This window comes from Flavobacterium quisquiliarum (genome assembly GCF_019308285.1).
In the GTDB taxonomy this organism is placed as follows: domain Bacteria; phylum Bacteroidota; class Bacteroidia; order Flavobacteriales; family Flavobacteriaceae; genus Flavobacterium; species Flavobacterium quisquiliarum.
Map to the genome: position 1 here is coordinate 230,687 of NZ_WWEM01000012.1, position 57,671 is coordinate 288,357.

At 34.7% G+C, this 57,671-nt stretch carries 47 protein-coding genes (2 of these 47 running past the window's edge); 25 read left to right on the plus strand and 22 right to left on the minus strand.

What is annotated here, in order from left to right; all coding sequences use genetic code 11:
• The 7 genes from GSY47_RS04755 to GSY47_RS04785 all read right to left on the minus strand — a co-directional run.
• A protein-coding gene (locus tag GSY47_RS04755) for a cytochrome-c peroxidase (RefSeq protein WP_179003611.1) crosses the window boundary here: on the minus strand, positions 1-970 show its 5' portion. The gene continues 47 nt to the left of window position 1, outside the view; the window shows 970 of its 1,017 coding nt (coding positions 1-970); its start codon is at positions 968-970; its stop codon lies off the left edge, out of view.
• Positions 971-1,132: 162 nt separating this feature from the next.
• The gene (locus GSY47_RS04760) at positions 1,133-1,999 is read right to left on the minus strand and encodes an MbnP family protein (protein WP_219071129.1); all 867 of its coding nucleotides are present in this window, start codon (positions 1,997-1,999) and stop codon (positions 1,133-1,135) included.
• 250 nt (positions 2,000-2,249) lie between these two features.
• Entirely contained in the window at positions 2,250-2,618 is a 369-nt protein-coding gene (locus GSY47_RS04765; protein WP_179003609.1) for a hypothetical protein, read from the minus strand.
• Positions 2,619-2,623: 5 nt separating this feature from the next.
• Positions 2,624-4,603: a TonB-dependent receptor plug domain-containing protein gene (locus GSY47_RS04770; RefSeq protein ID WP_179003608.1), complete on the minus strand. Its 1,980-nt coding sequence runs from the start codon at positions 4,601-4,603 to the stop codon at positions 2,624-2,626.
• A gap of 4 nt (positions 4,604-4,607) precedes the next feature.
• Positions 4,608-5,519 carry a hypothetical protein gene (locus GSY47_RS04775; protein WP_179003607.1) on the minus strand — a complete coding sequence of 304 codons (912 nt, stop codon included), beginning with the start codon at positions 5,517-5,519 and terminating at the stop codon, positions 4,608-4,610.
• A 292-nt stretch (positions 5,520-5,811) separates the two neighbouring features.
• Positions 5,812-6,183, minus strand: a complete 372-nt coding sequence (locus GSY47_RS04780) for a hypothetical protein (RefSeq protein WP_179003606.1) — start codon at positions 6,181-6,183, stop codon at positions 5,812-5,814.
• Positions 6,184-6,294: 111 nt separating this feature from the next.
• Positions 6,295-6,744 carry an isochorismatase family protein gene (locus GSY47_RS04785; RefSeq protein WP_179003605.1) on the minus strand — a complete coding sequence of 150 codons (450 nt, stop codon included), beginning with the start codon at positions 6,742-6,744 and terminating at the stop codon, positions 6,295-6,297.
• 606 nt (positions 6,745-7,350) lie between these two features.
• Here GSY47_RS04785 and GSY47_RS04790 point away from each other — a divergent pair.
• The 10 genes from GSY47_RS04790 to GSY47_RS04835 all read left to right on the plus strand — a co-directional run bounded on the left by GSY47_RS04790 (position 7,351) and on the right by GSY47_RS04835 (position 25,241).
• The gene (locus GSY47_RS04790) at positions 7,351-8,892 is read left to right on the plus strand and encodes a tetratricopeptide repeat protein (protein ID WP_219071130.1); all 1,542 of its coding nucleotides are present in this window, start codon (positions 7,351-7,353) and stop codon (positions 8,890-8,892) included.
• 293 nt (positions 8,893-9,185) lie between these two features.
• Complete coding sequence (locus tag GSY47_RS04795; protein ID WP_179003603.1) at positions 9,186-9,731, plus strand: RNA polymerase sigma factor; 546 nt, start codon at positions 9,186-9,188, stop codon at positions 9,729-9,731.
• Positions 9,732-9,806: 75 nt separating this feature from the next.
• Positions 9,807-10,859, plus strand: a complete 1,053-nt coding sequence (locus GSY47_RS04800; RefSeq protein WP_179003602.1) for a FecR family protein — start codon at positions 9,807-9,809, stop codon at positions 10,857-10,859.
• A gap of 176 nt (positions 10,860-11,035) precedes the next feature.
• Complete coding sequence (locus tag GSY47_RS04805) at positions 11,036-14,596, plus strand: SusC/RagA family TonB-linked outer membrane protein (RefSeq protein ID WP_219071131.1); 3,561 nt, start codon at positions 11,036-11,038, stop codon at positions 14,594-14,596.
• 19 nt (positions 14,597-14,615) lie between these two features.
• Entirely contained in the window at positions 14,616-15,971 is a 1,356-nt protein-coding gene (locus GSY47_RS04810; RefSeq protein ID WP_179003600.1) for a RagB/SusD family nutrient uptake outer membrane protein, read from the plus strand.
• An 11-nt stretch (positions 15,972-15,982) separates the two neighbouring features.
• Positions 15,983-17,959: a TlpA family protein disulfide reductase gene (locus tag GSY47_RS04815; RefSeq protein ID WP_179003599.1), complete on the plus strand. Its 1,977-nt coding sequence runs from the start codon at positions 15,983-15,985 to the stop codon at positions 17,957-17,959.
• Between the two features lie 24 nt (positions 17,960-17,983).
• The gene (locus GSY47_RS04820) at positions 17,984-20,581 is read left to right on the plus strand and encodes an alpha/beta hydrolase family protein (RefSeq protein WP_179003598.1); all 2,598 of its coding nucleotides are present in this window, start codon (positions 17,984-17,986) and stop codon (positions 20,579-20,581) included.
• A gap of 231 nt (positions 20,582-20,812) precedes the next feature.
• On the plus strand, positions 20,813-23,608 hold the full coding sequence (locus tag GSY47_RS04825) for a M16 family metallopeptidase (protein WP_179003597.1): 2,796 nt from the start codon (positions 20,813-20,815) through the stop codon (positions 23,606-23,608).
• A gap of 174 nt (positions 23,609-23,782) precedes the next feature.
• On the plus strand, positions 23,783-24,640 hold the full coding sequence (locus GSY47_RS04830) for a helix-turn-helix domain-containing protein (RefSeq protein WP_179003596.1): 858 nt from the start codon (positions 23,783-23,785) through the stop codon (positions 24,638-24,640).
• A gap of 94 nt (positions 24,641-24,734) precedes the next feature.
• Positions 24,735-25,241, plus strand: a complete 507-nt coding sequence (locus tag GSY47_RS04835) for a hypothetical protein (protein ID WP_179003595.1) — start codon at positions 24,735-24,737, stop codon at positions 25,239-25,241.
• 43 nt (positions 25,242-25,284) lie between these two features.
• Here the strand turns inward: GSY47_RS04835 and GSY47_RS04840 are convergent, their stop codons facing one another.
• The 8 genes from GSY47_RS04840 to GSY47_RS04875 form a co-directional block, all read right to left on the minus strand.
• Positions 25,285-26,067, minus strand: a complete 783-nt coding sequence (locus GSY47_RS04840) for a hypothetical protein (protein ID WP_179003594.1) — start codon at positions 26,065-26,067, stop codon at positions 25,285-25,287.
• 88 nt (positions 26,068-26,155) lie between these two features.
• On the minus strand, positions 26,156-27,565 hold the full coding sequence (locus GSY47_RS04845; protein ID WP_219071132.1) for an efflux transporter outer membrane subunit: 1,410 nt from the start codon (positions 27,563-27,565) through the stop codon (positions 26,156-26,158).
• A 2-nt stretch (positions 27,566-27,567) separates the two neighbouring features.
• Entirely contained in the window at positions 27,568-30,723 is a 3,156-nt protein-coding gene (locus tag GSY47_RS04850; protein WP_219071133.1) for an efflux RND transporter permease subunit, read from the minus strand.
• A gap of 34 nt (positions 30,724-30,757) precedes the next feature.
• Positions 30,758-31,891 carry an efflux RND transporter periplasmic adaptor subunit gene (locus GSY47_RS04855; protein WP_179003591.1) on the minus strand — a complete coding sequence of 378 codons (1,134 nt, stop codon included), beginning with the start codon at positions 31,889-31,891 and terminating at the stop codon, positions 30,758-30,760.
• Positions 31,892-32,554: 663 nt separating this feature from the next.
• Positions 32,555-33,310: a LytR/AlgR family response regulator transcription factor gene (locus GSY47_RS04860; protein WP_179003590.1), complete on the minus strand. Its 756-nt coding sequence runs from the start codon at positions 33,308-33,310 to the stop codon at positions 32,555-32,557.
• A complete protein-coding gene (locus GSY47_RS04865; protein WP_179003589.1) occupies positions 33,307-34,410 on the minus strand; it encodes a sensor histidine kinase in 1,104 nt (367 codons plus the stop codon). The genes GSY47_RS04860 and GSY47_RS04865 overlap by 4 nt, the downstream gene beginning before the upstream one ends.
• A 42-nt stretch (positions 34,411-34,452) precedes the next feature.
• Positions 34,453-35,496 carry a beta-ketoacyl-ACP synthase III gene (locus tag GSY47_RS04870; RefSeq protein WP_179003588.1) on the minus strand — a complete coding sequence of 348 codons (1,044 nt, stop codon included), beginning with the start codon at positions 35,494-35,496 and terminating at the stop codon, positions 34,453-34,455.
• A 34-nt stretch (positions 35,497-35,530) separates the two neighbouring features.
• On the minus strand, positions 35,531-36,364 hold the full coding sequence (locus GSY47_RS04875) for a universal stress protein (RefSeq protein WP_179003587.1): 834 nt from the start codon (positions 36,362-36,364) through the stop codon (positions 35,531-35,533).
• 259 nt (positions 36,365-36,623) lie between these two features.
• Here GSY47_RS04875 and GSY47_RS04880 point away from each other — a divergent pair, with 259 nt between their 5' ends.
• From GSY47_RS04880 to GSY47_RS04890, 3 genes are all read left to right on the plus strand, one after another.
• On the plus strand, positions 36,624-36,998 hold the full coding sequence (locus tag GSY47_RS04880; RefSeq protein WP_179003586.1) for a nuclear transport factor 2 family protein: 375 nt from the start codon (positions 36,624-36,626) through the stop codon (positions 36,996-36,998).
• Positions 36,999-37,005: 7 nt separating this feature from the next.
• Positions 37,006-38,067, plus strand: coding sequence for an NAD(P)H-dependent flavin oxidoreductase (locus GSY47_RS04885; protein WP_179003585.1), 1,062 nt, complete (start codon positions 37,006-37,008; stop codon positions 38,065-38,067).
• Between the two features lie 631 nt (positions 38,068-38,698).
• Positions 38,699-39,097 (plus strand): DoxX family protein, encoded by a 399-nt coding sequence (locus GSY47_RS04890; RefSeq protein ID WP_179003584.1) that lies wholly within the window; start codon positions 38,699-38,701, stop codon positions 39,095-39,097.
• Positions 39,098-39,303: 206 nt separating this feature from the next.
• Here GSY47_RS04890 and GSY47_RS04895 read toward each other — a convergent pair whose 3' ends face one another.
• The 6 genes from GSY47_RS04895 to GSY47_RS04920 form a co-directional block, all read right to left on the minus strand.
• Complete coding sequence (locus GSY47_RS04895) at positions 39,304-40,071, minus strand: LytR/AlgR family response regulator transcription factor (protein WP_179003583.1); 768 nt, start codon at positions 40,069-40,071, stop codon at positions 39,304-39,306.
• Positions 40,052-41,071 (minus strand): sensor histidine kinase, encoded by a 1,020-nt coding sequence (locus tag GSY47_RS04900; RefSeq protein WP_179003582.1) that lies wholly within the window; start codon positions 41,069-41,071, stop codon positions 40,052-40,054. Before GSY47_RS04900 ends, GSY47_RS04895 begins: the two co-directional genes overlap by 20 nt.
• Before the next feature lie 510 nt (positions 41,072-41,581).
• Entirely contained in the window at positions 41,582-42,319 is a 738-nt protein-coding gene (locus GSY47_RS04905; RefSeq protein ID WP_179003581.1) for a DUF1223 domain-containing protein, read from the minus strand.
• A gap of 121 nt (positions 42,320-42,440) precedes the next feature.
• Positions 42,441-42,851, minus strand: a complete 411-nt coding sequence (locus GSY47_RS04910) for an organic hydroperoxide resistance protein (protein ID WP_179003580.1) — start codon at positions 42,849-42,851, stop codon at positions 42,441-42,443.
• 131 nt (positions 42,852-42,982) lie between these two features.
• Positions 42,983-43,969 carry an alpha/beta fold hydrolase gene (locus GSY47_RS04915; RefSeq protein ID WP_179003579.1) on the minus strand — a complete coding sequence of 329 codons (987 nt, stop codon included), beginning with the start codon at positions 43,967-43,969 and terminating at the stop codon, positions 42,983-42,985.
• A gap of 411 nt (positions 43,970-44,380) precedes the next feature.
• Positions 44,381-44,794: a cupin domain-containing protein gene (locus GSY47_RS04920; RefSeq protein ID WP_179003578.1), complete on the minus strand. Its 414-nt coding sequence runs from the start codon at positions 44,792-44,794 to the stop codon at positions 44,381-44,383.
• Between the two features lie 467 nt (positions 44,795-45,261).
• Between GSY47_RS04920 and GSY47_RS04925 the strand changes: the two genes are divergently transcribed.
• Positions 45,262-45,489 carry a hypothetical protein gene (locus tag GSY47_RS04925; RefSeq protein WP_179003577.1) on the plus strand — a complete coding sequence of 76 codons (228 nt, stop codon included), beginning with the start codon at positions 45,262-45,264 and terminating at the stop codon, positions 45,487-45,489.
• Between the two features lie 420 nt (positions 45,490-45,909).
• On the opposite strand, the gene GSY47_RS04930 is transcribed toward GSY47_RS04925, so the two are convergent.
• Entirely contained in the window at positions 45,910-46,653 is a 744-nt protein-coding gene (locus tag GSY47_RS04930) for an SDR family oxidoreductase (protein ID WP_179003576.1), read from the minus strand.
• Positions 46,654-46,979: 326 nt separating this feature from the next.
• On the opposite strand from GSY47_RS04930, the gene kaiC reads away from it, so the two are divergent.
• The 11 genes from kaiC to GSY47_RS04985 form a co-directional block, all read left to right on the plus strand.
• Positions 46,980-48,653 (plus strand): circadian clock protein KaiC, encoded by a 1,674-nt coding sequence (kaiC, locus tag GSY47_RS04935; RefSeq protein ID WP_179003575.1) that lies wholly within the window; start codon positions 46,980-46,982, stop codon positions 48,651-48,653.
• A 5-nt stretch (positions 48,654-48,658) separates the two neighbouring features.
• Positions 48,659-48,952: a circadian clock KaiB family protein gene (locus GSY47_RS04940; RefSeq protein WP_179003574.1), complete on the plus strand. Its 294-nt coding sequence runs from the start codon at positions 48,659-48,661 to the stop codon at positions 48,950-48,952.
• A gap of 3 nt (positions 48,953-48,955) precedes the next feature.
• Positions 48,956-49,255, plus strand: coding sequence for a circadian clock KaiB family protein (locus GSY47_RS04945; RefSeq protein ID WP_179003573.1), 300 nt, complete (start codon positions 48,956-48,958; stop codon positions 49,253-49,255).
• 1 nt (position 49,256) lies between these two features.
• On the plus strand, positions 49,257-50,513 hold the full coding sequence (locus tag GSY47_RS04950; RefSeq protein WP_179003572.1) for a sensor histidine kinase: 1,257 nt from the start codon (positions 49,257-49,259) through the stop codon (positions 50,511-50,513).
• A gap of 1 nt (position 50,514) precedes the next feature.
• A complete protein-coding gene (locus GSY47_RS04955) occupies positions 50,515-50,919 on the plus strand; it encodes a response regulator (protein WP_179003571.1) in 405 nt (134 codons plus the stop codon).
• A gap of 95 nt (positions 50,920-51,014) precedes the next feature.
• Entirely contained in the window at positions 51,015-51,350 is a 336-nt protein-coding gene (locus GSY47_RS04960; RefSeq protein ID WP_179003570.1) for a winged helix-turn-helix transcriptional regulator, read from the plus strand.
• 321 nt (positions 51,351-51,671) lie between these two features.
• Positions 51,672-52,748, plus strand: a complete 1,077-nt coding sequence (locus GSY47_RS04965; RefSeq protein WP_179003569.1) for a calcium:proton antiporter — start codon at positions 51,672-51,674, stop codon at positions 52,746-52,748.
• Between the two features lie 628 nt (positions 52,749-53,376).
• On the plus strand, positions 53,377-54,786 hold the full coding sequence (gene gndA, locus GSY47_RS04970) for an NADP-dependent phosphogluconate dehydrogenase (protein ID WP_179003568.1): 1,410 nt from the start codon (positions 53,377-53,379) through the stop codon (positions 54,784-54,786).
• A 29-nt stretch (positions 54,787-54,815) separates the two neighbouring features.
• Positions 54,816-56,357, plus strand: coding sequence for a glucose-6-phosphate dehydrogenase (zwf, locus tag GSY47_RS04975; RefSeq protein ID WP_179003567.1), 1,542 nt, complete (start codon positions 54,816-54,818; stop codon positions 56,355-56,357).
• Positions 56,338-57,054 carry a 6-phosphogluconolactonase gene (gene pgl / locus GSY47_RS04980; RefSeq protein WP_179003566.1) on the plus strand — a complete coding sequence of 239 codons (717 nt, stop codon included), beginning with the start codon at positions 56,338-56,340 and terminating at the stop codon, positions 57,052-57,054. Before zwf ends, pgl begins: the two co-directional genes overlap by 20 nt.
• 316 nt (positions 57,055-57,370) lie before the next feature.
• Positions 57,371-57,671: the 5' portion of a tetratricopeptide repeat protein gene (locus GSY47_RS04985; protein WP_219071134.1), read on the plus strand. It continues 1,427 nt past the right edge of the window; 301 of the gene's 1,728 nt are visible here — the first part of the coding sequence; it begins with the start codon at positions 57,371-57,373; the stop codon falls past the right edge of the window.

Consider the following 57,671-nt stretch of genomic DNA (forward strand, 5'->3'; position numbering starts at 1 on the left):
TGAGATTTATCTTTTCTTCTTCTGTGAGTGGCATCTTTTTTCCATTTCCTTTAAAAATCGGATCCAAATTATCGGCATCTAAAACACCATCATCAAAATAATCTAAAACAGATTTTAAAGTTGAAAACTGGCCAAAACTTCCATACGGAGCCGTATATTCGATATTTCTTAAAGTCGGAACTCGAAAACTCATAAAGTCTGATGAAACTCCTGTTACTCTAGCGCGTCCCGCTTCATTAGTATCCGTATTTAAAGGGAAACCAATATTTCTAAAACTCTGATCCGTAAATAATTCTCCTGCATGGCAGCTCGCACATTTCTGCTGAAAGATTTGATAGCCTTTTAATTCACTTTCTGAAAAAGAGGTTTCTTTTCGTTTTACTTTATCATATTTGCTGTTGGCAGAAATCAGTGTGTATTCAAACTGTGCAATGCTTTTGTAAATTCTGTCCGGAGTAATGTTTTCATCACCAAAAGTTTTTCTAAATAAGTCTTTATATGATGCATCATCTTTAATTTTACCGATTACTTCCAAAATCGAAGAATCCATTTCTTCATGTGTGATAATAGGAACTAAAGGCTGTGTTTCAAGCTGTAATTTACTTCCGTCCCAATTGTAGAATTTCATAAAAGCCAAATTCTGAATCGAAGGTGTATTACGAAGTCCGATTCTGCCTTCAATTCCAACTGCTTGTGTTTTTTGATCTGTAAAAGCATTTTCCTGAATATGACAGCTGGAACAGGATATAGTATTATCTGCACTGAATCTTTTGTCTGAAAAAAGTTTTTCTCCTAATTCTACACCATATTGAGTGGGTTTGTTCTGACTTACAAAAGCATTCAGTTCCGGAAAATCAGCCGGAATTTTTAAATCAATTTCAGGATTATCAATAGCCAGCATTTCCGAATCTTCGCTATTACAGGAAGTCAGAAACAATATTGCTATTACGAAACCTAGTATTTTTTTCATTTTAAATGAATTTTAAAATTGAACCGTTTAAACAGCTCTGGAAATAGGACACGGATTAAACGGATTCGCTATCGCGAAAACGCGGATTTGAACGGATTTTAAAATAATCTGTATTTATCCGTGGCTTTACGAAGTAAATCCGTTTCATCCGCATACCCTTTTTTAGTTTTCTACAGCAGTCACAGAAAACATTCCTGTTATATCGCTTGATCCGTTTCCTCCCAAATTATCTACAAATTTTACCATTTGAGCTGCCGTGTGAACGTTTGGAGTGGCATTATCGTTCATTCCTGTTCCTGTAGAAAGTGTTATTGTATTGGTCTTACCGCTTAACAATTTGTCAAAATCGGCTTTAATTTTGATTTTAGGAGCAGTACTTCCCACAACTGCATTTGTCGTCAGGTTTAAAGTCACATCTCTGTAAGCATTAACACCTTGTGTATAGTTTGGAGCAGTTCCTTCGACTGTGCTGCCTGTATGAATAGACATTGCTTTATTATCTGCATCATAAAAACCTTCAATTTTGGTAAAACGATAACCACTTCCCCATTCCCACATCATCGCTGTGTCATTTGCACCTGCCGCAGCATAGAAATTTGGAAATCTTACCTGATCTAAAGTATTTTGCTCTGCTTTGATCCCTAAACCAAATTTAATCTGCTTGTAAGTTGCTGAAGGTACATTGCTTAAAACATAACTTAAAGAAGCTGTTTTTGCCTGATCGATTACTGTTGCCCCTTTGTCCAAATCGTTTACACTATATGGAACTTCATCTCCGTTATCTTTTACCAGACGAATATTACTGATGACATATTTTAGTTCCGAAAAATGATGTGCTTGCCCAGCTGCAGAAGTATTGGCTGTAGCCGAAGTCGAAGCTGCATTTCCTAAAACAATAGTGGTATTTTTGAAAGTATTATTGAATTCTAAGGTTACATTATTCGCTGCTGGATTGTTATCATCGCTTGAACACGATACGAATCCCAAAGAAACAAGGGATAATAAAAAGTATTTTTTTAAATTTTGCATTTTTTGATATTTAAATTTTTGTAATTAATTATGCCTAAAAGATGCTTTTGGCACATCTTGTTCCATCCTAACTGTAATAATTTTAAACACATAGAAACATAGATTTTATTTGACCTGATAAAGATGAAATAAAAATGACACGTCATTTAACAAATAACTATGTGTATTAATACAAGTGAAACGCCTATTTTCTACACTCCGAAAAACTATGTTTCTATGTGTTTAAATTAATTTTAATTTGATGAGCTAATCAGCAAATAGGCGGTGGTACAAAAATTTCGAGGCAAGGTTCTGTTTGGCCTGTCTCTTTGTAAATCAATACTTTTTTAGAATTTATTTCTTTAATAATATTCAATGTAAATTCAATTTCAGCAGTCAAAATAATGTCGATGTTTTTACTAATGCTATTTAGTTCTAAATCACTATTATTATCTGATTTTTCAAGCTCTTTTTTCAAATGACATTTACCGTGACACTGCAATTCTGGTTTGGCTTTATTGACGCAGAATTCTTTTTCTATATTCTTTTGATTCAGTTTAAAGTGCACAATAATCAATGCCTGCTGGAAAGAAACCAACAGCAGCAAGATTATCATTGTGATACTAAAAACTTTTTTCATTATTATTAGAAATTGAATTTTAAAGAAGTGAAAATATTACGCCCCATTCTCGGAATATTTCCCCAGTCGGCGTAAGTGCTGTAGTATTCATTTAATAAATTTTCTGCTCCGACCTGAACTACGGTCTTCATTTGATTTATTTTGAATGAATAATTCGCAGAAAGATTCCAGATTACATAAGCTCCTGTCAAATCCTCTCCATATTCTGGACTATAATTGATCTGTTCAAAATCGCCATTTACAGAAGTCTGGATTCCGAAATTTTTATGCATAAAATGAAGTGAAGTCAAATAACTCAACGGACGAATAAAAGGCAGATTCCCGCCATTATTATCCATACCACGTGCATAAGTCAAAGTTCCGTTCCAATGTAAATGTTCTAAAATATCATAACTGACATTCATTGACATATTCAAAAGCGTGGCATAATCTAATGAAGTATATCCTTTTACTCCAACCGATTGATAATTCATTGGACTTCCCATGCTAAGGATTCTACCAATAATATAGTTTTCTATGTAGAAATAATTCAGTTTGCCCTGAATGCTTAATCTTTCGTTTTTGAAACCAGCACTTGCATTTCCTTCATACGAAATTTCATTTTTTAAATCAGGATTTCCGATATAATCGTAGCGATCAAAACTATTGTAAATATAGTAGCCATAGCCTTCAGAAACAGACGGTGCTCTATGTCCGTAACCCGTTCCGACTGAAAAATTAAATTGATCAATATTCAAATTGTAGCCAGCATGCAGACTCGGTAAAAATCTTGTTTTTTCCTGAGGTGCTCCTGGATGGAAAATCCAGTTGAATTCGACATATTTAGAGTAATTGTAATTCACACCCAAAGAACCACCTAAATTTACCTGACTTTTTTCCGAAAGTTCCCAAGAGTTATTCATCGAAAGTCCTGCATAACGAGTGGTAACCCAAGGCCAACTGTAAGCAAACATCGTTCTTTTGCTTCTATCCTGCGGATACATTCTCATTTCTGCAATCGAAAGATTATCGTAGGCGTTCAATTGTATTTCAGACGAATAACTGTTCTTTTTCAAATTGGCTTTCGAAACCAAACCATAAGTCGTACTCCAGCCCGGCATATCCATGTGAACTAAGTTTTCTGGTCGTGTCGTATCGTCCATATAATGTTCGATCGCGTTGAAATAAATTTTGGAATCAATCACTTTTACCAAGCCATCTTCAAATAATTGTTTGTATGAAGCTGACGTAATTAAAGCACGAGAAAGCGATAAATCCATTGGAAGTGCTGGATATCCCACATCTTTTGCCATATCAAAAATTGCGTCTACTCTTACAGCAGACAAATCACTTGTTTTATAAGCAAATCCTAATGATGTATTGAACTTTTTATATTGCGAATGTTTTACTTCATTGTCATTTCCGTCATAATAATCATCTGCTTTTCGGTACGAAATACTTCCTTCGGCAACAAATTTTTCACCTGAATAAGCTACATTTCCAAGATTGAAAAATTGTTTGTTATTAAATTCGAAACCGCTTTGGTAAGCTCCGTTCCATTTTTTAGCAAGACCAAAAGGTGTGCTTTTTCTTTTTAAATCGATGCTTCCAGCAATAGTAGAACCGTGTAAACTTCCTTCCTGTCCTGATTTTATATCAATTGCCGAAAGATTATTACTTTCTACATAAGACGTAATCGGATCCATTTTATCTGTACAAGCTCCAAAAATGTGCATTCCGTCAATGGTTACTGTAGAACGTTCTGTGCTCATATTATTCAAAAGTGGTTCCCAAGCATAGGCACCGCGTTTGATAAAACTGATATTATCTGCCGAAGACAAATACTCATCTACAGAAACCGCCATTTTCATTTCGGTTTCAATTTTCTTTTTGGTCGCATTTTTTACCTGAACTTCTTCTAAATTTTTGATGCTGTCGTGGTGCGCATGAGAATTTTGAGCTGTTACTGACATTCCCAAAAAAAGTAACATTATTATATATTTCATGTTTTTAGAATAAAGTATCAATATATAGTTCGCTCTTCACCCCTTCTACTCCCGGCGTGAAATCGGTTGGAACTACGGTTCCTTTCAAAATCAATCCGTTTTGGTTCATAAGGATTAAGTTTAAAGTCCAATTTCCCGTCATCGTGTAATTGACAACACCATGATACAAACCATCATTCTGCTGTGTTAAATCCTGATTGTTTGGCGAAGAATGATTTCCCATTGAAGGTTCCGGCATTCTTGGATCTAATTTTAAAGTATAACCGCTTACTTCTGAATAAGAAAACTGAGAAGGATCTGGAAAAGTACCAGCAGGAATTGTTGGTTTATTGTACTTGTAAATACCCGCAACTAAAGGATTTTCTGCCACTTTTGGTTTTTGCGGAGAAATTAACGCAATTACATATTGTTCGTTATCTTTTCCTGTAAAAGTGGTCATATTCAAGTTTTTATTGCTCTGTTTTTCAACCGAAATATCTTTATTGATTTCATATTTCTGATTGTCAGCTTTAAAACTTATATATAATTTCCAGCTGTTTGAAACTGCTGTTTCACTCGTAAAAACAGCATATCCAGCGAAATATTTATTTGTCGCATCATACGATACATTGTATTCGTGCGGACAAGAACTCGAAGTATTTAGTATTGGTAAAACAGTAACTTCAGATGCACTTACACTTTGATTGGTTTGTGTATTGCTAACTTTTAGATGAAGTTCGTTATAACCTTTATAAAAGGTTCCGTTTAAAGCTTCAATGCTAATTTTATAATTCCCGCTGGTTAACGAAACAGCTTCTTTAAACTCATAATATTCTGGAACTTGTGAACCGATTTCAGCTTCATAATCTGTTTTATCGATTGTACAGGAAGTAATCACACCTAATAGTGCAATGACTAAAATTTTAAAAGATTTCATTGGTAATGAATGTTTGAAAAACGTTTTAAAATGCAACATAAAACCATCCTTTTAGGAAAGTCCAAATGCCGTGAAATTTTAATGGTGTTTTGAATTGAAAATGGATTAAAGCATTTTCAATTGAAGGGATAAGATCAATTCTTTTTGTATGAAAAACCAACGCAGATTCAAGTATTAAACTGAATTTCTACAATATTTAAAATATAGTAAGAAATACAAAATATTGCCTCTTTTTACATCGTTCCAAAAAAAACAATGCCATTAGGATTTAAAAATAGAAAATGATCTCGAATTAAACGAGCGGAGGATGAAAAGTAAGATTAGAAGCCTTGATAGGTTTCTTTTCGAACAAAATAGAAGTATTTTCTTTTGATTCGATAACAGGAACTGCGTTGATCACAACTTCAGCCGTGTTTTGAACATAAACAAGCTCTAATTTTTCTTTTAGGCTGTCCTGCATTTTCTTTTCGTTATCAGAATATTTTTTGATGCTTTTTTGAAGTTCACATCGACCGTTACAATTGTTAAAAACCTGTTTGCGCTGTACACAAATCGTTTTTGCAATTTCTTCCTGGTTGATTTTGAAAGAAGCATATACAAACAAGCTTCCAAAGGAAGGAGATAAAATTAATATAGAAAGTGCTATGATGATTAACCTTTTCAACTGCTCGTTACTTGTTTTGAGCGCAAAAATACATCATTTTTATATTTGTTTTAACCAAATCTACTATTTTCTTTTATTTAATTTAACGAAATAGTTTTTTATCCCTTTTCTTTATACAATTGATGTTGCCTTTCTTTCTACCAACTGTACATTGAACCCCAAGTCTTTAGCTGTTCGAACAGTTGGATCATTAGCCATATTATCCATCATGCCTACAATGGTTAGATTTTCAATTTGGTTATTCTTTAAATAATCATATAAATCCGTTTGTATAAAGCTATTGGGATTATTTTTAGTAATCACAGTTTCTCCTTCCATAGGCCTAACTTCTTCATATATTTCTGCTCCGTAAGTTCCAGAAATAAAATGAGAAGCATTTTTATGCACTGCAATATGCTGGATATGAATGATAGTTCTTCGTTTCTTTCTGAAAATTTCTAAAACTTTCTTTGCTTCAGAAGCCACTTCATAACTTCCCTGAAACTCCATTTTCCCTTTGTAAAAATAATCGTTTTGTATGTCCAACAACAATAATGCAGATTTGGTATATTTTCTTTTCATTACAGTATATTAACCTTTAAAATCTAAAAAAAATACTGCTGGTTTCAGTTGCTAAGTTCAATCCAAATCTATTGCAAACATTAAAAAACAAATATACTCCGGACCCCTCTAGAGCCTGCCATAAACAGGATTGGTTTAATGTATTTAAGGAAATAAAAATGGGAGAAATTGTGCAGCTTTTGACGAAACCAGCAGCCCAACAAAAAAAGCTTTAAAACAAAAACTATTTTGTTTCATTTAAAAACTTAGCTGCGAAACTAGTCATTTGAAACAGGCAAAAATGGAGCGTTTCTTTACCAATTACGTAATAAGTAAAATATTTCTCCGACAAAAAAAACGTAAACAACTGAATTAAAACCTCTTAAAAAACAATCAAATTTTAAGTATTAAAACTTCAATTAATTAGGTCAAAGTTTATCCATTTGATGCAAATAAAGCAAGACTAATTACACATAAAATTTAATGTTGTTAAGAAAACAAATACCCAACTATATTTTGAAAAATTATGCCTACATTCCCCGTTTACTATACTAAAATCATATTAATACAATAGAATATATATTTATAATATAAAACTGTTTGATTTAATTTATAACTAAATACCACATGCAATTAAAAAATACTCTCCTCCTACTTGCTTGTTTTCTTTCGCATTGCCTCTGTTATCCACAGCAGTCATTCGAAAGTATTTATACCGAAACCTATCAGATTTTGTTAAGTTCAAATCCGAAAAAAGCTTTGAGTAATACTGATTATCTCTATACACTCGCAAAAAACAACACTGACAGAATAAAAACGCGTATGCTGAAGGCGCATCTTTTGTATCAATACGGAATTAATAATGAAGCAATTAATGCATTAAAACAAGCCGATAGTTTGGCTTTGCTGGATAAAGATTATGCTTTTCAGGCTAAAATTTATGGCTTTATGGCTTCGCTTTACCGTGAAAGCGAGATTTATGACATTGGGAAAACATATCTGAACAAAGCCGTTACGATTAGTAAAAAAATCAAGGACGAAAGTGAAATGTTTCGTTTTCAAGGAAATTTATCTCAGGAGCTTGCTTGTTATGAACTGCTGGAATCTAATTATTCTAAAGCTATTTTACATCTAAAAAAAGGAATTCAATTATTTGAAAAGGCAGCTTCTGTAAGCGATAAAAATTATCAAATTGCAATTAACGATGAACTTATTGCCCGTAACTATCTTGAACTGCATAAAGCGGACTCTGCTTTATACCATTACGAAAAAGCTGAAAAAGAACTACAAGAATCTTTGTCTCAAGACAGTCCTTTAAAAGGTTTTATTTATAATGGTTTAGCAAATGTCTATGTTTCAACGAAAGACTACAAAAAAGCTTTATTGAATTATAAAAAAGCGGAAGAAATTGCCGAAAAATCGGATTACTCTGCCTTAAAACAAGAGGTTTATAATTCGTTAATGGAATTCTACAAAAAGACCGATTCCAAAAAATACATCACTTACAATGAAAAAAATCTAAAACTGGCAAAAGCTGACAATGACAATAAAAAGGTAATTGCAGATGATTTAATTCGTTCCATCCGAAAAAACCATTTGGACAGTCAGTCTAAATATCAAAAACACAAACTTATCATTTTAGGTATTTGTGCTTCTTCCATTTTAACTACCATCGCATTATATATCTACAAAAGAAAACAGGATCATAAAAAAATAAAAGCTTTTATCGAAAATAACAAAGTTGCTTTTAAAGAAGAAACAGAACCCGAAATAAAGAAAGATGCTTCCAAAGAATACATGTCTGAGGCAACTGAAAATGCAATTCTGGAAAAACTAAACGAATTTGAAAATTCCCTTTTTTATCTCAATAAAACCTTATCGCTCAATTCTGTGGCTTCAGAATTAAATATCAACCACCGTTATTTGTCTTATGTTATCAATAAACATAAATCAAAAGATTTTGCGGGATATATTAATGAGTTAAAAATCAATTATATCGTCGATTGCTTAAAAAACGATCCGAGTTATTTAAAATATAAAATAAGTTATCTGGCCGATCAAGCTGGTTTTGCTTCGCACACTCGATTTACTATTACTTTCAAAAAAATTACAGGCGTTTCTCCTTTGGCTTTTATTACCTATCTTCAAAATAATAACGATGTGGCATAAACGTTTACAATTTTGAATTTTATTAATCATTAGCTTAAAGAGATTGAATGAGTTAAACTGTTTTTTCAGTTTATTTTTACTTTGCAGTAATGTTAAGAAAAAGATTATTTCTACAAAAGAGCTCTTTCATTTCAAGCAAATATCAACACAATTCTTTCAAACTCATTTTAACAAAATTATCGCCATTATTTTGACCAAAATCTTCAAAATGATGCGAAATATTCGAAATATTATTCAATCAACTGATAAAAGTTATAGATTTGCCCAAAAACAATAGCAATTTTATTCCTTAAATGGAGAATACCACATCAGATATTTTATTATGGCAGCAGATCAAAAAAGGTGACATTACCGCCTTTGAGAAGCTGTATGATAGCTACGCTGATGTTTTACTTACTTTTGCTTTACAATATACTAACGAAACTTCTATCGCTAAAGATGCGATTCACGACGTGTTTTTAGACATTTACAAATACCGAAGCGGTCTTGCCGAAAATGTCAATGTAAAATCGTATTTGTTTAAAATCACACAGCGAAATGTTTTAAAAAAACATAAAGCCACTCAAAAAACATTTTCTTTAAGTACTGACTATGATTCGGTTATATTAAAAGAACTTTCTTTTGAAGACACTTTAATCGAAGAAGAAAACCATCAAGCGCTGAACTCCAGACTGGCTTTTGCAATGGAAGAACTTACCGATAAACAGCGTAAAGCTTTATTCTACAGATTTAACGAAGACAAACCTTATGAAGAAATTGCTTCTATTTTAGACATTTCTATTGAGTCTTGCAGAACACTGATATACAGGTGTTTGAAAGAACTTCGAAAAAAACTTTAAAAAAAGGTTATTTTTTATGTCTATGTTTTACAAGAGTCGTTCTCTTAGTATTATATACCCCATAAAAACATCGCCTTGCAAATTAATTTTAATAAAATATCAAACGACGAAAAAGATTCTTTAAAGAATCAAATTCGTCATGGACTAATCGAGCTGGAACAAAAAGAAACCAGACGCAGGAAAAAGAAAAGATTAATCGCCTTTTCTGCTGCTGCGAGCGTGGCACTTTTAGCTGGATTGTTTCTGAACCGAACTCCAGTAAGCAAACCTAAAACAGATTTAGAGCTCTTTGCTGAAAAAGGAGCAACAACTGAATCTAATGAAGACTTAGAGGATATCTCTCTTGTCCTGCAAGATCAGAAGACTATTGCTGTACAAGACAGCTCAATCATTAGTTATGGAAAAAATGGCAAAAAAGTTACGGTTGGAGAACTGGCTATCAATACCAACTCCAACAGCGCTTCTTTTAATACGGTTAGAGTTCCTTACGGAAAAAGAACGCAAATCGTTTTAACCGACGGAACAACCGTTTGGCTGAATTCAGGTTCATCTTTAATTTATCCAACTCAATTTGACGGATCGATTCGTGAAGTGTATTTAACTGGTGAAGCGGCTTTTGATGTCGCACATAACAAAGCCAAGCCTTTTTTCGTAAAGACAAAAGAATGTAATGTCCGTGTACTTGGAACAGTTTTCAATGTGAGTTCCTATCCTGAAGATGAAACGATTCAAACTGCTTTATTGCAAGGAAAAGTCCGAATTACATACAACAAAAAAGGATTGTTAAGCAACAAAGAAATTCAGGAAGACTTAACACCTGGAATGATTGCTACAATCAACAAAGATCAAAAACAGCTTAAAGTAGAACGAAAAGATGTGGCTTCAATATTGTCTTGGAGAGAAGGTTATTTTACTTTCAAAAGTCAGTCTTTGAATACCATTTTAGGGAAACTTTCAAAATATTATAAAATTGAATTTATAAAAGGAGAAAATTTAAATCTTGACGCCAATTACTCCGGCTCATTTGCTTTAAATGAAAACCTGAATTCACTGGCTAGTACTTTAGCGAGTATTACCAACAACAACTGTACTGTTAACGCAAACCAAAGAACTATTACAATTAAATAAATAAAAAAATCAATTCTAAAACCACCAAAGCCTATGATATAAGACCAGAAATAAACATATCAACCTTATTTGTAAAAACTAACCAAAAAAAAACCAAAAGATGTTGGAACCATCTTTTGGCATTGTAGAACTGTAGTCAACGCTAATTGACTATCTCTTAAATTCAAAACAAAATTATGAATAAAAAACATAATTCAGAAAAGTATTTTTCTGGACGATACCACTATTACCTATATCTGCTGCTTATGAGATCTGTTACTGCATTTATCTGGATAAGTATGTGTAGTTTATATGCGAACCCTTCTTTAGGACAAAATAAAATACATGTTCGTTTCAAGAACACGCCACTAACCGAGGTATTTTCTACTTTAGAAAAACAGACTAACTATGTCTTCTTCTATAATGATGATGTGCTAAAATCGGCCAATACTATTACATTGGACAAAGACGCAACATTGGAAGAAATCTTAAATAATGCTTTAAGAAGCAACAATTTAACCTTTGATATTATTGATAAACAAGTTGTTGTAAAAAGAAATAAAAAGAAAGCAGAACAGCTGGAATATGACTTAACTGGTAAAGTTACTGATAAAAAAGGCTTACCGCTTATTGGTGTAAACGTAATTCTAAAAGGCAAACAATCTTGGGATATCACCAGAAAAGAAGGTGAATATCGAATGAGGGTTTCTCCTTACGATACTATCGTTTTCAGCTCTTTAGGTTTTAAAACTGTTACGGTTCCTGTTAATAATAAACGAATTATAGATGCAGTACTTGTACCAGATGTTATGGAATTACATACTGTAGAGATTGCAGTATCAAATGGTTATACTGAAATTCCGAAAGAAAGAGTTACTGGTGCTATTGGGGTAATGACCGCAAAAGAACTTGCGGAAGTTCCAACAGTTGACATTCAGTCAAGATTGGAAGGAAAACTGGCTGGTGTAAATGTTGATCCAAGAACAGGTTCTATCAGTGTTAGAGGAACTAATAGTTATAGCGGAACAGGGCAGCCATTAATCGTTATTGATGGTTTTCCACAATCAAGAGAAGATTTTGCTTTTTCTAAAAGAGGAGTGCCAGGATCTTCTATTTTAAGTTTTCTTAATCCAGATGATGTAGAGAGTATAACCGTTTTAAAAGATGCCGCTGCAAGTTCAATTTGGGGATCTATGGCTGCTAATGGTGTTATTGTAATTACAACCAAAAAAGGCAAAAAAGGAGAACCAACAATAAGCTTCAATACGACTACAAGCATTGGAGAAAAAATAGATTTGGGAAAACTGCGTGTTATGAATACGGCCCAATATATTGATTATGAAAAAGACCTTGTGAATGGTGGATTCGTTGCTGATAACATTTCGAACTGGCAGGCTCTTAATCCAAGTGCCGCGCAGGAAATTATGTTTAGACAAAAAAGAGGCGAAATTTCGATAGCGCAAAGAGATCAGTTATTAGCCCAACTTGGACAAAATGATAACTTAGGACAGATAAACAAATATTTACTTCGAAATTCAGTTACAACACAATACGATTTATCTATAAATGGCGGAAATGAAAAAAGCACTTACTATTTATCTTTAGGATACAATAAAGATCATGCTGCCATGAGAGGAAATGATTCTCAATCTTACAATATCACGTTAAATAACTCTTTTCAGCTTAAAAGCTTTTTAAAATTAAATACAGGAGTCAATTATGTTCCAACATCGTATCAAACCAATACAGTTGCAAACGAAGCTTTGTCAAATGTATCGGCTACGGCTTTGCGTCCGTATGATATGATCGCTGATGAAAACGGAAATGGAATTAACCGTTATTTCCTTTTCAGACCTGAAGTTTCAAAAGGATTTGAAGCAAAAGGATATTTACCTTGGTCTTACAATTATTTAGATGAATTAAATTATTCTAATGTGATAACCAAAGGAGCTAACATTAGATTAAATGCGAGTTTAACAGCAACAGTTACAGATTGGTTAAATTTTGAAGCATCAGGAATGTATACTTCTATTACAAATAAGACCAAATCTTTAAGTGAACTGGATAGTTATTTTACTCGAAACATGATTAACCAGGCAACATCTGTTAATACAGCTGGGAAATTAGTTTATGGTATACCGCTGGGTTCTTATTTATACAACACGAACATTAACAATGATACTCAGAGTATGCGTTTTCAAATGAATATCAATAAGAATTTAAATGAAAACAACAGCTTACACTTCTTAGCAGGTACAGAAATTAGAGAAGAACGCAGAGAAGGCTCAAGCCAAAGATACTACGGTTATAATGTAGATACTAATTCAGGTCAATCTGTAAATCCTACCGTTTATTACAATACGGTTTATGGATGGCAGAGCATTATTGGAACTTCTGACAATAGCATCAGTAAATCAAGAAACCGTTATTTGTCCTACTATGGGCTGGGTTCTTATGATTTTATGAACCGCTACCATGTTTCAGGAAGTGTCCGCTTTGATGATACTAACTTAGTGGGAGCTTCTAAAAAAAATAGAGCATTGCCACTTTGGTCTGTAGGAGGTAAATGGGATATGAATAAAGAATTTTTCTTAAGAGATGTAAACTGGTTAAGCAATTTAGCTTTTAGAATTACTTATGGTAAGGCAGGAGTTTCTCCTAGTGGTGGTTTCGGAAGCCAAAGCCCTGTAATCAGCATTGGATCTGTCGATTTTAATACGCAGTTACCAACAGGATCTATCAGCATACCTCAAAATCCTGAAATTAAATGGGAGACAACATCAACATTCAATTACGCTTTAGATTACGGTTTTTTCAATAATCGTTTACGAGGAAGTGTTGATTTTTATTATAAAAAAACAGAAGATATTTTAGTAAATCTTCCTTTTAATCCAACTTATGGCTGGTCTTTCGTAAATTACAATACAGGTACCTTAAAAGGACATGGAGTAGATTTATCTCTTTCAGGAACTATTATAAACACTGCTTTTAAATGGAATAGCACTTTTAATTTCTCTTATAATACTAATGAAGTTACAGACTCTCGTTTTAAGGCGACTACTACTAACCAATATCTATCTGGTGTAACAACCGAAGGTAAGCCTATCGGATATGTTTACGCTTATAATTGGGCAGGTTTAGATAATACTGGTCAATCTACTGTATATAAAAAAGACGGAACAATTGTGAATTCAACTCAAGGAATTGCATCGATTGATAAAGAAGATTTAAAGTATATGGGAACTACTTTTGCTCCTTATTTTGGAGGACTTATGAATGATTTCTCTTTTAAAAATTTCAGATTAGGAGTTCAGATTACCTATTATGCAGGACATGTATTTAGAAATACTGTCTTACAAAATTATCCTTCTTATTCTGGAGTGCAATATGGAGCTGTCGCAAAAGACGAACTGGTAGCAGACAGATGGAGACAAGCTGGAGACGAAGCTTTTACAAACGTTCCTGGTCTTACCAATATCAGCTTTAACAGTTTGAACCGTTACCAAATGGCAGATATTAATGTACTACCTGCTGATAACGTAAGATTACAGCAAGTTTCATTAGGATACAATGTCCCTTCAGAGTGGTTGCAAAAAACTTTTATTAAGTCGTTAAGTTTCAATTTTGCAGCGAGAAATTTAGGATTGCTATGGGTTAAAAATGATTTAGGAATCGATCCTCAATACCTGTCAAACAATAACTATAATACGCTTCCACCGCAGCGTAATTACTCTTTACAGTTTAATTGCAGTTTTTAATTTAAAAAAACAGATCATTATGAAATTTCTTAAATCCACATTATATATATTCCTTCCTTTACTTTTACTAAACTCATGTCGAGATTATGTTGAAGTGGAACAGGTTGGAAACAACAGAATTTTAAAATATACTTCTGATTACAGAGCCATAGCCAATAATTATAATGATATAACTTCCTCTGGAGGAATTTATCTTATTGCTAATGCTGATGTTGAATTTCCAACAACTTATCAAAACGGAGTTACTACTATTTGGGGCAACAGTTATACTTGGCAGGATAGAATCTATGATCCATCTCAAGGGGATTCAGACTGGACAGGATTATACAAAGCCGTTTATTACAGTAACGTAATTCTGGATGGCGTAATGGGAAGTGAAAAAGGAACTGAAGCAGAAAAAAAAGAAATTTATGCTGAAGCCTTTGTACACAGAGCATTTGCTTATTTACAATTGGTAAATACTTATGGGCCACAGTTTGATCCAGCTTCTGCAAATTCAGAAAAAGCAGTGCCTTTGTTATTAAAACCAGAATTGTTTTCTTCTTTAGACAGAAACACAGTAGGTCAAGTTTACGATCAAATCATTTCTGATTTAAAAAGCGCTTTGGATAATGGCATTCAGGATGACCCTCAGTTTAATGTGCTTCCTTCAAAAAGAGCCGTTTACGGATTACTTGCGAGAACTTATTTATTGATGGGACAATATCAATTGAGTCTTGAAAATGCAGAGAAAGCTTTACAGATGCAAAATGGTTTAATCGATTTTAAATCGTTAGCTACAGCATACAGCTATCCGGTTTTGATTCAGAATCCTGAAGTTATATTTTCAAAAACTTTGCTTTTAACTTATAACGGTGCGCCATTATCAACAGAACTTTTAAATAGTTTTGGAACAGATGATTTACGCTACAATTATTATACTGCTCCGGGAACTTCCTTCTATCCTACTTATACAGGAAGAGGTTTCGGAGTTTATACTTACAGTTATACAAACGGAATTAATATTGGAGTTTCTGTACCTGAAATGTATCTGATTGCAGCCGAATGTTATGCAAGATCTGGCAAAATTACAGAGGCAGTTAATTATCTAAATATTCTGAGAGCAAAACGTTTTAAATCGGGAGCAGCTTACACTGTTACCGCAACAACAAACAAAGAAGCTCTGGATTTGGTTTTAGCCGAAAGAAGAAAAGAATTCATCGGAAGAGGTTTCCGCTGGTTTGATCAAAGACGATTAAATCTAGATCCAGCTTATAGAAAAACATATACTCGAGTTTTTAAAGGCCAAACCTATACTTTAGAACCAAACAGCGGTGGTTATGTATTCCCAATCAATCAAAATTATATCGATCTAAGCCCTGAATTAGGGAAATAAAAAAACGTACAATGTTTAAAAAAATCAAGAATATCAAATTATTGGTATTGGCGTTCTGCGCTTTTACCTTACAGGTTACGAGTCAAGAAGTTAAATCGAGATTACAAGGCATGGTGGACATTCCGATTCCGGGAGCATCTTTCAGCATGACTTATGATCCAAAAGGCGGACCATTAGAAAACGTTAAAAATATCAGCGGTTATGCTTATGTTTTCAATGATTACAGATGGGAAATTGAAGACCTTAAAATGAAAAAAAATGGCGCTGTTTACAGCGCCGATTTTACAGTTCCAAAAAACTGTGCTTTTATGGCTTTCAAATTCTACGGTAATACCGAAAATGGATTAGTTACCGACACTAATCAAGATACAGGATATATGCTGGTGGCTTTTAAAGAACCAAAAGTAAAAATGCCGGGCGCAGATTTAGCTTGGGCAACTTTTAGAAACAAAGACTTTAACGGTCAGTTTGGCGGTTACTTCAAAGATTTTTCTATTGATGGAGATGCTACAGAATATTGGCTTAAAAAAGAAGTAAAAGATCACGGAGACCGATTTCCAGAGTTTTTTGACACGTACTTTGATGTATTGAAAAAACAAAAACCTGAAAAGTTTCAGGAATTGGGAAGCAAGTTTTTAGCCGATTTCACAAAGAATATGAAAGGACTTCCTGAAGAAGTGTACACAAAAGTACACCACATTTATTTATTCGATTTAAAGAATAAAACAAAGGCAGATTCTCTTGAAACAGTAATCGAAAAACAATTTCCAAAAGGAAGCCATGTAAGATTCAAAGCATACCAAAAAATCATGCCGATTCAGGATGCAGCAGAAAGAAACAAAGTAATTACACAGTTCTTAGCTGATTTTCCAAACAATTCAGAAGTACCGCCTCACCAAAAATATTTTTATGATAACATCACAAAAATGCAGTTTGGCTACTATTTCGAAACGAAAGATTACAAAACCATTTTGGCTATGATTCCAACAATGAATTTTGCTAATTTAAATGATGCTTACCATCAGAATATTTCAAAAGCATTATACTTAAAAGTAGTTGATCCTGCTGTAATCGAAACTATGGCAGTACCAATGATACAGCAGATGCAGCAAAAAGTAAACGACATGTCTTATATGTCAGGACTTTACTGGTCACCAAATCAGGCAACAGAAAATGCAAAAACGCAGCTTAACAACGAATTGGTAATTCAGATTCGTATGTACGATATTTTGAAAAAGTATAAAGAAGTTTTAGAAACATTTGCTTTGCTTCCATTCGAAAAACGTTACGAAAAAGCGAGTATCAACGATATTCACATCAAAGCTTTAGAAGCATTTAACAAACCAATTATTGAAGTTTTAAAAAATGCGGCAAGAGCCAATACTTTATCAGAAGGCGCAACGGCCAAGCTGAAAGAAATCTATTTAAAAGAAGGAAAAAAAGAAGCTGATTTTCCCGCTTATTTAGAGCAATTGAAAAAAGAAAACAAAGCGGAAGAAAAAATCGCCCTGATTGATATCGCAGCTCCTGCAATTAAAGTACAATCAGCTGACGGAAAAACAAAAGAACTGGCTTTAAACAGTGGAAAAATCATTGTAATTGATTTCTGGGCAACCTGGTGCGGGCCTTGTAAAAAAGCGTTTCCGGCAATGCAGCAATTGGTAAACAACTTTAAAGAAGACAAACAAGTTGAAATTTATTTTATAAGCACTCAGGAAACTAAAGAAGGCTACAAGAAAGAAGCTTTGGCATATTTAAAAGAAAAAGGGTTAAAAATCACTACTCATTTTGATTTAGTTAAAAAAGGAGGCGGTACAAATAACGCTTCTTTCAGCCAATATGCTAAAATTTTTAATTCAAGCGGCATCCCTAGAAAAGTAGTGATCAAAGATGGAAAAATCCGTTTTACATCTGAAGGATATTCTGGAAATCCAGGACAATTAGTGGATGAACTTACCAACGTTATCAATACTTTGAAAAACGAATAATTGCTTTTTGAAAATCAAAAAAATATGAAAAAAATAGTTTTACTGTGTACACTCGCTTTGAGTGTACATAGTTTATCTGCACAGAAAAAAGCAGTAGACGAATCAGCTTATCAATCGTGGCAAAGAATTAACTCTAAAGCTTTGTCATACAACGGAAAATGGATGTCGTACAGCACCGTTTTTCAGGATGAGGAAAAAGAAAACAAAAAACAGATCATTATTCAGGAAGCTCCAAAGGGAAAACGTTTGGTTTTAAATGATATTAATGATTTAAAATTCATCGGAAAAAAAGACTGGATTCAGTACAGTAAAAATGATAGTACGCTTTTGCAAAATTTAAAAACAGGAGTTAAAAAACTTTGGAAAAGCAAGCATTACACCAATCCACTTGAAGGAACCGACTTCTTATATTACACTCGTCCTGAATCACCAAAAGGAGCAATCTATTTACAGCGTTTGGTTTGTTATAATTTAGAAAGCAACGACAGTACTTTTGTAAACAATATCAAATCTTCTCGTTTTTTAAAAAACAAATCGATTGTTTATGTGCAAATTGAAAAAGATCAGGTTTTTCTAAAACACGGAGCAATTGGCGGAAAACAAGAAACTATTTACAGCGGAAAAGCTTCTGATTTTGGCGATTTTCAATTAAATGAAAAAGAAAACGGCGGTAGTTTTACTTTAAAAGGTGCTAATAGTGCTGATTTCAACATGGTTTATTATTTTAATTTGAATACTAATAAAAATCATTTTGTATTCAATTATGATGAAATCAATTTGAATAATCCTGATTTTTCTATTTCTAAAGTAGCGTATGGATTAAACGAAAACAGCAATTTCATTACGTTATTAGTAAACTCAAATAAACGTCCTGAAAATACACAGATTGCAAAATCAAATGTAGAAATCTGGAGATCCAATCAGGGAACTATGGAACGCAGACAGGAACTTTTGAGAAATTCTAAAACGCTTCCGAGCGAACAGAAATTCATTTATAATATCCAAGACAAAAAAGTGATCAAAGTGGCTTCAACAGGTGAATTTGATCAGGTTTTAATTCCGGAATCTGGTACTTTTAAAGGTGTTTTTGCGATTGATAAAAAACCGTATGCAGTAGAAACCGATTGGACTTTTAACGAACGCAACGATATATATTGGATTGATGCTACAACAGGAAAATCGACCAAAGTACTGACTGGCGTTTTTGGAAATCCAACTTGGAATCCACAGGGAAGTTTTGCTGTTTATTATGACGAAAAAGAAAAAGTATGGACTGCTTTTGACCCTGCTTCTATGCAGTTTAAAAACATTAGTTCTCAGATTCCTTTTCCACTTTCAGATGATAATGTAGACATGAAATCGGCTAATACAGCTTATGGAATTGCGGGCTGGTTAAACAATGGAAATACAGTAGTTTTATACGATCAGTTTGATTTGTGGGCAATCGATCTTACGAATCAGAAAAAAGCTTATTCGCTGACGCAAGGTTACGGAAGAAAAAACAAAGTGGAACTTCGATACGGAGAAGAAGGCTTTATAGGCAATTTAGACCAAAAGAAAACGGTTACTTTGGTTGGTTTTGATTTTGATCATAAATCTAAAGGCGTTTACCAATTAAACAACAATAATTCGGTAGCAAAAATATTTGCAAACCCGGATTATAGCGTACGAATTGAAGCCGTTTCTGGAGATAATTCAAGTGTTTTGTTTTCAAAATCAAGCTACACCATTTTCCCGGATTTATGGTGGGGAACTTCTACTTTTGGATCACAATCTAAAATGACAGATATCAATCCGCAACAAAAAGAATATGCTTGGGGAACTGCAAAAGTATTGACTTGGAAAAGCTTTAGTGGAAAAGAAAATCAAGGAAACTTATATCTTCCAGACAATTACGACAGTAAAAAAACATATCCCGTAATTGTTCATTTTTATGAAAAACACACTACAGATTTTACTACCTATCAACAACCGGAAGTAAGTTCTTCTAACATTAATATCCCAACCTATTTAAGCAGAGGTTATATCGTATTTCAACCAGATGTGCATTATGTTTACGGAGATGTCGGCAATAGTGTTTACAACGATGTTATGAGCGGAGTCGAATATTTAATTGCAAACGGTATTACTGAAAAAGGTAAAATCGGAATTCAAGGACACAGTTTTGGCGGTTACGAAACTTCTTTCTTAACGACTAAAACAGATCTTTTTACTTGTGCAATTGTAGGTTCAGGCGTAAGCAACTTTACTGCCAATTATCCTGTTATGAGATCGAATGGTATTTCGACTATGTTTAAATACGAAGCCGATCAATACCGTATGGGAAGTTCAATGCACGATAACCTTGACGGATACATCAAAAATTCGCCTTTATTTTCTGCGAAAAACATCAAAACACCAATTTTGATTTTCCATAATGATAATGACCGCGCAGTTCCTTATCAGGAAGGACAATCTTTATTCTTTGCACTTCGTCGTTTAGGAAAACCTGCTTTATTAGTAAACTACAAAAAGGAAGGGCATACTTTAGACGATGCTGCCAACAGAAAAGACTGGACACTCAAAATGCAACAGTATTTTGATTACTACTTAAAAGGTACAGCAAAACCAGACTGGATGTAATTAGAATGCCTTAAAATTAAACGCGGATTAAACGGATTCGCCTTGCGAAAACGCGGATTTACACAGATAAAAACATTTAAAATCCGTTTTATCAGCGTTTTCGCGGAAGCGAATCCGTTTCATCCGTGTTCCATTACAACTGTTTTTGAAGATTTCAAATGAACAGCAGGGACTTGTCATACCCTATTCCAACTAAAATTCAATCAAAAAGAAGAACAACAACGATCAACAATGAAAGCAAAATTAATTTTAGCGCATTTTCTTTTCTTGGGTTTAACTCAGATTTCGGCGCAGTTTAAAACTACTTTTCCACTGCCCAAAGAAGTGGTGCACGGAACGCTTCCTAACGGAATGCAATACTTTATCCTTCACAACGAATGGCCAAAAGACAGAGCCGATTTTTATTTTGTTCAAAATGTCGGGGCGATTCTAGAAAACGACGATCAGGACGGATTAGCGCACTTTCTGGAACATATGGCTTTTAATGGAACAGAACACTTTAAAGGAAAAGGCATAATCAACATGTTGGAAAAACAAGGTGTTTCTTTTGGAAAAGACATCAATGCTTACACCGCTTATGACGAAACTGTTTACAACATCAGCAATGTTCCCGCTGACAACAAAACTTTATTAGATTCCTGCATGTATGTCTTACATGATTGGTCAGGTTCTCTGCTTTTAGCAAATAATGAAATTGATGCTGAAAGAGGCGTAATTCGTGAAGAATGGCGCACTAGAAGAAATGCCGATTACAGAGCTGGAGAAAAAATCGACAAAGTAGTTTTTCAAGGTTCAAAATATGCCAAGCGAAATGTAATTGGAGATTTGAATGTTATCAATAATTTCAAATATCAGGTTTTAAGAGATTATTATAAAAAATGGTATCAACCACAAAATCAGGCTGTCGTGATTGTCGGGGATATCGATGTGGCTTTAATTGAAAAAAGGGTTAAAGAAATTTTCGGTTCGATACCAACTCCAAAGAAAATCAACAAAAGAGAATACGAAAAAATTCCGGTACAAAAAGAAAACCGTTATGTTCTCGCAACGGATAAAGAATTACAGCGTTCGGGGATTTCACTTTCTTACACTATTCCAAAACCTTTGGTGCAAGATGAAGCTGAAATGACCAAAAGCATGCAGGAAAGTTTTGCGATGCAGTTAATGAATATTCGCTTTGGGGAATATATCATCAACAATGAAACGGCGGGATTGTCTTTTGGAGTTTCGAATAACAATCTTTCCAGATTAGACAGTAAATTTTCGCTGAATATTACACCAAAAAAAGGCAAGTTTTTAGAAGCTTTTTCAGAAGCCTACAGAGAATATGAAAGAGCCATTCAAAACGGATTTACACAACAGGAACTAGATCGTTTAAAAACCAAAATGCGAAGCAGTTATGACAATCGTCTGGCAAATAAAGACAAAATCAGCAACGGATCTTGGGCAGAACAATTTCAAATGTATTTCTTAGAAGCCAATCCCGTTATGACAATGGATGAGGAATACAAATGGATGAACAGTTTCTTAGATAAAGTAACATTACAACAAATTAATACTTCTTTTAGAGCTTTAGAACCAAAACAAAACTTAATCTTATCGGTTTCTGCTCCAGAAGATGTTGCAACGAAATTTCCTGACGCAAATGATTATTGGAATGCGATGAAAACCATTTCAAACAGCAAATTAGAACCTTACAAAGAAGAAGAATTAACAGCTTCTTTAGTGAAAGAGGATTTGAAGGAAAAGGCAATTCTAAAAACAAGCGACATTAAAGCATTCGCGAATGCAAAACAATATACTTTGGCAAACGGAGCAAAAGTGATTATATATCCAACTACTTTAAGCAAAGACCAAATTTTATTTTCAGCTTACAGTGCTGGAGGAAATTCGCTTGTGGACTGGCAGGAACTTCCGTCAGCACAGATTGCAACAGCTGTTGCTTCCTATTCTGGATTGGGCGATTATAAGTTTACCGATTTAAAAAAGAAACTTACTGGAAAAACGGCTAGTGTTAGTCCGTATATTGGAGGTTTATACGAAGGTTTTAATGGAAGCAGCAACAAAGAATCATTAACTACTTTATTGCAGTTGACTCACCTTTATTTCCAGCATCCGCGATTTGACACGACTACTTTTGATAAAATCAAAGAACAATATCAAAACAAATTGAACAACGCTCACAACAGCAATGAAAAAGCTTTAAACGATACGATTTCACTTTTGAATACCAATTACAACAAAAGAAATTGGTTATTAAATCAGGATTTTATCAATGCTTTTGATTTGAATAAAGCAAAGAAATTCTACACCGAACGTTTTTCTAATGCAGGAGATTTTACTTTCTTATTTGTTGGAAATATTTCAGAAAAAGACATCGCTTTAATTAATACCTATTTAGGCAATATTTCTTCTGATCCAAAAACAGAAAAATATGTTGATCATAAAATTTTCATGAAAGAAGGAAAGACTGAAAAAACAATTTTCAGAACAATGGATACACCAAAAACAACGGTTTATCTTCATTTGGAAAACAAAGACGTAACCTATTCTAAAAAGAACAAAATCTTAAGTTATATGGTTTCAGAATGGCTGACCAAACGTTATTTGGAAACCATTCGTGAAGAAGAAGGCGGCAGTTATGGCGTTCAGGTTGGAGCAAACTTATCACAGTCTCCTACTCCATTATTTTCATTAGAAATCAATTTTGACTGTAATCCGGATAAAGCAGATGCATTGGTAAAAATTGTTCATGCTGAACTGGCAAGAGTACAGACTGAAAATATTCCTGCCAATATGTTGGAAGATATTAAACAATCTATACTCAAAAATCATCAGGAACAAATTAAAGAGAATAATTACTGGCTGAGCGTGCTGACATCGTATGTTCGAAACGATGAAACACCTTTTGACATGGAACTTCTTAAAAATACATTAAACACAATCACTGCCAAAGATTTAAAGGAATTTACAACAAATGCCTTGAAAAAATCGAACAGCGTAGAAGTGCTGATGAAAGCAAAGTAAGAATCAATTTTAGACCACATTAGTTTCAAGGTTTAAAATATTCTTATCGATTTTTTTATTTTTTTTATTTTAATTAGTTTTTAAAGGCTGTCCACAAGACAGCCTTTATTGCTTTACTACAAAACCATTTTTACTTATATTTGAGAAATTAACTTCCAAAAAGACTTCGCTAAAATGAGCAAAATCAGCACTTACACGCTCGAGCATCATAAAAGTTTGTTTACAGACGAAAACGACAACAAAGACTATTTTTATGTCCAAATCGAAGAGCATCCGTACATTGATATTCCGTATCGAGCTGAAAGTTATGCTATTGAATTTCTGAAAAAAGGAAGCATCGTATTGCAGACACGATTGGATAAAATCGTGATTAAAGCACCAGCAATATTGGCTCTTGGCCCCAATGTTATTAGAAGTTTCAGCAAAGACAGCGAGAGCATTTTAATGGATATTATCTTTTTTAAACCGAAGTTTTTTCTAGAAACTCAAACCAATGTCTTTTTTCTTTCTCAATATGATTTTTTCGAAAACAGTGAAATGCATGTATTTCCTTTGGAGAAAAATTCCAAAACTAAATTCGAACAGCTTTTTAGTTTAATTCAGGAAAATCTTCGAACAAATCATTTTCATCAGGCTTCTATTCTCAGAAGTTATTTGTATGTTTTGATATTTGAACTGGATTCGATGAAAAAAAATCTGCCGCAGAAAGAAATTCAAAATCCTTTGTTTGAAAAATTTAAAGAACTTTTGGTCAAAGATTTTATCCAACATCGTTCTCCATCGTATTATGCGGAAAGTCTAAACGTGACCCGAAAATACCTTTCAGAAGTGATTAAAAATAACAGCGGTAAAACAACCCGCGAATGGATTGATGAAATGGTTATTTTAGAAGCCAAAGTACTGCTTCAGAATAAATCGTTAACCATTAATCAAATCAGTGATACTTTACATTTTTCGAATCAATCAGTTTTTGGAAAATTCTTTAAAAACTACACACAGTTTTCTCCTTTAGAATACCGAAACACTATTTAACAAACCGACTTTCTGACCAACATTTCAGACTTTTTTCCCTTTTCTTACCAAACAAACAATTGCAGTTTTGTATAGAAATTCAATACCTGAAAACATGTCTAAAAAAGCACAATTTGTAGTTATAATACTAGATACAGCTACCGATATGGAAGCTAAAGCCAAAAAGTTTTATTCTAATTTATTTTTATCCGAAGAAATTGGCGAACAATACGTTTCTGAAAAACTTTCTATTTCGGAACTTTTTAAAGTGCAGAATGACTTTAATATTGAAGTTTTGATGATTCATGAAAATGAAACTCCAGCTTCTTTTCTTCAATTAAATTCTTCCCGAATTTTTAATGAAAAAGTCGAGGCTTCAAAACCGATCTGCATGGAACATATCGTTCATTTAAATGTTGAAGAAATTCAGCTGCTTTTTAATCGTGCTGAAGAAATCGCCAAACAAAGAAAACACGATTTTATTTGGGTAAAAATATTTGAATCTGATTTGATTTTGAAGGAAACTTTAATTGAAATGGGCTATATAATATTCAATTATTCTGGAACTGCAGCCGAAAATCTTCCTGTAAAACAACTTTTCTTAAAAAAGGAAATTCATTAAACAAAAAAACCTGCTGAATGCAATTGATCCCAGCAGGTTATTATTATTCTTCAAGCGCCATTAATTCTAATTTAGCTATAATTATAGCTAGATTATCTTCTAACAAAATTTTTCCATCGCGCCATTCTTTTTTATTAGATTCTCTTGAAACCCTAAAAATAAAATCGCCTGTAAAAACATATTCAGTAGTTTCTCTTAAGCCGTTTGCAGTAATTCGTTTTAAAGCTTCTCTTAAATCTACTTTAATTTCAATTCCGTTGCTGAAAAAAACGGTATCAAAACCGTCTCCACTTTTTCCAAATTTATGACCGCGGTATTCGATCAATTTTATAAAAGCATCCATAAATAGTAAAGCCCGATTTATACTGTCAACAGAAACATTTAAATCTAAAATGTTAGATTTAGGTTCATAAATCCCATCATTTAATGATTTACTGATCCAATGTTTTTCTGTTGCTGTTACAATAGCAACAGGCTTTTTCAGCTTTTTAGAAACTTGTAAAGGTGCGTTTTCGTCACTTTTTATTTTTCCAGCCAATTCTTGTAAAGGTGTGGGTTTAGAAGTAGTTCTAAACTGCATTTCGTACCTTTTTTTGAAAATACTAATTTCATTATTTCCTTTATAGTCTAAAGTTAATTTTGGAGTATTTATTCGCTTGTATTCAGGTCTAGTCCAATGTTTGGTTTTAGGAAGCGGAATTTCCAATTTAGTACAAGCATTTTTGATTCCCATCGTAGAAATTTCATAATGTTTTGCAATTTGTACAAGCGGAAATTTCCAAACTAAATCATAAAGTTCTGAACGGGTAAAAGTAATTTTGTCCATCTCAGTAATTCAAAATCAATTAAAACACAAATTCACTACCTCTGAAGTTTCCGTACAGAGATAGTGAATTGTAATAAATTATTGGCTTCTACTCTACACCGCCTCCTAAGGCACGGTATAGATTAATTGCCGCATTTAGTTTTTCTAGTTTTATGGTCACTACATCAAGATCATTTTGCAGCGAACTATTTTGAGCTGTTATCACTTCTAAATAATTGGCCATACCACTTTTGTAAAGTAATGAAGCATCAGAAGTGGCTTTATCTAAAGATGTCGCTTTTTCTTTAGCCAAAACAATTCTTTCATCAGCATATTTTAATCTTGACATTGCATCGTTTACTTCGCCAACAGCTGTAATAAAAGACTGTTTAAACTGAATTGCTGCTTTTTCCTGTTCTAAAACCGCCACTTCATAAGCCGTTCGTAATGCTTTTTTTCTGAAAATAGGCTGCGCTAGATTTGCTGCAATAGTTTTAGTAATCGATCCTGGGAAATCAAACCATTTTTCAAATTCGAATGAATTCACTCCAATCCACGGATTTAAACTTAAAGCTGGATACATCGCTGCTTTTGACAAACCTGTTTTTGCTGTGGCAGACATTACAGCATATTCGCTTGCTTTTACATCTGGTCTTCGGCTTAAAAGTGAAACTGGAATTCCTGTTGGAAAAACAACATTTATCTCAGCTGCATCAATATTTCCTGCACGTTCAATACTATTTGGATATTCGCCGCACAAAATCTGCAAAGCATTTTCTTGAACTGCAATATTCGCTTTCGCTAAAGGCACTAATAATTCGGCTGTTTTCTTTTGTGCTTCTGTTTGGTTTACTGCCAAAGAACTTATGGAACCCGAATTGTACTGCAGCTTCATCATATCCAAAGTACTAGTGCTCAATTCAATATTTTTCTCTGCAATTTTCAGCTGTTCGTCTAAACCTAAAAGATTGTAATAAGCCTGTGCAACCTGAACAATAATTCTGGTTTTTAATGCCGAAAGATTTTCTTTCTGAGCGAAATAAGCTGCTTTAGCATCTCTTTTCTGCATGGCTGCTTTTCCCCAAATATCTACTTCCCAAGACATACGAAGGTTAGCACTGTAATCGTCCATATAATCTTTACCAATAAACTGAGCGCTTAATGAGCCGTTTAAAGAGTTTTTTGATTGATACGAACGGCTTGCTCCTGCATCAAAATCAAGTGTTGGAAGTAAGGACAGCTTGGCTTGTTTGTAACTAAGGTCAAGCTGTTCCATACTTTTCACTGCAACAAGCACCTCGTTGTTTTTAACGAGGGCTTTTTCAATCAAATTAACCAACAAAGGATCTTTGTAATAGCTTTTCCACGGCAGTAAAACCGTGTCTGCCGTAACCGCAATTTCTTCACGGTATTTTTCCGGCACTTTTAAATCTTCTCTGGAATATTTTTTTCCTACCACACATGAAGTCATCACGGTTCCAGTAAGTAAAACAATTCCAATTTTATATAGTGTTTTCATTATTATTCTTTTATCGTTTGAACTTCAACTGCAATTTTCTTTCCTGATACTTTTTCTTGTAAATACTGGAATACAATAAAAAGCAGCGGAATCACGAAAATTCCCAAAATAACACCACTCAACATCCCGATTGAAGCACTGACACTAATCGATCTGTTTCCGACAGCAGTTCCTCCAGAAGCAAACATCAACGGAATCATTCCTACAATAAAGGCAAGCGAAGTCATGATAATTGGTCGAAGCCTTGATCTTGCCCCCTCAATCGAGGCTTCGACAATACTTAAACCTGAAAGGCGTCTTTGAAGTGCAAATTCCACAATCAAGATGGCATTTTTGGCGAGCAATCCGACCAACATGATTAATCCGACCTGAACATAAATGTTATTATCTAAACCAACTGCTTTTACTCCAGCGAAAGCTCCTAAAATTCCTGTCGGAATTGAAAGTAAAACGGCCAATGGCAACAAATAACTTTCATATTGCGCAGCCAATAAGAAGAATACAAACAAAAGACATAATCCAAAAATGGCGATAGTCTGGTTTCCTCCTGCTTTTTCTTCCAAACTTAAACCTGTCCATTCGTAACTGTAATCGGCAGGAAGTTTATCTAAAACTTGTTCTAAATTCCCCATAATCTGACCGTTACTATAACCTGGCAATGCCATTGCAGTAATATTTACCGAATTATAAAGGTTATATCGGTTTACCGATTCTGGCCCATACACTTTATGGAATTTCACAATTGATTTTACAGGAACCATCTGCATATCCGCATTTCTAACGAAAATCTCATTAAACGCATCCTGATCCATTCTGAAAATTCCATCAGCTTTTACATTCACTCTGTAGAACTTCCCAAATCTTGTAAAATCTGAAGATTGATCTCCAGCAAAATAGGTCTGAATGTTGCCTAAAAGGTCTTTTACATTCACTCCCATTTGACGGGCTTTATCTTCATCAACTTCCAATTCTAACTGCGGATAATCGGCTCTAAAAGTCGTATACGCATATTGAACGCCCGGTTGCTGCATAATTTGTCCGATAACTTTATCCGACATTGCTTTTAAAACTTCTGGACTTCTAGCCATTCTGTCCTGCAACACAATTTCAGCACCGCTCGTTACACCAAATCCTTCAACAGACGGCATTCTGAATACCATAATCGAACCTTCTTTAATTGTCGATAATTTGCCTGTAACACTGTTCAAAATTTCATCAATATCTTTAACAGCACCTCTTTCTTTTTTAGGTTTTAATTTGATAAATCCTAATCCGTAAGCTGTACTGGCACTGTTACTCAAAATATTAAATCCGGTAATACTGGTATTGACATCAATTGCTTCTTCAGTTTCCAAGATTTTCTCCATTCTCTCCACTACTTCAGTCGTACGATCAAGGGCTGTTCCTGGAGGCATTGATAAACTGTACACCATGAATCCGTCATCTTCTAACGGAACGAAACTTTTTGGCGTTGACATCATCATATAAACCGCAAGAGCTGTTATCCCTGTTACCAATCCTGCTGCGATCCATTTTCTTCCGATAAGGAAACGAACGCCTTTGATATATCTTCCCGTAAAATTGTTGAAGCTTGTATTAAATCCAATGAAAAAACGATCTTTAAAACTCGTCTTATGCTCGTGATTTCCATGTTTATCTCCATGATTTTTTAGCAGAAGCGCGCATAATGCAGGAGTTAACGTCAAGGCATTTACAGCCGAGATAATAATCGCAATCGCTAATGTATAAGCAAATTGTTTATAGAAAATCCCTGAAGATCCCGTCATGAATCCAATCGGAATAAATACCGCCGACATGACCAAAGTAATCGAAACTACAGCTCCCGTAATTTCTGCCATGGCACCGTGAGTCGCTTCTTTGGCTGAAATTCCTGCATCTTCTTCCATTTTACTGTGAACCGCTTCGACGACCACAATCGCATCATCAACTACAATTCCAATTGCCAGTACCAAAGCGAAAAGCGTTAGAATATTAATGGTAAATCCAAAAACCAATAAAAAGAAAAACGTTCCTACAATCGCTACTGGTACTGCAATAGCTGGAATTATCGTCGAGCGAATGTCTTGCAGGAATATAAATACTACAATAAATACCAGAATAAAAGCTTCAAACAAAGTCGATTTTACTTGTCCTGTTGCTTCGTCCAGACGTTCTTTGGTACTCATTACGTTAACGTATTTAATACCGGGAGGAAAAGATTTAGACAATCTTTCCACTTCTTTATTAATCCCTATTTCAATATCGTTTGCATTCGAACCCGAAGTTTGTAAAATTGCCATCGTCACAGCATTTTTACTATTCGATTTGTTGTCTCCGCTATACGAAATAGAACCAAATTCTACTCGCGCAACATCTTTTAATCTTAGAACATTACTTCCGTTATTTTTAACCACAATATTTTCATACTGCTCTGGTTTGTTCTTTTTTCCTTTGTAACGAATTACATATTCTAAAGCGGCTTTGGATTCTTCTCCCAATTTCCCTGGAGCCGATTCTAAACTCTGTTCTGCAATGGCCTGCGTAACATCTGAAGGAACTAAACCTGCATTCGCCATTTTACGTGGATCAAGCCAGATTCGCATCGAATAATCTTTTTGTCCAAAAATTTGAACCTGTCCAACTCCGGGCACACGTTTCATTTGAGGCACTAAGTTGATATTGGCATAATTCTGCAAAAACAACTCGTCATATTTAGCATTATCTTCTGTATATAAGTTGAAGATAACAATCATACTATTTTGCTGTTTCGAAGTTGTAAGTCCCATACGAACCACTTCCTGCGGTAATTTTGGCGTAGCCTGCTGTACTCTATTCTGTACGTTTACCGCAGCCTGATCTGGATCAACGCCTTGTTTAAAAATAACGCTGATCGAAAATGATCCATCATTGCTAGCAGTCGATTTAATGTACTGCATATTTTCAACTCCGTTAATCTGTTCTTCTAATGGCGTTACCACAGAACGAATAACGGTTTCACTATTTCCTCCTGGATATGAACCGCTTACCATTACAGTTGGCGGTGAAATATCTGGAAATCTCGTTACCGATAATCTCGTAAGACCTATAATCCCCAAGATTACCAATACAATAGAGATAACTGTGGCCAATACCGGCCTGTCTATTATTTTTTTTAACATGGAAAATGTTATTATTATATGTTTAAATCAAAAATTATTTGCTGCTTACGGCTTTTCCAGCGGTTTTAGGAACCACTTCCATGCTGTCATAAAGAACATCAATAGAGTTTAAAGCTACTTTGTCTCCAGATTGTAATCCAGCTTTTACGAAGTAATCTGATCCAGCGCTTCCAGCAATTTCGATTGGAACCATCGCTACTTTGTTTCCTTCTTTTAAAACAAAGACGAAAAATTTATCCTGAATGTCTTTTACACTTGCCATTGGCACTGTAATTACAGATGACAAACTTTTGTTCAATACAATTCTTGCTGAACCTCCAGAACGCAATATCTTTTTCGGATTTGGGAAAATGGCTTTTAAAGCAATTGTTCCCGTTGCACGATCAATGTTTCCGCTGGCTACTTCCAATTTTCCTTTTTGATCGTATTCGCTGTCATCAGCCATAATTAAACTTACGGTTTGATTGGCCTTTGAATCTTTAGAAAAAGCTAAGTAATCTGCTTCTGTCAAAGAGAAATAAACAAATACATTGTTGATTTCAGAAAGTGTTGTTAAAGGAACAGCATCATTTGGTGTTACTAAATTTCCAACTCGGTTTGGAATACGGCTAATATAGCCGCTTACAGGAGCTTTAATCAAAGAGAAATCGGCATTTAACTGAGATGATCCTAAAGCGGCTTTAGCCTGTGCTACTTGTGCTGTCGCAGCTTCTAAATTGGCCTGCGCTGTTTTTAACTGCATGTCAGAGAAAACTTTTCCGTCCACAAGCGGTTTGATTTTTTCTACTTCCAATTTGGCATTGGATTGGTTCGCCAAAGCACTTTTGTAAGCGGCACGGCTGTTGTTTACCTGCTCGGCATATACATCGCCTTTAATTTTAAAAAGAGATTGTCCTTTGTTTACATAATCTCCTTCTTTGACATAAATAGCTTCAAGATATCCTGAAACCTGTGCTTTTATATCAACATTTACAGTTCCTTCGACTGTTGCTGGATATTTTTTTTCCACATCTCCTGTTACTGAAGCGGTCTGCAGAAAGTCAACTTCTGGCTTTGGAGGTGCCATCTGCCCATCTGCACTTTTCCCACACGAAGCGAGAGAAATGATTATCAATAAAACTGCAATCCTGCCAATTGCCTTGTTATTTTGAAAAAACTGTTTTGTCATTTTACTTTTCATTTTAAATGAATTACCTCAAATTTGGCAGCAAAATAACGGCTGAAAACAGCTTTTTTAGGGTAGAAATTTACCCAAACGGCATTTTTTGATACTGAAACGTATGGGGTGTTTTTGCCACGAAGGCGCTAGGGTACAAAGTTTTTTAGCCACGAATTCACGAATTTTCTTTAATTAAATTTTCTGCTAATGATTAAAAGAATTAAAAAAGATTTTTTTCTTACAGATTGTGCAGATTTAATCTCGCAAAGGCACAGAGTCGCAAAGTTTTTTTTGCCAAAGATTAAAGGATTAAAAAGGATTTTTTTACGCACTGTTTTGTCATCCTGACGTAGGAAGGATCACACTAGAAACTCCGCAAAGTTTTTCACGCAGATTTTGCAGATTAAAGCAGATTTTTTTCACACAGTTTGTCATCCTGACGAAGGAAGGATCACACTAGAAACTCGACAAAGATTGTACCCCTCACTTTGCGAAATTGCGAGTGTGATCCTTCGTCAGGATGATGAAAAAAAAGTAAACAAACTCTTCGTCAGAAAAGAAAAAAACCTATGTACCTCTGTCACTTTGCCACTTTGAAACTAAAACCTTAGCGTCTTAGTGCCTTTCCGGCAAAAAAAACTTAGCATCTTAGCATCTCAGAACCTTAGTAACTTATCTATCCATCCACTGTTTAAAAAACGGTGTCTTCTCGCGACTGATAATTACTTCGCGTTCGGGATCAAGTTTCAGTTGGATTTTAAGTTTTGCGTTGAAGTAATTCGCAATAGATTTAATGCTTTCCGCACGAATGAAGAATTGTCGGTTTGCCCTAAAAAAGATATTAGGATCTAATTCCTGCTCCAGTTCTTCCATCGTTTGTGGAATTGAGATAATTGTTCCCGATTTTAGGAATAAATTACTGGTTTTAAACTCCGAATAAATGAAGTCAATATCAGAAACATCTACACTTTTATAACCATCACGATAGGTTACTAAGAAACGTAATCTGTAAATGGGTTTATGAATAAGTTCTTTTAGAATTCCAGTTATATTGGTAACGCTTGTTTCGGTTTTAGATAAGGATTTGAATTTGGATAAAGCAAATTCTAATTCGGCTTTATCAATTGGTTTCATCAAGTAATCGATGCTGTTGACTTTAAAAGCACGAATCGCATATTCGTCATAAGCTGTAGTGAAAATAACGGGACAAGTGATATTGATTTCATCAAAAATTGAAAAACTCAATCCATCGGCTAGGCGAATATCCAATGTAATTAAATCGGGTGCAGGATTTGATTTCAACCAAGCAACAGTGTCGACAACAGTATCAATAATTCCTAAAATTTGACAATTAGGTTCAAGTTCTTCCAGCAGTCTTTTTAAACGACTGGCGTTTATACTTTCATCTTCTACAATTAAAATTTTCATAACACTTCAATTAATGGCAGACGTACTTCATAAAAGTCCTTTGATTCTTTGAAAACGGGCATTTTTTCAGATAAAATCTTATAACGAAACTCAATGTTTTTGTTCCCAATTCCGGTAGAAACCAGACTTTTTCCTGCTGTTCGCTGCAAATTGTTTCGGACAATAATATCATTCGAATCACAAAAAACAGAAATAGTCAATGGATTGGCTAAAGTTGCCATATTATGTTTTACAGCATTTTCAACCAATAACTGTAATGTTAAGGGAGGTAAATGCAGCGACAAACAAGAAGGTTCAAGGTCAATTTTAAGATCGATTTTATCGCCGAGTCTTTTCTTTAGCAGATAAAAATAAGCGTTTAGGAATTCAATTTCTTCTTTTACAGTAATAGTGTCTTTATTCGAGTTTGAAATCATATAACGATATACTCTCGTAATATTTTCTAAAAACGATGCCGCTTCTTTTTGATCTTCATAAATCAGCTCAGTCAAGGTGCTGAAATTATTAAAAACAAAATGCGGATCTAACTGCATTTTTAAGGATTCCAGTTTTGAACGCGTTACGGCTTCCTGAAGTTCAGAAGCTTTAATTTTTAATTCGGCTGTTTCTATAGCATTTACACGCCAACGATTTAAAAGAAATATACCGGTATGAATGGCGCTGATAAAAAGAGAAATAATGGCGGCCATAATTTTGGACTGCCAAATGGTAACTAAATCATTTTCTTCTAAAGCTGTGCAAGGGTATAAATAGTCCCATAAACAGGAAAAAAAGTAATTTAAAAGTATATTTCCGGCAATTAAACAGATAAACTGCGCTATTGCTCTAAAGAAGGGATTTTGTTCCCAGCGTATATAGTTGTTTAATTTTCTGCCAACAAAAAGCGTCAGCTCTGTAAGAATGGCGCAGTACAGTAAAATGATAAAAATATCAAAAGTCTGATCCAAATCCAGCAAACTTTCTTCTTTAAAATTTCTGTAGGGATTTAAGAAGTAATAAGAAGACAAATACACTAAAAAAACCGCAGGAATTACTATAACTCTGTAATATTTATAGAAAAAGTTTTTCCCTGATTTTTTATTTTGTTTCTGTCTTCCCATTAAATCATCTCTATTTTGAATCGAAAATCTGCTCAGCTCGATTTAGTGTGCCACCAGAACTTCTTCTGCTTTCGAATCTTTAGTTTTTTGAACTGTTTTTTTTTCACGCATCACTCCCCATTTCAAACAAGTAGCTCCCCATGAAAATCCAGCGCCAAAAGTGGTAATCAATAAGTTTTGACCTTCTTTAAAATCTTCTTGAAAGTCCCATAAACACAACGGAACTGTTGCAGAAGTGGTATTTCCGTAACGTTCGATATTTACTTTTACTTTAGAAGCCTCAATATTTAAACTTTCTCCAACGGCATTGATAATTCTTAAGTTTGCCTGATGCGGAATTACCCAGTCAATTTCGTCTGACTGTAATCCATTTTTTACCAAAGCATCTTGTGAAACCTGTCCCATTGAAGCCACCGCTCTTTTAAATACAAAAGCACCGTCTTGTTTTAAATAATGTGTTCTGTGCAATAAGCTCTGCATAGAAGTTGGGTTTCTTGAACCTCCAGCTGGAACAGCCAAAGAAGAGGTACCGCTTCCGTCTGTTTTCAAAATGGTTTTCATTAAACCATTTTCAGATTCTGTTCTTTCTAGTAAAACCGCTCCTGCTCCATCTCCGAAAAGGATACAAGTATTACGGTCTTCATAATCTACGATCGAACTCATTTTGTCTGCTCCAACAATAATTAATTTGCTGTAACGGCCGCTTTCGATCATGTTTGCTCCCATTTCCAGCGCGTATAAAAATCCGCTGCAGGCTGCATTCATATCAATTCCAAAAGCATTTGTAAGGCCGCTTTTCTCGCAAACAATACTGGCAGTTGGCGCCAAAATGTGATCGGGAGTTGCTGTTGCAACAAGCAAAGCTTCAATTTCGCCACGATCTACATTATAATTTTCAATTAGGTTTTCAATCGCAGCAGCGGCAAGATCAGAAGTTGCCGTATCGTCGTCTGCGATTCTTCGTTCTTTAATTCCAGTTCTTTTTACAATCCATTCGTCAGATGTATCAACAGTCTCCGAAATCATTTTATTGGTAAGGATTGATGATGGCACAAAACCACCTATAGCTGTTATTACTGCATTCATGTTTTTAGTTTTTTTAACGGATACAAAAATAACACTAATAATTTGGAAACGACAACAATGGTATATCTAATCCTGCAGCTAATATTCTAGTTTTACTTTTATGTACCAAAGAATCCCAAAAACCATACTTTTGAGGCACCATAATTAAGATATCTGCTTCATAATTCGTAATTTCTTTCTTAATTTCGTTAATAACTGCATTTGACCTTACTGTTTTATAAAGGTATTTCACGTCTTCAAACTCCTTTTCAATGTTCGAATTCATCAAAATCCTGTGCTGTTCTTCTTTTAAATCGTCCAATTTTTCATCTACACTGAAAAATTCAATTTCTGCTCCAAGCTCTCCCAAAGTATTTTTGATCCAGCTGAATTTTTTAATTGCCGAAAAACTTAAACTATCACAGGCATAAAGCACTTTTTGAATATTTTGAAAACGTGCTTTTCCTGGAACAGCCAATACTGGAATATGCAGATTTTTGATGGCCGAAGTTGTTGAATTCCCTAATAATTCTTGTTCAAAAGAACGTTCGGCCATTCCCATTACCACTACATCTGCCTTCGTTTCATCAATAATACGAGGCAATTCGTCTTCTAAAAAAGAATAGGTGCAAATCGATTCCGTTTCAATTTTAAAGGAATCAGCTATTTCTTTTGCTAAAGTTTCCAATCTTGAAATTGCTTTTTCAATCTGCTTCTGCATCGCATCTGCTGTAATATGCGAATTGGCGCTGTGAACACTCAAAGAGAATGAATTAAATAAAACTAATTTTGCTCCTGTGGTCTTGGCAAGTCCTGCAGCATAATTTACTGCATTGCTAGCAATTGCAGAAAAATTGGTCGCGGCGATTATAGTTAGTTGTGGAATCATATAATAGTAATTAAACTTTTTTTCGCAAAATTGGCTAATTAAACACTTGTTTAAATTTTTAAATTACTGAAAGATCATTTTTTAAGACCCAACCGTAAAATTTCGTTTCCGAAAATACTGGCTTTGCCTTTTTGTTTATTATTTTAAAAACGGCTAATTAAGTTTAATATAGCGGCATTATATAAAAAAATAGAAGAGAAATTAGTAATTTAGACGACTGTCACACTACGTCTTTAGCACTTATTAAAAATCTAAAATCATGGAAAATTCTGCTGTAAATGAAGCACTAATCACAGATTTGCTTACAAATTATTTTAACGGAATTTATAATGGAGATGTTCCTTTGCTGCAAAGTGTTTTTCATCCACAGGCAATCATTGGTTTTGATATTAAAGGAGACACTCATTTTAAAACCATTAATCAATACTTAGAAGGTGTAAAAAACCGTAAAAGTCCGCATGAACTGGGAGAAGAATTTAAAATGAAAATCCTATCTTTAGATATCATCAATAACACAGCTGTGGCAAAAGTACAGGTACCAATATTTGAATTTGATTATTATGACCTGTTAAGTCTCATTGTTGTGGATGGAAAATGGGTGATCAGCAATAAATTAGCCACTAAAGTAAATTAAAAATACAATGTGGAATTCCACCAAAATAACAAAATTACTAGGTATTGAATATCCAATTTTACAAGGCCCAATGGGCGGTGGTTTCTCGACTGCTTCTCTATTGGCTGTCGTAAGCAATTCGGGCGGATTAGGAAGTTTTGGCGCTTATACTTTAACTCCAGATGAAATTCGCGAAGCTGGAAAAGAGATTCAACTCGCAACCTCCAAACCTTATAATATCAATTTATGGGTAAATGACGCTGATAAAAGCCTCGAAAATTATGCACCAGAAAAACTGGAAAAAGTCAAACTGCTTTTTAAACCTTATTTTGATGAATTAGGAATTCCGCTTCCTGATCTTTCTACTGCTATTCCTTCAAAATTTGAAAAACAAGTAGAAGTACTATTCGAATTGAAGCCCGCTGTTTTTAGTTTTATTTTTGGAATTCCATCCAAAGAAATCCTGAAAGAAAGTAAAAAGTTAGGAATAAAAACTATCGGCGCAGCCACAACTTTAGAAGAAGCGCTTGCTCTCGAAGATGCTGAAGTCGATGCCATTGTTGCCGCAGGATTTGAAGCCGGCGGACACAGACCATCATTCCTAAAACCTGCACAAGATTCTTTTACTGGCTTGTTTACATTGATACAACAGCTCAAAGCCAAAACCAAAACACCAATAATTGCCGCTGGGGGAATTATCGATGCAAAAGGAATAAAAGCCGCTATGACTTTAGGAGCCGATGCCGTACAGCTAGGAACCGCTTTTATGGTTACCGACGAATCTGCAGCTTTAGACATTCATAAAGAAATCATTTTTAATCATCCAAATGCAACAACTACAGTTTCCAAATTAATGACTGGAAGAATGGGCAGAATGATACCTAACAAAATTACGGAGAATGTTTCTGTAGAAACCGAAGTACTTCCTTTTCCGCTTCAAACCCGACTAATGGCCACTTTAAAAACAGCCGCTTTGAACCAAGGAAGAACTGATTTGGTTAATTTTTGGTCAGGACAAAATACAGGCAACTTAAAATATCATAAAACCAGCGAATTGATGCAAGCTTTAATTGCTGAAATGTCTGCATAGTTTTTTTTAACCGCAAAGTACGCTAGTTTTTTTTGTCTTTGATTGTGTTTTTAAGTTCGCAAAGCTTTGTCTTTTATAATCTAGAGTCGTAAAAGATTTTGTTTAACGCAGATTTTGCAGATTTAATTTTAATATTTAAAATCTGCACCGATCTGCTTAAATCATTTTAAATCTGCGTGAAATTAACCTTTATAACTTCGCAAGATTAAAAAAAAATTAGCCACAAAACTTTATTACGTCTACTGAGAACTTTGCGAACTTAAAATCTTCAGCATTTATATAAAAAAAACTTAGCGCACTTTGCGGTAAAAAAATTAAACATTCAAAGTTCTCATTATCCACAAAGCTTTGCGAACTTAAAAATCTCCAGCATTTATATAAAAAAGAATCTTAGCGTACTTTGCGGTAAAAAAATTAAACATTCAAAGTTCTCATTATCCACAAAGCTTTGCGAACTTAAAAATCTCCAGCATTTATATAAAAAAGAACCTTGCGCTCTTTGCGTTAAAAATGCCACACCTCGTACTGTCCAGTTCATTCCAAAGTTTGTCCGTTTCAACAAGTTTCTGATTTCGTTTTTATCGCTTTCAACGCACATTTGTACCGTTAAATAACTTTAAATATCAAAATCATGAACTCAAAAACAACAAAAATTATCTATTGGACAGGCGCAGTATTAACTTCTTTATGGTTCGGCGCAAGCGGTTTCTTCGAATTAACAAATAATCCATTGGTTTGGGGAATCACACAGCAATTGGGTTATCCTGCACATTTTATCTATATCTTAGGCGTTTTTAAAGTAGCAGGAGTTATTACACTTTTAATTCCGAATAAATTATTACGATTGAAAGAATGGGTTTTCGCAGGCGTATTTTTCGACATCATTTTTGCTTTCTTTTCTAAAATAGCCGTTTTAGGATTTGGTGCAGCGACTGATGCTATTGTTGCCTTTGTAATGGTCAGCATTACTTACGCAATGTATAGAAAGTTATATACTGCCACTTATACTACGTCTTCTGTAAACTTTTGAGGAAGGCATCAAAAATTAAAAACGCCTAATAATAATTATTAGGCGTTTTTATAAAATTTAATTTCACCTTAATTACTTCCAATGAAAAAAGTCATTCTCATCCTCTGTTTCATTTTATCAGCTTTGTTTTTTATCAGCTGTTTTATGTTTCCTGGATTATAATTTTAAACCAATTAATTTATTTGAATCATCTATAGATTAATTGGTTATCTATTTTCTAACCAACTCAAAAATGCCGTTGCTTTTTCTTTTCCAACCAATATTTTTTCTTCCGATGGAACACTTAATTTCACCAATATCTTTCTCGAGAAATAATGTTCTGCTTCTCTAATAGCCGAAAAATTAACCAAATACTGTCTGTTGACCCTGAAAAACTGAATCGGCGATAACAACTTATGAATATCATCCAAAGACTGTGTTAACGGATATTCATTTTTATCCAAAGTCATAATCGTAGGTGTTTCATTTTTGATGTAAAAAAAGGCGATATTTTCCGTTAAAACCGTTTGATATTTATTGTTTTTAAAAACCAAGAAACTGCTTTTGCCTCTGTTTTCACCATTTCGCGTAAGCAAATAATCAAAATCGGGCATTGCTTTTTTATTGCGCTGAAAGAAGTTTTTCAGTTCGCCCGCTTTCTTTAAGGCTTGCGAAATGCTATCTCTGGAAAACGGTTTTAAAACATAATCGATTCCATTTGACTTAAAGGCTTCAATCGCATAATCGTCAAAAGCAGTGCAGAAAATAACAGGCGACAACACGTCAACATTTTTAAAAATCTCAAAACATTGCCCGTCTGCGAGCTGAATATCCATAAAAATCAAATCGGGCTGATCGTTTTCTAAAAGATAACTCACAGCGCCGTCAATACTTTGTATATAAGACAAAATCTGAACATCGGGTCTGATACTCAGAATAAGCTGGCCAAGTGCTTTGGCCGTTTTTACTTCATCTTCAATTATTACGATGGTCATAAATGAGTGGTATTTTTACTTTAAAAGTGGTTTCGTTTTTATCAATTTCGATTTCTTTATGCACCAAATGCATAAAACGCTGATTAATATTATCCAATCCAACGCCCGTAGAAACTATAGCGCCTCTCTTCAACTGAATAGGGTTTTCAATCACCAGAAAATCATTTTCGCTGTAAAGCTTAATTTTTAAAGGTTTGTCTAATGAAACGACATTGTGTTTGATACAGTTTTCAATCAACAACTGCAAAGCAAAAGGCGGAATAACCGATTCATACTGTTTTTCGTCTATTTCATTTTCTAAAACAAAACCGTCTTCAAAACGGGCTTTCAGCAGATAAACATACGAATCGAGAATCTGAATTTCTTCGCGAAGTGGAATCAAATCCAATTTTCGGCTTTCTAAGGTAAAACGATAAAAATCAGATAATTTCAGGATAAAATCGGAACTATTTTCGTCGTTCATATCTACCATCGATTTCAAAGTATTCAAACTATTGAAAAGAAAATGCGGGTTAATCTGCTGTTTCAGCAATTCGTACTGAGCACCAAGATTAACGGCTTTTGTTCTTTCTAATTCGACTCCCATTTGCTGGGTTTGATAGTTTTGAAAAAGCAGATGCAGAAACATATACACAATCAAATTAATCAAAACTCCACGAAGTTCGAACATAATGGGTGCGTCCATTTTCGAAACTTGAAAAAGTTCCTGATGCGCGATTACCAGAATGACCATTAACAGAATCCCTAAAACAACACTCAATAAAAGTTTCCAGTTAAACAGGCTTTTAGTCGTTCGGTTTGAGGAAAATTTGGGTAAACTGTAAATGTTGTAATACCAGATAAAAAGGGAAAACAGCAGCGTAATCGAAGAGTTTATGATAATATCTCCAGGTGTAGAATCGGCATCAAATAATTTAGGAATCGAAGCCATAACCGCCAGAGCAATCGAACTTCCCCAAATCACTTTGAGCGAAACCTGAAACCGTTTTGGTTTTTCCATAGTTGTAGTTTAATAGTCAAAGATAGTTTTATTTTCATTTTTTTTTAAACACATAGAGACATAGGATTTCACTTTGTGTTTAAAGGCGTTTCACTTAATTTAAATAAACAATAGTCTTTTTAAATTTCTCTCGCAGATTTAGGAGATTTTTTTATCTGCTAAATCTCCCAAATCTGCGAGAGTATATTTTTTAGTATAGTTTTATTGAAAAGATTTCACACTCCCGATAATTATCTGGATTATAGTATTTTAGCAGATGCGCGCAGATTTTTTTGTTCTAGTACCCGCACAGTTTGTCATTTCGATGAAGGAGAAATCTCACTAGAAACTCCGCAAAGCATGTCGCCAATCTTTGTCGAATCCCGAGTGTGATTTCTCCTTTCAGCCGAAATGACAAAAAATGAGAATAAAAACTTTGCGCCTCTGCTCCCGATAGCTATCGGGATTGCGAGATTAAAAAAAATCTGCGCGCATCTGCTAAAATCCTTTTCAAATCTGCGTGAAAAAAAATCAAACTCTCTTAACTCCCAAAATAACACCAGAATCCGCATCTTGAACAAAGCCAATCACTTCAAAACCTTGTGCATTATAATTTTTAGGAAGAGAAATTGTTGCCGTTCCTTTCTTGCCTTTATTCAAATTAACCGACTGTAATTGACGTACAATTTGATAATGCGATAAAACCCGATTCGCATTCTCCCCTCTTCGAACATTACTTTTTGCTTCTTTCTGAACAATGGCAATCAGTAAACGGCTATTTTTTGAAGTACTTTCCACATGATACAGTACTGAAAGTATATTCGAATTTTGAGAAGTTTCTAAACTTAAATTAGCCAAAGCAGATTTCAAAAGAGCCGATTTAATTCCGTTTCGAAGGCTCGTTTCCTGAGAACCGATATAATCTGCTTTTCCGTTAATGATAACCTGAGGCGTATAAATTGGTTCTTTTCCCATAAACTGAGCGTAATCGTATTGTCTTTTAGTAAAATCGGCATTACTGAAAATATCTTTCCAGCCCTGTTTATCCCAATAATCTACATGATAAGCCAAAACAAAAACATTTTTATCACGATATTCGTTCTGAATTTTACCCAATAATTCGTCTGCCGGCGGACAGCTCGAACAGCCTTCTGAAGTATATAATTCCAAAAGCGCAAAACCTTTTTTTTCTACGTTCTGACTGAAAACACCATTTCCAACCAAAAGAAACAGCATTAAAAAACCAGTTAATAATTTTATCTTTTTCATATATTTCTATTTTCTCTCCTGCAAGGTTTTCCAAACCTTGTAGGTATCTTTTTTTTAAGATTTTAACCTATAATTAAACCTACAAGGTTTGGAAAACCTCGCAGGTTAAGCAACTTAGAAATTAAAGAATATTAATCTCAACGTTTATATTTCCTCTTGTCGCTTTAGAATACGGACAAGTCTGATGTGCCTGAGACGCTAATTTTTCAGCAGTTTCCAAATCCAAGCCCGGAAGACTGATGTTTAAGCGCGCCTGAAGAAAATATTCGTCCTCTTCGACACACAAATCTACTTCGGCATCTACAGCGGTTTCAGCTGGAAGTCTTACTCCTAATTTCGAAGCTGCAATTCCCAGCGCCCCAATAAAACAAGCCGACCATCCCGCAGCAAACAACTGCTCCGGATTTGTCCCCGGACGCGAAGATCCTGGCGAACTTAATTTAATATTCAATTGTTCATCTGAACTTTGAGAAGCTCCTTCTCTGCCGCCTGTTGTATGTGTTTTTCCTGTGTATAAAACTTTTGTACTCATGTTTTCAAATTTTAAATTGTTGATTTTTAATTATTCTAATTGATATTGATTTTTGATATTGCAATTGATATTGAATTTTGACATTCTAATTGCCATTCAATTTTGGAATTTGGGATTTAAAAAATTGGAATTTATTTAGATACATCTATTATCGCCTGAGCAAATGATTTCGGATCTTCCTGTGGCACGTTATGTCCGATTCCTTTTAAAACTCGGTGTTCATATTTTCCTTTGAACTTATCTGCGTATGCTTTTCCATCCGCGAAAGCGCCATCAAAATCGCTTCCAATTGTAATCGTTGGCACTTTAATAACAGGTCTTACAGCAAGACGTTTTTCCAGATTATCATATTTTGTTTCACCCGCTTCCAGAGATTGTCTCCATCTGTAATTGTGAATTACGATGGCTACATGATCCGGATTGTCAAAAGACTGCGCGGTTTGATCATAAGTGGCTTTATCAAAATTCCATAACGGAGAAGCGATTTTCCAGATTAGTTTATTGAAATCGTAAGTGTTTTGAGTATAACCTTCTTTTCCTCTTTCGGTTGCGAAATAGTACTGATACCACCAGCCCAATTCAGCCGTTGGCGAAAGCGGTTTTAAGTTCGCTTCCAAATTCACTACGATATAACCACTTACAGAAACCAAACCTTTTACACGTTCCGGCCAAAGCGCCGATACCGCAACAGCCGTTCTCGCTCCCCAATCGAATCCGCCGATTACGGCTTTATCGATTTTCAGCGCATCCATAAAAGCGATAATATCACTCGCCAAAGCTGCCTGCTGACCGTTTCTAAAAGTATCTTTCGATAAAAAAGTCGTTGTCCCGAATCCGCGTAAATAAGGCGTAAAAACGTGATAGCCTTTTGAAACCAAAATAGGAACCACTTCGTTGTAACTGTGAATATCATAAGGCCAGCCGTGAAGCAAGATCACAGGAGTTCCTTTTGATGGCCCTGCTTCGGTGTAACCCACGTTTAATAATCCGGCATTAATTTGTTTTAAAGTTCCAAGCGAACTATTTACTTCAATTGTTTTTTGTTGTGAAGTCTGTGCATTAGTAAATGAAGCATTCATAAAAAGAATAGCGATTAGAATATTGAATAGTGTTTTCATAATTTTTATTATTTGATTAGTTGATTATCAGTTAATTTATTCATCAAAGGTATTTTGACAATGTTCGATTTAAAAGGTAAAAAAAGGTGAAGTGGACAAAGTTGAGGGTGAAATGGACAGGCTTTGTTTTTGTATCGCAGAGTTCACAAAGTTTTTTCGCAAAGAGCACAAAGTTATTTTGAGTTGAAACTAAGTTTCTTTTAAGTTCACAAAGCTTTATCTTTCAAACTTTGCTGTTTTTTGCCACAGATTAAAATCTGTAAAAATCAATTTAATCTGTGGCTAAACCTTCAACACAAAGCTTTGTGCACTTAAAGTCTCTAGACATTTATCTCAAATAAAACTTAGCGTCCTTTGCGAAAAACCTTTGCGTTCTTTGCGGTTAAAAACTACCCGCATTTCACCTTGAAACTATTTCTTCATAGTCAAAATAGGTTTTCCCTTTTCTACGATATAAGTCGCCAGTTCCGAAGCTTTAGTATTCGTATTATTTTTAGCCGAATGCACCACGCCTGCCGGAATAAAAAGTACTTCGCCCGCTTTTAAAGTCACTGGCTTTTCATCTTCGATTTGATATTCCAGCGAACCTTCAACGACATAAATCACTTCTTCGCCTGGATGAGAATGTTTCCCAAAAGTCGAATGCCCGTCAAAATCGATTCGTGCCTGAACCATTTCGCGTCCCGGAACACTTAGATCATGTTTTTGCAAATCGATACGTTTAACACCTGTCTGTGCTGCAATCTGATTCGGAACCAAAAAGGCAATAATTCCTAAAACAATAATTGCGATTATAACTCCTGTTTTTTGTTTTTTCGTTTCCATAACTTCTAGTTTTAAATAGTTGTTTTCTGTTAATTTCTTCGTCAAAAGTATTTCGATAACCCTTCTTACGAAATCAGAAAATAGCCGAAACGGACAGATTGATGGATGAAGTGGACAGGGCTTTTGGTGTAGTTTTTTTATAAGGAGCTATTTCCTGCTATCCGATATATCTTTTATGTCCCGTTTTTTAACGGGACACAAAAGGATGCCGCTCCTATCAGGGCTAGGGCACTCATTTTCAAAAGGAAATTTTTGGGATATTATTATTTAGGAATTGTATTACTTTTTATCTTATTAAAAGCAACTTGTTTTTTAATATATTTGCGATTCCTAAATTACAGATATATGATACTTAAAAAACTTCTTGCCCATGTGGTATGGTGGCGGCATTGGAAACAACCGTAACGCTTCTGTAAGCGTAGGACACCTAAGCTACGTGGGTTTTATATTTCCTAAATTACAGAGTTATGAGTACCAAAACCCTTTCAAAAGAAGCCGAAATTAGGCTGATGAATTTCTTCAACGACAGAATTGATCCTCTCGATATGGCAAGAGCCATAAGAATGGTCAATTTCAATCTCGCTTTAAATGTCATGAACAATCAAAACTTCACTCCCGAAAAAACACTGCGAGACAGTTTTATCTGGCTGAATGAATTAGCCGAAACTTTAAATCCTTATTTGGATTTGGAGTAAAGATTTGTTTTTTTTTGAAAAAATTAAAAACCCTCAATCTTGTAGAAAGATTGAGGGTTTTGTTTTTTTAATTTGGAGAAAATACCTTAGAAATACTCTTTACTTCATTTTATTTTTAGTTTCTAGACCATTGTCAAAGTTTGAAACTTTGACAATGGTCTCTCAAAAGCATAAATTATTTAGAATCAAAATAATTATCATCTTTTTCATAGAAAATTGAATCCATACTATCCGATTTATCGTACATTAACAAAACGGATTAAGGGAATGCTGTAAATTCAAATGGAGTAGTTTTTGGAGCATATTGAGTTTATCATTCTTGAATGAAGTTTTTTTTCAAAGTAAACTAATTTGAAACAAAAAAAGCGATCACCTAACCGATCGCTTTTTCTTTTTGCTTAATTAAGAACTGATTTTAATTTATGCTAAAACCATCCCACCATCCATAATAACATCAGCTCCAGTCATAAACACTGCAGCTTCACTACTCAGGTAAGAAACCATTCTAGCCACATCTTCTGCTCTTCCCATTTGTTTGAGCGGGACTTTTTCTACTACAACATCCATGATGGCTTTTACGGTCGCTTCGTCTAACCCTACTTTGTTCATGACTTCAGTTTGTGTCGGCCCTGGGCTAACCGAATTGACACGAATCTTTCTGGGCGCTAATTCTAAAGCCGCCGATCTCATAAACGAATTCAAGGCCGTTTTACTTGCCGAATAAACCGAAGAGCCCGGCCCTGGCATGCTCGCAGTATTCGAAGACAAAAATACCACTGAGGCGCCATCTTTTAGAATCGGGATAAATTTACTTAAAGTGAAAAAAGCACCCTTTAGATTCACATTCATAATATTGTCGTACAATTCTTCTGTAGTTTGTTCAATTGTTCCTAAGCCCGAAATTCCTGCATTAACAAACAAAATATCAACCGAACCGAAATCGGTTTTTACTTTTTCTGCCAGTTTTTCGATATCCGAAATATTCGATTGATCTGCTGTGATGGCCTTAACACCCAAATTTAAAGCTGCTTTTTCTATGGCGTCTTTTCTTCTTCCTGTAATAATTACTTCTGCACCTTGATCTTTCAATAGTTGCGCTGTGGCATATCCTATTCCACTGTTACCGCCTGTTATTAATGCCACTTTATTTTTTAAATTGTCCATTTTGTTTGTGTTTTAAATTGATAAGACAAAGGTAAATTCAAAATGGTATAACTTTGTAACCAGTATCATAGAGTATACCAGAAGTGCATTTTAACATTAAAAAGGCATCAAAAAATCATTTTTATGCAAAAGCTAGTTTTTTATGTTAAATATGGAGTTCGCATTTTTTATTTTTTTAGTTAAAATTCTTCGATTTATTCAGATTTATAACTCATTTTTCTTAATTTATTTTTAAAACTTCATTAAACGCCTGTTAAATCTTAATAAGAATTCATTGAAAATTCTGGAGAAAAAGGTATATTTGAGTAATACAGAAATTTATTATCGTGCAAGAGAAAACAAAATCACATAGTTTTATATTTCCAAAAACTCCTACTGGAGTCGACGGATTAGACGAGATTACGGAAGGAGGATTTCCGCAAGGACGACCAACCTTAATCTGCGGCGGCGCTGGATGCGGCAAAACATTATTATCGATGCAATTCCTTATTAAAGGGATCACAGAATATGACGAACCTGGAGTTTTCATGTCTTTTGAAGAACCTTCGGACGATCTTACGCTAAATGTTAAATCATTAGGCTTTGATTTGGAACAGCTTAAAAAAGATAAAAAATTGGTTGTAGATCATGTCCGTGTGGAAAGATCGGAAATTGAAGAAGCAGGCGAATATGATCTAGACGGCTTATTTATTCGTTTAGGACACGCCATCGATTCTATAAAAGCCACTCGTGTTGTATTGGATACCATTGAATCGCTGTTTGCTGGTTTGGACAATCAGGCTATTTTGCGAGCAGAATTACGAAGATTATTTCATTGGCTAAAAACCAAAGGCGTAACTGCCGTAATTACAGGAGAACGAGGTGAAGCAACCTTAACCCGTCAAGGTCTGGAAGAATATGTTTCGGACTGTGTAATCGTTCTCGATCATCGTGTCATTGAACAGGTTTCGACCAGAAGACTTCGAATTGTAAAATACCGAGGTTCAACACATGGAACAAACGAATACCCGTTTTTAATTGATGAAGATGGAATTTCGGTACTTCCAATTACTTCTTTGAAATTGGACAATGAAGTTTCCTCAGATATTATTTCTACAGGTGTTCCTGGACTCAACGAAATGTTTCATGGCGGCGGTTTTTATCGCGGCAGCAACATTTTGGTTTCTGGAACTGCGGGAACGGCTAAAACAACAGTTGCCTGTTATTTTGCCAATGAACAATGCGAAAAGAACGAAAGAACAATTTATTTCGCTTTTGAAGAATCTCCGCATCAATTGGTACGCAACATGAGATCAATCGGAATTGATCTGGAAAAACACATTAAGAAAGGCATTTTGCAAATTCATTCTTCCCGTCCGTCATTAAATGGTCTGGAACTGCATTTGCTTACGCTTAGAAAATTAATCAAAGAGTTTGAGCCTACTACTGTTATCATTGATCCGATTAGTAATCTGATTTCGGTAGGAAGCGAACATGAAGTCCGCTCTATGCTTGTTCGATTAATTGATATGCTGAAAGCCCATAATATTACGGCCATGTTTACGTCTCTGAACAAACAGACGGATAATTTTAGACCAGATCTGGCAGAAGAATCGGTTTCATCGTTGGTCGATACCTGGATTACGGTTCGCGATATGGAAGGAATTGGCGAAAGAAACCGTGGTATTTTTATCATTAAAGCCCGCGGAATGGGACATTCTAACCAAGTAAGAGAATTTGTGATCACCAGTAACGGAATCGAATTACTAGATGTAGAATTAGGACCGCAGGGAATTTTAACGGGTGCCGCAAGACAGTCTTATCAATTCAAAAAAACCATGTCTGACATTAAGCTTCAAAACGAAATCAGCAGAAAAGATAGGGAAATTGAACGTAAACGCAAAGTTCTTGAAGCTAATATTGAAGCTTTAAGAAATGAATTTGAATCGGCAGAAGAAGAACTGAGTATCCTAAAAGCAACAGAAGAATTGCAGGAAAAACTGTCTTCTAAGAAAAAGTAAACAAAATGAAAAAAGAAATAGCCGAATGGCAATTATTGCTTTATATCGCAGGGCAAACGCCAAAATCGATCAAGGCGCTCGAAAACATAAAGAAATATGCCGAGGAACATTTAAAAGGAAAATACAGCATCGAGATTATCGATTTGCTGAAGAATCCGCAATTGGCAGAAGGCGATCAGATTTTGGCCGTACCTACTTTGGTGCGCAAATTTCCTGAGCCTATCCGTAAAATCATAGGTGACCTTTCTAATGAAGAGAGAGTACTTGTAGGTCTTAATATTAAACCTATAAAATCTTAAATCATGGAAGATTCATCTGATGGCACAAGTACAACCAAACATAAGTTTAAACTTTTTGTTTCAGGTATGTCTGTTAAATCAGGACATGCAATCGAAAACTTACGCAAAATCTGCGATACCTATCTTAAAAACAATTATGAATTAGAGATTGTTGATATCAGTCGTGATAAGGAACAAGCTGTAATTCATCAAATTGTAGCCATTCCGACATTGATAAAAACACAGCCAGAACCCAAAAGGATTATTCTGGGCGATTTATCAGACAAAGAAAAAGTATTATATATACTTAATTTAAGCCAGTAATTTGAAGGAGAATAAAAAAGATATAGCCGATTTATTAGCAGAAATTGAATCATTAAAGGAAGAACTTTATGAATCAAACAGCATTGTTAATGCCATAAAACAAGGAGATGTCGATGCGCTTGTGGTAAGTAGTAACGGAGTTCCCGAGATTTATTCTCTGGAAACTGCCGATTACACCTATCGTCTTCTTATTGAAAAATTTGGACAGGGCGCATTAAGCATTACCAGAAAAGGACTTATATTGTATTGTAACGAGCAGTTTTCAAAATTAGTTGGCCTTCCTTCAGAGAAGATAATAGGAAATTATCTTAATGAATATTTTGACAACCCGGAACAATTTGCTTCTTTAATTGAAGCGCTTCGATATGGCATTACCAAACATGAAATTCTTTTAAAATCGGAAAACGAAAAAAAAACTTTTCCAGCTTATATTGCCTTAACTGACCTTGAACCTGCCGTAGAAGCAATTGGTATTGTAATTACAGATTTGACGGAAAAGAAAAAGCACGAAGAAGCTTTAATTCGCCATCAGAAAGAATTAGAAGAGAAAATACATGAGTTAAATAAAACCAATCGCAATCTGGAAGAATTTATTCATGTGATCTCGCACGATTTGAAAGAACCGTTGCGGAAAATCGTCATGAATACCAGCAGAATTGACGGAAGTTATTTTAAAGAAGCCGATGCAAAAGCCATAAACGTGATGAAATTATCGGCCTTACGTTTGAATTCGCTTGTCGATGATTTGGTTCAATATTCCTCACACACGGCGCAGGAAGAACGTACTGAAATAAATCTGGAAACTATAATTGCTCAGGTTATTGAAGATTTTGAAGTTGTAATAGCAGATAAAAAAGCACATATCAAAACTGGAAAACTACCCATAATTAAGGCTTCCAGAGTACAGATGAGACAGCTTTTTTCGAATCTTATTTCAAATGCGATCAAATACAGCAAAGCAAATATTGCTCCCATAATAGAAATTTTGCAGGAAGAAAATTTAGATGCTGAAATACCAAATCAAAATGCTAAATTTGTAAAAGTGCAGATTAAAGACAATGGTATTGGAATGGAAGAAAACCACTTGCTTAAAATCTTTATCATTTTTCAGCGTCTGCATGCCCGAAATGAATATTCAGGAAACGGTATTGGTCTCGCGATCTGTAAAAAGATAATGGAAAACCATTCTGGAAACATTACCGTTGAAAGCACATTGAACGAGGGCACAACATTTAATCTTTACTTCCCAATCGTATAAAATGCCACAAAAATACAACTTACATATCATAATTGCCGAAGATGACATGGACGACGCCGATGTTATCACAGAAACTTTTACCAATAATCCCAATTTCAGCAAAGTCAGCCTTGTTGCCAATGGCGAAGAACTGCTTACTTATCTTAAAAATCCTTCAAACGAAAATCCCGACGTTATTCTTACAGATATCAATATGCCCATTATTGACGGTATTGAAGCTTTACAAGAAATCCTTAATACTAATGAATTAAAAAACATTCCATGTTTTGTGTATTCAACGAGCATTAATCCATCTTACAAAGAAAAATGTGATGATCTGGGTGTAAAAGCGTATCTGATTAAACCGTATTCTTTTGAAGCTTTCGCTGAAATTCCGAAAACTATTTTAAGTATTATTGAAGCGTAAATTTGTTTCAAGTCCTGAAATAACTTTTCTCTCATTATTTTAAAATTATGGTATAACTTTGTAACCAGAATATTTTAAATTAATGCTGTTTTGTTATGGAAAGAAATCAGAAAGAAGAAGTACAGGCGCTTCAGGACACTTTACATGTTTTAGGCGGTAAATGGCGATTACCGATTATAAACTCCATTTGCAACGGAAACAATCGTTTCAGGGAAATTGAACGTAGTATTCCCGGAATTACAACGCGCATGCTTTCGAGAGAATTGAAAGAAATGGAACTCAATATGCTCATTAAAAGAACCGAAGACCGCGATGCTGAAATTCAAGTTAAATACGAATCAACACCATATTGTAAATCTTTTGCTCCTGTAATTGAAGAAATGATAAAATGGGGAAAATCGCACCGAAAAGAGATTATTCGAAACTCTTAAAATATTGTCCCGCAGATTTTGCAGATTTCGCAGATTATACAAGTCAAAAAAAAACTGCTTGATCAGCTAAATCTGCGGGAGAAATACGCATAGCCTAAATAAAAAAATTAGCACCGAAATTAAATCATCCAGAACTCTTAACAGCACAACAACATTTTGACTAAAGAATAATAAAAGCATAATGTAAAAAACTTAAAAAGTGCTTAAAAATGTAGTTTTTTATGATTTTTAGCTATAAAAGCCCTATCTTACAGAAAAGACAAAAGCCGATTCTGTTGGCCCTATCGGCATTATTGCTATCAATTTTAAAAACTACAAAAAATGAAACAATTATTACAGTGGACCATCATTATCCCGATCCTCTCGTGGGTTCTCCTATTTACAGGACTGATAAAAGATAGCAGTGTTTTTCAAATTGCTGCGAGTATATTGCTTATTCTTAGTGTAATGTCAGCCGTTCATCATTCTGAAATCATTGCAGAACGTGTGGGAGAACCTTACGGAACCATAATTTTGGCTATTTCTATTACTGTAATCGAAGTTTCTATAATTGTCTCTTTAATGCTTTCTGAAGGATCAGAAGCTGCTTCTTTAGCCAGAGATACAGTTTATGCGGCCACAATGCTGATTCTAAATGGTATTATCGGATTGTGTCTTCTTATTGGAAGCATCAAACATTATGAACAGAATTTTTCGACTTCTTCTGTAACCATTGGCTTAGTTTCTTTGATTTCGATTATTGTCTTCACTTTAGTGTTTCCTACATTTACCGAAAGTGTTCACGGTTCTTATTATTCAACACCTCAATTAATCTTTGCTTCTATTGCCTGTCTGGTTATTTACGGCTCTTTTTTATTCGCACAGACAAAAGGTTACCGTCAATATTTTTTGACAAATGGAACGAATGAAGATGAATCCAAAACACATCCAATCGAAATCAATAATAAAACATTTTATACCAGTCTTGTTTTTCTTTTAGTCAGTTTAGGAATTGTCGTTTTGTTAGCCAAAACGCTCTCGCCTACAATTGAAACTATTATTATAGGCTATAATCTTCCAAAATCATTAGTTGGTGTTATTATCGCGATTATCATTTTATTACCCGAAGCGATTGCAGCTATTATTGCGGCCAGAAAAAACAGATTACAGACGAGTTTAAACTTAGCTTTAGGTTCTGCCCTAGCCAGTATCGGATTAACAATTCCGAGTGTCGCTGCAGTTTGTATTATTATGGGAATGCCGATTGTTTTGGGACTCGATATTAAATCGATTGTGCTTTTGGCTTTGTCTGTTTTTACGGTAATGCTTTCTCTCAGCAAAGGAAAATCGAATATTGTTTATGGCGTTGTGCTTTTAGTGAATTTGTTTGCTTTTATGTTTTTGATGATTTATCCTTAAATTTTGTGTTAAACACATAGAAACATAGAATTTATCTTCTGTTTATATAAAAACAGAATGCAGAAAGAAACTAGTTTCTAACACATAGCTTTGCGATTGTGTTCAACACACAGCTATGTTATTTATTAAAAATGAAATACCTTTTTTTAAGCGTTCTAAAAAGCTATGTCTCTATGTGTTTAAAAAATATGCAGCACGAATTCAACTTTGTCAAAGTTCGAAACCAAAAGTGTAAGAAACTTTGACAAAGTTTAAGGCAATTGGGATAAACACATATAGCTATGTTATTTATTGAAAATGAAATGCCTTTTTAAGCGTTCCAAAAAACTATGTCTCTATGTGTTTAAAAAATTAGTATACCATTTTTAATTACAACGATATAGTTCAAAAACAGCCTTATAAGTGTGTTTTCAACACCTATAAAGTATCACAATAAAGACCAAAAGTGAACGATTTTACCCCTTATTTTTCAGCATTTTTCTCTAACTTAGCGCTCTACATTTTGAAATGTAAGATTAAAATAAACTTTGTTTTGCTGCAAAACATTGAATGAAAAAGAATTACCATACTTTCTCTTACTTTTTTGCTGCTAAAACATTTCTTCTAATAATTTAGTTAATTGAAAACTATGAGCAAATTTGATTTTGGAATTGTAGGACTCGGTGTAATGGGCCGTAACTTACTTTTAAATATCGCCAGCCATAACTTTGCGGCTGCAGGTTTAGACTTAGACACAGAAAAAGTCAACTCTCTTCAACAAGAAGCCGATGCCAATCACACTATTGAAGCTACTACAGATGTAAAACATTTTGTAGAGCTTATGCAGCAGCCAAGAGCAATTATGTTATTGGTTCCTGCAGGAAAACCAGTTGACAGCGCTATTGCAAGCTTACTGCCTCACTTAGATAAAGGAGACATTATAATTGACGGTGGAAATACTTTTTTTACAGATACAGACAGAAGATTCTTAGAATTGTCTGAAAAAGGAATCCACTTCTTTGGAATGGGAATTTCGGGCGGTGAAAAAGGAGCTCGTTTTGGTCCTGCTATGATGCCAGGCGGCGATCAAAAAGCGTATGAAAGACTTCGTCCAATTTTTGAAGCGATCGCAGCAAAAGTTGAAGGTGAACCTTGTGTAGAATATCTAGGAAACGGTTCTGCTGGAAACTACGTAAAAATGGTTCATAACGGAATTGAATACGGAATCATGCAGTTAATTTCTGAGATTTATGACTTAATGAAAAGAGGTTATAATTTGGATGATACTACGATTCAGAAAACTTTTGAAGAATGGAACCAAACAGATGATTTAAGATCCTATCTAATTGAAATCACTGGAAAAATCCTTAAACAAGAAGATGCAGACGGAAGTCTTTTAATCAATAAAATTTCGGATTGGGCAAAATCAAAAGGAACAGGAAAATGGACTTCGCAAAACGCAATGGATCTACAAGTTCCAGTTCCAACTATCGATGCTGCAGTTAACATGCGCGATATGTCTAAAACGAAACCAGAAAGAATTGAAGCAGCTCAAAAATTAGTTTGGAATGCCAATACAGCTGACATAAATGCAAGCGAAGCCATTGCGGCTTTAAAATCGGCTTTATACTTTTCTATCGTTGTAACTTATGCTCAAGGTTTAGCACAGCTTCACACGGCTTCTAAAGAATACAACTACGGATTAAATCTAGAAACTGTTGCCAAAATCTGGCGTGGCGGATGCATCATTCGTGCCACTATTTTAGAAGATTTCAGAAAAGCATACGTAGCAAAATCAGATTTACCAAACTTGCTTTTAGATAATGGAATAGCTTCAAAATTAACCCAAAACCAAGCTGGAATGCGTGCTGTAATTCAGTTTGCAGTTCAAAAAGGAATTCCTGCTTCGGGATTAATGAATTCGCTGGCTTATTTTGATGCTTACAGATCTGCTAATCTGCCAACAAATTTAATTCAGGCACAACGTGATTTCTTCGGGGCGCATACCTACGAACGTATTGATGCAGAAGGTGTTTTCCACACCCAATGGGCTGAATAACAAAAACTAAAACAACACAACCACACAAAATGACTAAGAATAAAACAATAAATCCAACGATTATCGTAATTTTTGGAGGAACCGGAGATCTGGCGAAGAGAAAGCTCTTTCCCGCATTTCAAAATCTGTACCTCGACGGACGTATGTCTGAGAAGTTTCAGATTATCGCTTTGGGTAGAGCCCAAAAAAGCGATGAGGAATTCCGCTCTTACGTTTTAGAAAACCTGAATACTTTTTCTAGAAAAAAAGGACTTTCGGATGCAGAAACAGAAAAGTTTCTTAATCACATAACCTATCACAGTCTTGATATAGACAAAGAAGAATCATACATTGGGTTAAACGAAAAAATCAACAATTTTGATCTGGCTTTTGGCGAACGTGCCAATCGTCTTTTCTATTTCTCGATTGCACCTTCATTTATCTCAACAATTTCAAGCAATATCAAGAAAATTGGCCTTGCGGCGAATGCCAAACAAGACCGTATTATTATTGAAAAACCTTTTGGTTATGACAAATCTTCTGCCATTGAATTGAACGAAATGCTTTCGCAGACTTTCAAAGAAGAGCAGATTTATAGAATCGACCATTATTTAGGAAAAGAAACGGTGCAGAATATTTTGGCTTTCCGTTTTGGAAATTCGATGTTTGAACCATTATGGAGCCGTAATTTTATTGATTTTGTACAGATTACTGTTGCAGAAGAAGTCGGCGTTGAAGAACGAGGCGGTTTTTATGAAGGTGTCGGTGCTTTAAAAGATATGATTCAGAACCATTTGTTTCAAATTTTATGTATGACGGCTATGGAAGCTCCTGCCTCACTTGCAGCAGACGACATCAGAAACCGAAAAGCAGATGTTTTAAAATCAATTCGCCGCATCAAACCTGAAGAAGTAGATCATTATATTGTAAGAGGTCAATACGATGCAGGAGAAATCAACGGAAAACCAGTTCCAGGTTACCGTCAAGATAAAGGAATTGCACCAGATTCTAATACAGAAACGTATGTGGCAATGAAAATTTATCTGGACAACTGGAGATGGCAGGGAATTCCGTTTTATTTACGTTCTGGAAAAAGAATGGAAGAAAAACAGTCTTCAATTATCATCCAATTTAAACCAGTACCGCATTCAGCATTCTCTTACGGAAAAGGTGGCATGACCCCAAACCGTTTGATTATCAATATTCAGCCGGCAATGGATATTAAATTGCAGTTCATGACTAAAAAACCTGGTTTATCGATGTCTTTAAGACCAGCCGAAATGGTTTTTGATTATTTCGCCTGTTCAACCATGTCTCCAGAAGCTTATGAAACTTTATTGGCCGATGCTTTATTAGGCGATCCTACCCTATTTATGCGTTGGGATCAGGTTGAAGAAGCTTGGGACGCAATTGATACGATTCAGCAGGTGTGGAAAACTACTCCTCCAGCCAATTTCCCAAATTATAAAGCGGGAAGCTGGGGACCAGAAGAAGCCGATGAATTATTGGCACGCCAGGGACACAAATGGATTCCGAACACACAAAACGTTAAAAAAGAAGAAGAAGTTTTAGATGGTACAGATATACAATAACACAGACGAAATTAATATTGAAGCAGCAAATCTTTTTATAGAATCGGCTCAAAAAGCTATTACTGCAAAAGGCAAATTTACAGCTGTTCTTACAGGAGGTTCGTCTCCAGCAGGAATTTATAAATTATTAGCTTCTGATGCTTACAAAAATAAAATCGAATGGAGCAAGGTTTTTATCTTTTGGGGAGATGAACGCTGGGTGCCACTTAATGATGATTTGAGCAATGCTAAAATGTCTTACTCAACCTTATTAAGCCACGTTCCTATTCCGCAGGAAAACATTTTTGAAATGTATAAAGACGGTGTTACACCTGAAGATTATGCTGTTGAATATGAAAAATCGATTAGAACTGTTTTAGGCGAAGAAGGTACATTTGACCTGATTTTATTAGGAATGGGAGACGACGGACACACGGCATCTCTTTTTCCAGGCGAAGCGGTTTTGCAAGAGCAGACCAAATGGGTTGATGCTTATTATTTAGCTCCTCAGAAAATGTATCGTATTACGCTTACAGCTCCATTAATCAACAAAGCCGAAAAGATTGTAGTAGTAGCTTTTGGAGAAAAGAAAATCAACGCTTTAAAAGAGGTTACAACTGGTGAATACAATCCAACTTTATATCCAATGCAATTGATTAAGCCCCTTTCTGGTGAATTATTGTTTTTGGTAGATAAAGTAGCTGCTGGGAAAAACTAAGATGCTGTTTTGTGGTGCGTCCGTGGGGTCTATGCTGAAAAGTATAGACCTTATTTTTTTATTTTCTCCCGCAGATTTAGCAGATTTTGGAGATTAAATAAAAAAAATCCGCTGAATCTGCTAAATCTGCGGGAAAAAACACTTAAGCAAAATCAAACAAACACAAAACACTGAAAAACAATTATTTACAAAACATATTCTTTTTTTCCTTAATTTTGTTTTTAATATACTCCTAATCAATATCTTAGATTATACACCTCCATTTTTATTCTTCAAGGCTTTTATACTGATTATATAATTTCAAATCCATTTTGCAATGAAATATAATTACTCCCTAATGGCTGTTTTTCTTCTTTTGACTTGTTTTAAAGATAAAAACACTGAACCCAAATCAGTTGATAAAGTAAATGCTGTAAAAAGCTGTTTTGTGCCCCAAACCAATGATAAAGATTGGTACACACAAAACAAAAAAGCACCCAAATTTGAAGGTTTGGATGATGTGACTTTTAAAATTTCCACCAATAATCCAGAGGCTCAGCAATATTTTAATCAGGGATTAATGCTGGCCTATGGATTTAATCACGCCGAGGCCGCGCGGTCTTTTTATGAAGCCACAC

Coding starts and splice junctions, on each gene's coding strand:
- GSY47_RS04840 (WP_179003594.1), bottom strand. CDS start 26,067: ATGGACAAAATTACTTTTACCCGTTCAGAACTTTATGATTTAGTTTGG.
- GSY47_RS04965 (WP_179003569.1), top strand. CDS start 51,672: ATGAAACAATTATTACAGTGGACCATCATTATCCCGATCCTCTCGTGG.
- GSY47_RS04795 (WP_179003603.1), top strand. CDS start 9,186: ATGGAGAATACCACATCAGATATTTTATTATGGCAGCAGATCAAAAAA.
- GSY47_RS04925 (WP_179003577.1), top strand. CDS start 45,262: ATGAGTACCAAAACCCTTTCAAAAGAAGCCGAAATTAGGCTGATGAAT.
- GSY47_RS04880 (WP_179003586.1), top strand. CDS start 36,624: ATGGAAAATTCTGCTGTAAATGAAGCACTAATCACAGATTTGCTTACA.
- GSY47_RS04895 (WP_179003583.1), bottom strand. CDS start 40,071: ATGACCATCGTAATAATTGAAGATGAAGTAAAAACGGCCAAAGCACTT.
- GSY47_RS04815 (WP_179003599.1), top strand. CDS start 15,983: ATGTTTAAAAAAATCAAGAATATCAAATTATTGGTATTGGCGTTCTGC.
- GSY47_RS04910 (WP_179003580.1), bottom strand. CDS start 42,851: ATGAGTACAAAAGTTTTATACACAGGAAAAACACATACAACAGGCGGC.
- GSY47_RS04830 (WP_179003596.1), top strand. CDS start 23,783: ATGAGCAAAATCAGCACTTACACGCTCGAGCATCATAAAAGTTTGTTT.
- gndA (WP_179003568.1), top strand. CDS start 53,377: ATGAGCAAATTTGATTTTGGAATTGTAGGACTCGGTGTAATGGGCCGT.
- GSY47_RS04915 (WP_179003579.1), bottom strand. CDS start 43,969: ATGAAAACACTATTCAATATTCTAATCGCTATTCTTTTTATGAATGCT.
- GSY47_RS04905 (WP_179003581.1), bottom strand. CDS start 42,319: ATGAAAAAGATAAAATTATTAACTGGTTTTTTAATGCTGTTTCTTTTG.
- GSY47_RS04825 (WP_179003597.1), top strand. CDS start 20,813: ATGAAAGCAAAATTAATTTTAGCGCATTTTCTTTTCTTGGGTTTAACT.
- GSY47_RS04765 (WP_179003609.1), bottom strand. CDS start 2,618: ATGAAAAAAGTTTTTAGTATCACAATGATAATCTTGCTGCTGTTGGTT.
- GSY47_RS04860 (WP_179003590.1), bottom strand. CDS start 33,310: ATGAAAATTTTAATTGTAGAAGATGAAAGTATAAACGCCAGTCGTTTA.
- GSY47_RS04940 (WP_179003574.1), top strand. CDS start 48,659: ATGAAAAAAGAAATAGCCGAATGGCAATTATTGCTTTATATCGCAGGG.
- GSY47_RS04865 (WP_179003589.1), bottom strand. CDS start 34,410: ATGGGAAGACAGAAACAAAATAAAAAATCAGGGAAAAACTTTTTCTAT.
- GSY47_RS04850 (WP_219071133.1), bottom strand. CDS start 30,723: ATGTTAAAAAAAATAATAGACAGGCCGGTATTGGCCACAGTTATCTCT.
- GSY47_RS04945 (WP_179003573.1), top strand. CDS start 48,956: ATGGAAGATTCATCTGATGGCACAAGTACAACCAAACATAAGTTTAAA.
- GSY47_RS04960 (WP_179003570.1), top strand. CDS start 51,015: ATGGAAAGAAATCAGAAAGAAGAAGTACAGGCGCTTCAGGACACTTTA.
- GSY47_RS04805 (WP_219071131.1), top strand. CDS start 11,036: ATGAATAAAAAACATAATTCAGAAAAGTATTTTTCTGGACGATACCAC.
- GSY47_RS04845 (WP_219071132.1), bottom strand. CDS start 27,565: ATGAAAACACTATATAAAATTGGAATTGTTTTACTTACTGGAACCGTG.
- GSY47_RS04920 (WP_179003578.1), bottom strand. CDS start 44,794: ATGGAAACGAAAAAACAAAAAACAGGAGTTATAATCGCAATTATTGTT.
- GSY47_RS04870 (WP_179003588.1), bottom strand. CDS start 35,496: ATGAATGCAGTAATAACAGCTATAGGTGGTTTTGTGCCATCATCAATC.
- GSY47_RS04810 (WP_179003600.1), top strand. CDS start 14,616: ATGAAATTTCTTAAATCCACATTATATATATTCCTTCCTTTACTTTTA.
- GSY47_RS04775 (WP_179003607.1), bottom strand. CDS start 5,519: ATGAAATCTTTTAAAATTTTAGTCATTGCACTATTAGGTGTGATTACT.
- GSY47_RS04785 (WP_179003605.1), bottom strand. CDS start 6,744: ATGAAAAGAAAATATACCAAATCTGCATTATTGTTGTTGGACATACAA.
- GSY47_RS04930 (WP_179003576.1), bottom strand. CDS start 46,653: ATGGACAATTTAAAAAATAAAGTGGCATTAATAACAGGCGGTAACAGT.
- GSY47_RS04900 (WP_179003582.1), bottom strand. CDS start 41,071: ATGGAAAAACCAAAACGGTTTCAGGTTTCGCTCAAAGTGATTTGGGGA.
- GSY47_RS04835 (WP_179003595.1), top strand. CDS start 24,735: ATGTCTAAAAAAGCACAATTTGTAGTTATAATACTAGATACAGCTACC.
- GSY47_RS04820 (WP_179003598.1), top strand. CDS start 17,984: ATGAAAAAAATAGTTTTACTGTGTACACTCGCTTTGAGTGTACATAGT.
- GSY47_RS04855 (WP_179003591.1), bottom strand. CDS start 31,891: ATGACAAAACAGTTTTTTCAAAATAACAAGGCAATTGGCAGGATTGCA.
- GSY47_RS04955 (WP_179003571.1), top strand. CDS start 50,515: ATGCCACAAAAATACAACTTACATATCATAATTGCCGAAGATGACATG.
- zwf (WP_179003567.1), top strand. CDS start 54,816: ATGACTAAGAATAAAACAATAAATCCAACGATTATCGTAATTTTTGGA.
- GSY47_RS04890 (WP_179003584.1), top strand. CDS start 38,699: ATGAACTCAAAAACAACAAAAATTATCTATTGGACAGGCGCAGTATTA.
- GSY47_RS04875 (WP_179003587.1), bottom strand. CDS start 36,364: ATGATTCCACAACTAACTATAATCGCCGCGACCAATTTTTCTGCAATT.
- GSY47_RS04770 (WP_179003608.1), bottom strand. CDS start 4,603: ATGAAATATATAATAATGTTACTTTTTTTGGGAATGTCAGTAACAGCT.
- GSY47_RS04885 (WP_179003585.1), top strand. CDS start 37,006: ATGTGGAATTCCACCAAAATAACAAAATTACTAGGTATTGAATATCCA.
- GSY47_RS04760 (WP_219071129.1), bottom strand. CDS start 1,999: ATGCAAAATTTAAAAAAATACTTTTTATTATCCCTTGTTTCTTTGGGA.
- pgl (WP_179003566.1), top strand. CDS start 56,338: ATGGTACAGATATACAATAACACAGACGAAATTAATATTGAAGCAGCA.
- GSY47_RS04790 (WP_219071130.1), top strand. CDS start 7,351: ATGCAATTAAAAAATACTCTCCTCCTACTTGCTTGTTTTCTTTCGCAT.